This is a genomic window from Lacrimispora brassicae, from assembly GCF_054772055.1.
This window is the reverse complement of record NZ_BRYH01000025.1, coordinates 1-57671: the sequence shown is the minus strand read 5'-3', so window position 1 is coordinate 57671 and position 57671 is coordinate 1. Positions and strand designations below refer to the sequence as shown.

The 57671-nt window shown below is 44.1% G+C and carries 66 protein-coding genes and 2 pseudogenes (1 of these 68 running past the window's edge); 5 read left to right on the top strand and 63 right to left on the bottom strand.

What is annotated here, in order from left to right:
- The 22 genes and pseudogenes from ACYVD3_RS12265 to ACYVD3_RS12160 all read right to left on the bottom strand — a co-directional run.
- Positions 1–787: pseudogene (locus tag ACYVD3_RS12265) on the bottom strand (collagen-like domain-containing protein) (its annotated part extends 2 nt beyond the left edge of the window); the annotation flags it as partial.
- Between the two features lie 915 nt (positions 788–1702).
- Positions 1703–2683, bottom strand: a complete 981-nt coding sequence (locus ACYVD3_RS12260; RefSeq protein ID WP_460642804.1) for a DUF4340 domain-containing protein — start codon at positions 2681–2683, stop codon at positions 1703–1705.
- 13 nt (positions 2684–2696) lie between these two features.
- Positions 2697–4067, bottom strand: coding sequence for a Gldg family protein (locus ACYVD3_RS12255; RefSeq protein WP_460642803.1), 1371 nt, complete (start codon positions 4065–4067; stop codon positions 2697–2699).
- A 10-nt stretch (positions 4068–4077) separates the two neighbouring features.
- Positions 4078–4944 (bottom strand): ABC transporter permease, encoded by an 867-nt coding sequence (locus ACYVD3_RS12250; RefSeq protein ID WP_460642802.1) that lies wholly within the window; start codon positions 4942–4944, stop codon positions 4078–4080.
- The gene (locus ACYVD3_RS12245) at positions 4944–6020 is read right to left on the bottom strand and encodes an ABC transporter ATP-binding protein (protein ID WP_460642801.1); all 1077 of its coding nucleotides are present in this window, start codon (positions 6018–6020) and stop codon (positions 4944–4946) included. The genes ACYVD3_RS12250 and ACYVD3_RS12245 overlap by 1 nt, the downstream gene beginning before the upstream one ends.
- 352 nt (positions 6021–6372) lie before the next feature.
- Entirely contained in the window at positions 6373–7254 is an 882-nt protein-coding gene (locus ACYVD3_RS12240) for a DNA glycosylase (RefSeq protein WP_460642800.1), read from the bottom strand.
- Positions 7255–7317: 63 nt separating this feature from the next.
- Positions 7318–7929, bottom strand: a complete 612-nt coding sequence (locus ACYVD3_RS12235; protein WP_460642799.1) for an HAD family hydrolase — start codon at positions 7927–7929, stop codon at positions 7318–7320.
- The gene (locus ACYVD3_RS12230) at positions 7922–9271 is read right to left on the bottom strand and encodes an MATE family efflux transporter (RefSeq protein ID WP_460642798.1); all 1350 of its coding nucleotides are present in this window, start codon (positions 9269–9271) and stop codon (positions 7922–7924) included. Before ACYVD3_RS12230 ends, ACYVD3_RS12235 begins: the two co-directional genes overlap by 8 nt.
- A 22-nt stretch (positions 9272–9293) precedes the next feature.
- The gene (locus tag ACYVD3_RS12225) at positions 9294–9797 is read right to left on the bottom strand and encodes a GreA/GreB family elongation factor (RefSeq protein WP_460642797.1); all 504 of its coding nucleotides are present in this window, start codon (positions 9795–9797) and stop codon (positions 9294–9296) included.
- An 87-nt stretch (positions 9798–9884) separates the two neighbouring features.
- On the bottom strand, positions 9885–10868 hold the full coding sequence (locus ACYVD3_RS12220; RefSeq protein WP_460642796.1) for a hypothetical protein: 984 nt from the start codon (positions 10866–10868) through the stop codon (positions 9885–9887).
- A gap of 215 nt (positions 10869–11083) precedes the next feature.
- Entirely contained in the window at positions 11084–12328 is a 1245-nt protein-coding gene (locus tag ACYVD3_RS12215; protein ID WP_460642795.1) for a [Fe-Fe] hydrogenase large subunit C-terminal domain-containing protein, read from the bottom strand.
- A 181-nt stretch (positions 12329–12509) separates the two neighbouring features.
- On the bottom strand, positions 12510–13088 hold the full coding sequence (locus ACYVD3_RS12210) for a histidine phosphatase family protein (RefSeq protein ID WP_460642794.1): 579 nt from the start codon (positions 13086–13088) through the stop codon (positions 12510–12512).
- A gap of 107 nt (positions 13089–13195) precedes the next feature.
- Positions 13196–14521: an aspartate--tRNA(Asn) ligase gene (gene aspS, locus ACYVD3_RS12205; RefSeq protein ID WP_460642793.1), complete on the bottom strand. Its 1326-nt coding sequence runs from the start codon at positions 14519–14521 to the stop codon at positions 13196–13198.
- A 521-nt stretch (positions 14522–15042) separates the two neighbouring features.
- Complete coding sequence (locus ACYVD3_RS12200; RefSeq protein WP_460642792.1) at positions 15043–15663, bottom strand: peptidase C39; 621 nt, start codon at positions 15661–15663, stop codon at positions 15043–15045.
- Between the two features lie 866 nt (positions 15664–16529).
- A complete protein-coding gene (locus ACYVD3_RS12195) occupies positions 16530–17177 on the bottom strand; it encodes a flavin reductase family protein (RefSeq protein WP_460642791.1) in 648 nt (215 codons plus the stop codon).
- Between the two features lie 93 nt (positions 17178–17270).
- Entirely contained in the window at positions 17271–17978 is a 708-nt protein-coding gene (locus ACYVD3_RS12190) for an AlkZ-related protein (RefSeq protein ID WP_460642790.1), read from the bottom strand.
- 59 nt (positions 17979–18037) lie between these two features.
- Entirely contained in the window at positions 18038–18943 is a 906-nt protein-coding gene (locus ACYVD3_RS12185; protein ID WP_460642789.1) for a helix-turn-helix transcriptional regulator, read from the bottom strand.
- Positions 18944–19572: 629 nt separating this feature from the next.
- Positions 19573–19701 carry a transposase gene (locus ACYVD3_RS12180; RefSeq protein WP_460642788.1) on the bottom strand — a complete coding sequence of 43 codons (129 nt, stop codon included), beginning with the start codon at positions 19699–19701 and terminating at the stop codon, positions 19573–19575.
- Positions 19656–20882, bottom strand: coding sequence for a MalY/PatB family protein (locus tag ACYVD3_RS12175; protein ID WP_460642787.1), 1227 nt, complete (start codon positions 20880–20882; stop codon positions 19656–19658). The genes ACYVD3_RS12180 and ACYVD3_RS12175 overlap by 46 nt, the downstream gene beginning before the upstream one ends.
- Positions 20883–20889: 7 nt before the next feature.
- Entirely contained in the window at positions 20890–21720 is an 831-nt protein-coding gene (locus ACYVD3_RS12170) for a carbohydrate ABC transporter permease (RefSeq protein WP_460642786.1), read from the bottom strand.
- Between the two features lie 11 nt (positions 21721–21731).
- A complete protein-coding gene (locus tag ACYVD3_RS12165) occupies positions 21732–22610 on the bottom strand; it encodes a carbohydrate ABC transporter permease (protein ID WP_460642785.1) in 879 nt (292 codons plus the stop codon).
- A 58-nt stretch (positions 22611–22668) separates the two neighbouring features.
- On the bottom strand, positions 22669–24018 hold the full coding sequence (locus ACYVD3_RS12160) for an extracellular solute-binding protein (protein ID WP_460642784.1): 1350 nt from the start codon (positions 24016–24018) through the stop codon (positions 22669–22671).
- A 268-nt stretch (positions 24019–24286) separates the two neighbouring features.
- Here ACYVD3_RS12160 and ACYVD3_RS12155 point away from each other — a divergent pair, with 268 nt between their 5' ends.
- From ACYVD3_RS12155 to ACYVD3_RS12140, 4 genes and pseudogenes are all read left to right on the top strand, one after another.
- Entirely contained in the window at positions 24287–26041 is a 1755-nt protein-coding gene (locus tag ACYVD3_RS12155; RefSeq protein WP_460642783.1) for a cache domain-containing sensor histidine kinase, read from the top strand.
- A 13-nt stretch (positions 26042–26054) separates the two neighbouring features.
- On the top strand, positions 26055–27671 hold the full coding sequence (locus tag ACYVD3_RS12150) for a response regulator (RefSeq protein ID WP_460642782.1): 1617 nt from the start codon (positions 26055–26057) through the stop codon (positions 27669–27671).
- A gap of 1 nt (position 27672) precedes the next feature.
- The gene (locus ACYVD3_RS12145) at positions 27673–28872 is read left to right on the top strand and encodes an amidohydrolase (protein WP_460642781.1); all 1200 of its coding nucleotides are present in this window, start codon (positions 27673–27675) and stop codon (positions 28870–28872) included.
- A gap of 74 nt (positions 28873–28946) precedes the next feature.
- A pseudogene (locus tag ACYVD3_RS12140) lies at positions 28947–29249 on the top strand (transposase); the annotation flags it as partial.
- Positions 29250–29485: 236 nt separating this feature from the next.
- On the opposite strand, the gene rpsI reads toward ACYVD3_RS12140, so the two are convergent.
- The 8 genes from rpsI to ACYVD3_RS12100 all read right to left on the bottom strand — a co-directional run bounded on the left by rpsI (position 29486) and on the right by ACYVD3_RS12100 (position 36963).
- Positions 29486–29878: a 30S ribosomal protein S9 gene (gene rpsI / locus ACYVD3_RS12135; protein WP_460642780.1), complete on the bottom strand. Its 393-nt coding sequence runs from the start codon at positions 29876–29878 to the stop codon at positions 29486–29488.
- 28 nt (positions 29879–29906) lie between these two features.
- Entirely contained in the window at positions 29907–30341 is a 435-nt protein-coding gene (gene rplM / locus ACYVD3_RS12130) for a 50S ribosomal protein L13 (protein ID WP_460642779.1), read from the bottom strand.
- 350 nt (positions 30342–30691) lie between these two features.
- Positions 30692–31717 (bottom strand): tRNA pseudouridine(38-40) synthase TruA, encoded by a 1026-nt coding sequence (truA, locus tag ACYVD3_RS12125; RefSeq protein ID WP_460642778.1) that lies wholly within the window; start codon positions 31715–31717, stop codon positions 30692–30694.
- A 26-nt stretch (positions 31718–31743) separates the two neighbouring features.
- Positions 31744–32544 (bottom strand): energy-coupling factor transporter transmembrane component T family protein, encoded by an 801-nt coding sequence (locus ACYVD3_RS12120; RefSeq protein ID WP_460642777.1) that lies wholly within the window; start codon positions 32542–32544, stop codon positions 31744–31746.
- 13 nt (positions 32545–32557) lie between these two features.
- Complete coding sequence (locus ACYVD3_RS12115; RefSeq protein WP_460642776.1) at positions 32558–33406, bottom strand: energy-coupling factor transporter ATPase; 849 nt, start codon at positions 33404–33406, stop codon at positions 32558–32560.
- Positions 33396–34301 carry an energy-coupling factor transporter ATPase gene (locus tag ACYVD3_RS12110; RefSeq protein WP_460642775.1) on the bottom strand — a complete coding sequence of 302 codons (906 nt, stop codon included), beginning with the start codon at positions 34299–34301 and terminating at the stop codon, positions 33396–33398. The genes ACYVD3_RS12115 and ACYVD3_RS12110 overlap by 11 nt, the downstream gene beginning before the upstream one ends.
- 388 nt (positions 34302–34689) lie before the next feature.
- Positions 34690–35712 (bottom strand): N-acetylmuramoyl-L-alanine amidase family protein, encoded by a 1023-nt coding sequence (locus ACYVD3_RS12105; RefSeq protein WP_460642774.1) that lies wholly within the window; start codon positions 35710–35712, stop codon positions 34690–34692.
- A 24-nt stretch (positions 35713–35736) separates the two neighbouring features.
- Positions 35737–36963 carry an N-acetylmuramoyl-L-alanine amidase family protein gene (locus ACYVD3_RS12100; protein ID WP_460642773.1) on the bottom strand — a complete coding sequence of 409 codons (1227 nt, stop codon included), beginning with the start codon at positions 36961–36963 and terminating at the stop codon, positions 35737–35739.
- A 558-nt stretch (positions 36964–37521) separates the two neighbouring features.
- On the opposite strand from ACYVD3_RS12100, the gene ACYVD3_RS12095 reads away from it, so the two are divergent.
- Complete coding sequence (locus ACYVD3_RS12095) at positions 37522–38799, top strand: IS4 family transposase (protein WP_460642772.1); 1278 nt, start codon at positions 37522–37524, stop codon at positions 38797–38799.
- A 273-nt stretch (positions 38800–39072) separates the two neighbouring features.
- Here the strand turns inward: ACYVD3_RS12095 and ACYVD3_RS12090 are convergent, their stop codons facing one another.
- The 33 genes from ACYVD3_RS12090 to ACYVD3_RS11930 form a co-directional block, all read right to left on the bottom strand.
- Positions 39073–39609 (bottom strand): bL17 family ribosomal protein, encoded by a 537-nt coding sequence (locus tag ACYVD3_RS12090; protein ID WP_460642771.1) that lies wholly within the window; start codon positions 39607–39609, stop codon positions 39073–39075.
- 98 nt (positions 39610–39707) lie between these two features.
- Entirely contained in the window at positions 39708–40676 is a 969-nt protein-coding gene (locus tag ACYVD3_RS12085; RefSeq protein WP_460642770.1) for a DNA-directed RNA polymerase subunit alpha, read from the bottom strand.
- A 107-nt stretch (positions 40677–40783) separates the two neighbouring features.
- The gene (gene rpsD / locus ACYVD3_RS12080) at positions 40784–41377 is read right to left on the bottom strand and encodes a 30S ribosomal protein S4 (protein WP_460642769.1); all 594 of its coding nucleotides are present in this window, start codon (positions 41375–41377) and stop codon (positions 40784–40786) included.
- Between the two features lie 16 nt (positions 41378–41393).
- Positions 41394–41795, bottom strand: a complete 402-nt coding sequence (gene rpsK, locus ACYVD3_RS12075; RefSeq protein ID WP_024348298.1) for a 30S ribosomal protein S11 — start codon at positions 41793–41795, stop codon at positions 41394–41396.
- Between the two features lie 108 nt (positions 41796–41903).
- Positions 41904–42272: a 30S ribosomal protein S13 gene (gene rpsM, locus ACYVD3_RS12070; protein ID WP_460642768.1), complete on the bottom strand. Its 369-nt coding sequence runs from the start codon at positions 42270–42272 to the stop codon at positions 41904–41906.
- Between the two features lie 27 nt (positions 42273–42299).
- Positions 42300–42413 (bottom strand): 50S ribosomal protein L36, encoded by a 114-nt coding sequence (rpmJ, locus tag ACYVD3_RS12065; RefSeq protein ID WP_003497809.1) that lies wholly within the window; start codon positions 42411–42413, stop codon positions 42300–42302.
- Positions 42414–42753: 340 nt separating this feature from the next.
- The gene (gene infA, locus ACYVD3_RS12060) at positions 42754–42972 is read right to left on the bottom strand and encodes a translation initiation factor IF-1 (protein ID WP_460642767.1); all 219 of its coding nucleotides are present in this window, start codon (positions 42970–42972) and stop codon (positions 42754–42756) included.
- A 5-nt stretch (positions 42973–42977) separates the two neighbouring features.
- Positions 42978–43256 carry a KOW domain-containing RNA-binding protein gene (locus ACYVD3_RS12055; protein WP_460642766.1) on the bottom strand — a complete coding sequence of 93 codons (279 nt, stop codon included), beginning with the start codon at positions 43254–43256 and terminating at the stop codon, positions 42978–42980.
- 10 nt (positions 43257–43266) lie between these two features.
- Positions 43267–44031, bottom strand: a complete 765-nt coding sequence (gene map, locus ACYVD3_RS12050; RefSeq protein ID WP_460642765.1) for a type I methionyl aminopeptidase — start codon at positions 44029–44031, stop codon at positions 43267–43269.
- A gap of 3 nt (positions 44032–44034) precedes the next feature.
- Positions 44035–44679: an adenylate kinase gene (locus tag ACYVD3_RS12045; RefSeq protein WP_460642764.1), complete on the bottom strand. Its 645-nt coding sequence runs from the start codon at positions 44677–44679 to the stop codon at positions 44035–44037.
- Positions 44680–44763: 84 nt separating this feature from the next.
- On the bottom strand, positions 44764–46086 hold the full coding sequence (gene secY / locus ACYVD3_RS12040) for a preprotein translocase subunit SecY (protein WP_460642763.1): 1323 nt from the start codon (positions 46084–46086) through the stop codon (positions 44764–44766).
- Position 46087: 1 nt separating this feature from the next.
- Positions 46088–46528 (bottom strand): 50S ribosomal protein L15, encoded by a 441-nt coding sequence (rplO, locus tag ACYVD3_RS12035; protein ID WP_460642762.1) that lies wholly within the window; start codon positions 46526–46528, stop codon positions 46088–46090.
- Between the two features lie 26 nt (positions 46529–46554).
- Positions 46555–46737: a 50S ribosomal protein L30 gene (rpmD, locus tag ACYVD3_RS12030; RefSeq protein WP_460642761.1), complete on the bottom strand. Its 183-nt coding sequence runs from the start codon at positions 46735–46737 to the stop codon at positions 46555–46557.
- A 13-nt stretch (positions 46738–46750) separates the two neighbouring features.
- A complete protein-coding gene (gene rpsE, locus ACYVD3_RS12025; RefSeq protein ID WP_313185749.1) occupies positions 46751–47260 on the bottom strand; it encodes a 30S ribosomal protein S5 in 510 nt (169 codons plus the stop codon).
- 20 nt (positions 47261–47280) lie between these two features.
- Positions 47281–47649: a 50S ribosomal protein L18 gene (rplR, locus tag ACYVD3_RS12020; protein WP_460642760.1), complete on the bottom strand. Its 369-nt coding sequence runs from the start codon at positions 47647–47649 to the stop codon at positions 47281–47283.
- A 17-nt stretch (positions 47650–47666) separates the two neighbouring features.
- Entirely contained in the window at positions 47667–48209 is a 543-nt protein-coding gene (gene rplF, locus ACYVD3_RS12015) for a 50S ribosomal protein L6 (protein WP_460642759.1), read from the bottom strand.
- A gap of 67 nt (positions 48210–48276) precedes the next feature.
- Complete coding sequence (rpsH, locus tag ACYVD3_RS12010; protein ID WP_460642758.1) at positions 48277–48678, bottom strand: 30S ribosomal protein S8; 402 nt, start codon at positions 48676–48678, stop codon at positions 48277–48279.
- A gap of 24 nt (positions 48679–48702) precedes the next feature.
- A complete protein-coding gene (locus ACYVD3_RS12005) occupies positions 48703–48888 on the bottom strand; it encodes a type Z 30S ribosomal protein S14 (RefSeq protein ID WP_460642757.1) in 186 nt (61 codons plus the stop codon).
- A gap of 15 nt (positions 48889–48903) precedes the next feature.
- Positions 48904–49443, bottom strand: a complete 540-nt coding sequence (gene rplE / locus ACYVD3_RS12000) for a 50S ribosomal protein L5 (protein WP_460642756.1) — start codon at positions 49441–49443, stop codon at positions 48904–48906.
- 21 nt (positions 49444–49464) lie between these two features.
- The gene (rplX, locus tag ACYVD3_RS11995) at positions 49465–49770 is read right to left on the bottom strand and encodes a 50S ribosomal protein L24 (protein ID WP_460642755.1); all 306 of its coding nucleotides are present in this window, start codon (positions 49768–49770) and stop codon (positions 49465–49467) included.
- Between the two features lie 14 nt (positions 49771–49784).
- A complete protein-coding gene (gene rplN, locus ACYVD3_RS11990; protein WP_460642754.1) occupies positions 49785–50153 on the bottom strand; it encodes a 50S ribosomal protein L14 in 369 nt (122 codons plus the stop codon).
- Positions 50154–50179: 26 nt separating this feature from the next.
- A complete protein-coding gene (gene rpsQ, locus ACYVD3_RS11985) occupies positions 50180–50434 on the bottom strand; it encodes a 30S ribosomal protein S17 (RefSeq protein WP_460642753.1) in 255 nt (84 codons plus the stop codon).
- 92 nt (positions 50435–50526) lie between these two features.
- Positions 50527–50739: a 50S ribosomal protein L29 gene (gene rpmC, locus ACYVD3_RS11980; RefSeq protein ID WP_460642752.1), complete on the bottom strand. Its 213-nt coding sequence runs from the start codon at positions 50737–50739 to the stop codon at positions 50527–50529.
- Complete coding sequence (gene rplP, locus ACYVD3_RS11975) at positions 50736–51161, bottom strand: 50S ribosomal protein L16 (protein WP_089995526.1); 426 nt, start codon at positions 51159–51161, stop codon at positions 50736–50738. Before rplP ends, rpmC begins: the two co-directional genes overlap by 4 nt.
- On the bottom strand, positions 51161–51817 hold the full coding sequence (rpsC, locus tag ACYVD3_RS11970; protein WP_460642751.1) for a 30S ribosomal protein S3: 657 nt from the start codon (positions 51815–51817) through the stop codon (positions 51161–51163). Before rpsC ends, rplP begins: the two co-directional genes overlap by 1 nt.
- A gap of 11 nt (positions 51818–51828) precedes the next feature.
- Positions 51829–52215: a 50S ribosomal protein L22 gene (gene rplV / locus ACYVD3_RS11965; protein ID WP_460642750.1), complete on the bottom strand. Its 387-nt coding sequence runs from the start codon at positions 52213–52215 to the stop codon at positions 51829–51831.
- A gap of 71 nt (positions 52216–52286) precedes the next feature.
- Positions 52287–52568: a 30S ribosomal protein S19 gene (gene rpsS / locus ACYVD3_RS11960; protein WP_013274336.1), complete on the bottom strand. Its 282-nt coding sequence runs from the start codon at positions 52566–52568 to the stop codon at positions 52287–52289.
- A gap of 20 nt (positions 52569–52588) precedes the next feature.
- Positions 52589–53437 carry a 50S ribosomal protein L2 gene (gene rplB, locus ACYVD3_RS11955; protein WP_460642749.1) on the bottom strand — a complete coding sequence of 283 codons (849 nt, stop codon included), beginning with the start codon at positions 53435–53437 and terminating at the stop codon, positions 52589–52591.
- Between the two features lie 210 nt (positions 53438–53647).
- The gene (rplW, locus tag ACYVD3_RS11950; protein ID WP_460642748.1) at positions 53648–53947 is read right to left on the bottom strand and encodes a 50S ribosomal protein L23; all 300 of its coding nucleotides are present in this window, start codon (positions 53945–53947) and stop codon (positions 53648–53650) included.
- On the bottom strand, positions 53947–54567 hold the full coding sequence (gene rplD, locus ACYVD3_RS11945; protein WP_460642747.1) for a 50S ribosomal protein L4: 621 nt from the start codon (positions 54565–54567) through the stop codon (positions 53947–53949). The genes rplW and rplD overlap by 1 nt, the downstream gene beginning before the upstream one ends.
- Positions 54568–54596: 29 nt before the next feature.
- Complete coding sequence (gene rplC, locus ACYVD3_RS11940; protein WP_460642746.1) at positions 54597–55232, bottom strand: 50S ribosomal protein L3; 636 nt, start codon at positions 55230–55232, stop codon at positions 54597–54599.
- A gap of 273 nt (positions 55233–55505) precedes the next feature.
- On the bottom strand, positions 55506–55823 hold the full coding sequence (rpsJ, locus tag ACYVD3_RS11935) for a 30S ribosomal protein S10 (RefSeq protein WP_333645588.1): 318 nt from the start codon (positions 55821–55823) through the stop codon (positions 55506–55508).
- A 327-nt stretch (positions 55824–56150) separates the two neighbouring features.
- Positions 56151–57503, bottom strand: coding sequence for a cell wall-binding protein (locus tag ACYVD3_RS11930; RefSeq protein ID WP_460642745.1), 1353 nt, complete (start codon positions 57501–57503; stop codon positions 56151–56153).
- Positions 57504–57671 lie beyond the last annotated feature (168 nt).

Below are 57671 nucleotides of genomic sequence, written 5' to 3'. Positions count from 1 at the left end.
CCGCAGGGCCGGTTGGGCCGGTTGGGCCGGTTGGGCCGGTTGGGCCCTCAGCTCCTGTGGCTCCGGTCGGGCCGGTTGGACCCTCAGCTCCTGTGACTCCGGTCGGGCCGGTTGGACCCTCAGCTCCTGTGACTCCGGTCGGGCCGGTTGGGCCCTCAGCTCCTGTGGCTCCGGTTGGGCCGGTTGGGCCCTCAACTCCGGTGGCTCCGGTTGGGCCTTCAACCCCTGCGGCTCCGGTGGCCCCGGTTGGGCCGGTTGGGCCTTCAGCTCCTGTGGCTCCGGTCGGGCCGGTTGGGCCTTCAGCTCCTGCGGATCCAGTTGCTCCGGTTGGACCGGTAGGACCGATAGGTCCCTGGGTTCCGGTTGGCCCTGTCGGACCTACAGATCCCTGGGCTCCGGTTGGACCGGTAGGACCGATAGGTCCCTGGGTTCCGGTTGGCCCTGTCGGACCGATAGGTCCCTGGGCTCCGGTTGGCCCTGTCGGACCGGCAGGTCCCTGAGCCCCGGTTGGACCGGTAGGTCCTGGACAACCTCTCGGGCCCGTTGGACCAGTCATTCCTGGACAGCCTCTCGGGCCAGTAGAACCGGTAGGTCCTGGACAGCCTCTCGAACCAGTCGGGCCAGTCGATCCTGGGCAGCCTCTTGGGCCAGTAGGCCCTGGGCAGCCTCTCGGGCCTTGTGGTCCCGTTGGCCCCACACAACACCTGCACCTTGGCGGCCCAGTTGAATCGCAACATCTACTTCCATTAATGCAGCAATTTTCATTACATTCTTTACTATTATCCATTATAATCCTCTCCTAATAGGGCCTGATGTTACGTTTTACTTACAAGCAACTTATACAGAACCAAAAGCATAATATAAAGGATTTTTCGCTCCTTTATACTTAATTATATGCCTTTAATCTCCCAGGGTTTAAATCCCCGCTGCTTGCTGCGTACATCTTTCCCAAATAGAGGATCGCACCCGTTCAAGCTAACCTTGACCTCAGAAAAAGAATACTATTTTCCAATATTACAAAGATGAGAAACACAAAAACAGATACTCTTGCATGTCAATTTGAGGTTTATCCCATCTCAACCGGCATATCCACTCCCTATATGAGAGAATCTATTGTTCTATACGGCAAAGCAGAAAAATCCGGGCCCGCACCGATGTAAACGCCAGAAATAATGATGAGGTAATAATCTGGCATGGAGCATTCCAGGACCCGTATGCCTTCTCTATCAGGAAGCAGAACACCCTTATACCCTGGATATCATTCTCAGGCTGCTCTGAAAAAAGAATAAAATGCCCGATATTTTTAACCGGATTACATGCATTGAAATACTTAATGAATAGCTTTATAGGCTGACCTGTATCCTGGCCATAGAATCCGGGAATGGATTTGCCGCAGTCAGGGGAGATGCCTAGATGGCCGCATAGGGGAAAGGCGAAAAAATATGTTCAACATCAATGAATTTAAAAATCATTTTAGGGAATGCAGTCAAAAACATTTAATGAAAGGGTGCTCATGAATCTTACAGCCGTTCAGATCCAGATAGGTACGAATTTCAGCGCTGGCGCGTTCCTGGAAGCAGATAAAGCAGAAGTGGAAAATTATAGATTTTATCGCTTGTAACCTGTTCCTTGACGGTTGAGCATAGAAACAGAGGATGTTTCCCTCCTTTCTATGCCTTTCCACCAGAATACAGTTTATTTTTTATGAAATGCCCTTGTTTACTGTCAGGCATTTATCTATAGCAGCTTTTTCAATTTCATTAACATTGGAAGAATTAACTGTACGGGTATAGTAGCCGCTGGAATCGCTGTTTAAGGAACCTATGGACAGGGTAAAGGTTTCTTCCGAACCATTCTTATCGTAATTATAGGTAATGACTGCATCAGGCTGCTCCAGGCCGTAGCCTGCTAGCTCCTCTTCCTGCACCTTATAATTGGGGCAGCTTTTCACTTTAAGGCTGCTTAAAGAATCTGCCAGAACATTCAAGCCGGAATTATCGGAAAGCTTATTATCCGGTGAATCCGCAGAATCCCGGTACCATTCCACGGTCCCTGCTTTATCATCTGCTTTCTTTTTTATATAATGTTCACTGGAACCTTCTTTTGTTACCGTAATGCTATTTATGTCAGTACCGGAAACAGCAGGAAATTCTTCCAGGGCCATGAGCTCCGTAAGACCGCTGCTGGTTTCGTTGTACAGGGTGGAACTGATAAGATAAGGCGTACCCTGCCCCTCCACAGCGGCATAATAATCCCCGTCCCCGGTTGCATTGCCAAGGATGATCACAGTCCTGGTCCCATCCTCTGTGTCTGCGGTGATCTTCCTGATGGGTTGATCCAGGCCATAGGCGCTTAAGCTTTCCCCTCCCTCCAGCTTTCGCAAGGCCTCAAGCTTTGAGACCGTTGATGCAATGGAATCCACTTCCGCCTGTTTCACCGGAAACAGGTCATCTCCGTCATATTTCCATTTGCCGTCTTTTTTTGTAAAAGACAACTCCTGGCCATTCAAATCATAGGAAACAAAGGAAACATTGGAAAGGCCGGTTAAGTAGACCTTATCCTCTTCCTTCTTTTGCTCCTCCTGTTCCTGGGAGCGGGTCATATACCGGCCCACTCCCCCGTAGATCACACACAGGGCCGCCAGAGCGGCTATTCCGTATAAAAGACCTCTTTTCTTCTTCATGTCTTGCCTCCTTCTACAGGCGCCTGCGCTTCAGCCAGATCACAAGTCCTGCTGCCAGCGTCACCACCGGGATAACAAATATGAACAGGATTCCCCACATCCCCCCATGAGTGACGGTATTATAGGTCACTTCCAGACTCTTTGATGGAATGGATACATTGGAAACGTCATCAAAATTGGCGGTAACAGCATTCATGAAAAGGGTCAGATTGGTTAAGTTGGTAAAGCTGGTATTCAATCCTTCGTCAATAAGAGAAGGAGTGCTGAACACGGTCAAACGGGCCGTTCCGGAGCTTAATGTCTTTTCTGATACGGCTCCCAGGATATAGGTCCCTTGTGTCTGCTTATCCGCCGTTACCACCATGCCTCCGTCGCTGGTCTCCATAAAGGGAGTCACTTCTACCCCTTCCGGCAGCTCTTCCTTCTGGGTCAGGGCGGCGGACTGCAGAACAAGGGCCTCGCTTTTCCCGTCAATCCCGTTTGTCACTTCGCTTCCTGCCTGAATGGTTGGGAAGATATAGTAAGGGTTGTTCTGGTAAAATTTCTTGGTATCTGCCGCAAGCCCGTTTTCCAGATTCAGACCGTAATCGTTCATAAGAGCATTGAGATTAAGACGGTCCTTTTCAGAATAGCCGGCAAGGATCATGACCCTTCCTCCTCCATCCAGGTAATCGGAGATCATCTTTTTTTCATCATTGGCAACGTCCGATGCAGGAGCATTGATGAGCAGAAGCTGGCAGTCTTCGGGGATGCTGCCTTCTGTCAGGAGATTTACAGAATTCACGGTGAGATTGGACTTTTTCAGCATATCGGAAGCCGCAGCTCCCAAAGCCGCCTCTCCGTGGCCTTCTGTGACATAAACCGTTTTCTCCACATCGTTGATCACATGGGAAATGGCCCCCGTAAGCTGGCCTTCTCCATCAAATTCTGTTTCTTGAGACTGCCCATAATAATAGTAGGACATTTCATCCATCTTTATAATATCCGTCAGGGCAATGGATTCCGTCCTGCCTGTAGAATCGCAGCTTACAAAAACCGTGTTGTCCTGTGCCTTCAACTTTTTTACCTGGTCCGGATGAAGGACGGAATCCACGGCCACCACCTTGATATGGTTAGATAAGTCCTCATACCGTTTGACAAAGCTTGTGATCCTCTTATCCACAGAATCCGGGTCCGCCACCACATAAATGGTTACATCCTTATCAAGGGCCCTCACAAGATCCTTTGTGGTCCCTCCCAGGGTATAGATCTGGCTGCTGCTCATATCCCATTGCCGCACTTTCTCAGGAAGGCGGCCTACGATCAAGTTCAATATTACTACGGCTGCTATGACGATCATGGAAAGGATCGCCGTGTAGCCGCCTTTTTTCAATTTTCTTGTCATTTCCATCCTCCTAACTCCATCTGCGTTTCTCTATGGACTGCACGGTCAAGAATACCAGCAGGAATATGATGCTGATATAGGAAACCAGGCCGCCCGCATCAAAGATGGAATGACTGGCAAAGTTTTGGAACACGTCCGTTACCGCAATCTTTTCCAATATATTTGTAAGTGCCCGGTCAAAAAGGCCTTTTTTAACAAGGCACAAGACTATGATGCAAAGGATCCCCAACCCTTCCAGAACAACAGAAAGAGGACCGTGGCCCGTAACACGGAAGACGGCAAAAACCACTCCTGTCCAAAGGACCATGAATCCTATGGCCGAACCGGAAGCAGACGTGGGCAAAAACCCTACCAGGCTGGGCCATAAAAGCAGCAAAAGGATGATTCCAAAGGTTCCTACGGCTGCAATGATCTGGCTCTCAGTTAAGGAAGAAATGAACATCCCAACGGCTATGTAGACGCAGCCCAGGAGGAAAAAGGCCAGTATGGATGCATAATCCGCCTTTAAATTCGCATTTCCATTGAGCTTGATGATGAGAGGACAGATTCCGGTAATCAGTACCGGAATGGCATATACAGTTATCATGGAAAGATATTTCCCAAGGACCATCTGGGTAACGGATACCGGAGAAGTGAGAAGAAGCTGGTCTGCCTTCGTCTTCCGGTCATCTGCAAAGCTTCTCATGGTAAGCACCGGGATGCCGATCATGATAATGGTGACCATGCCGGACAATGTAAAGGAAAAGTAGGGATATCCGCTCATCATGTTATAGGCCATAAAATAAATTCCTACGAACAGCACCATAAAGGCGATAAATACATATCCGGTCATGGACTGAAAATAGACTTTCAGTTCTCTTCTATAAATTGCTGCCATTATTCTTCATCCCCCTCTCTGCCTTCAGCCTCATCCTTAAGTTCTTCCTCCCGGACAAGTTCCTCAAAATCAGCCTCCTCAATGCCTTCGCCCGACTCCTCCCAGTCTGTCTCTTCCCTGTCTGTTTCCGCCTCTGCGGTCAATTCAAGGAATACCTCCTCCAGAGACGCCTTTGTGGCCTTCATGGAAAGGATAGGAAGTCTCTTGTCTGCAAATGCAAAGAAAATGGTCTCCCGGATATCCTCTCCATCTCCTTCCTCTTCTGAAGAGATACAAAATGATGCCCTGTAAATCCCCTCTTCCCCGCTATCCTGCAGAGACACATCAGCCGCCTGGGGAATGGCTTCCAGGGTCTTAAGGATCTGGGCTTCCTCCCCCTTTACCAACAGCTCCATTCCCGCAGTTCCGGCCATTTGCTGTTCCAGATTCTCCGGTGTATCGCTGGCGATCAGCCTTCCCTTGTCAATGATCAGAATGTGGTCACACACCGCGCTGACCTCGGAAAGGATGTGGGAGCTTAAAATAACCGTGTGCTTCTGCCCCAGTTTGCGGATGGTATCCCGGATTTCAATGATCTGCTTGGGATCCAGCCCCACAGTGGGTTCATCCAGAATGATGACAGGAGGAAATCCTAACACTGCCTGGGCTAAGCCTACACGCTGCCTGTAGCCCTTTGACAGATTGCGGATCAAACGCCCCTGTACATCCTCCAGCCTGGCAAGCTCCATGACCTCATGTACCGCTTCTTCTCTCTCCTTCTTCGGTATTTTCTTCAATTCGGCAGCAAAAAGAAGCTGCTCCTTTACCGTCATATCCACATAAAGGGGCGGCAGCTCCGGCAGATAGCCAATGCATTTCTTTGCTTCCTCCCCATCCTCCAGTATGTTATGGCCGTTGATCAGTACATCGCCCTCTGTGGCGCCGATGTACCCGGTCATAATGTTCATTGTAGTGGATTTTCCTGCGCCATTTGGCCCCAAAAAGCCATATATCTGGCCATCGTCGATGGTAAAGCTCAAATGGTCCACAGCCAGATGGCCGCCGTAATCCTTTACCAGGTTCCTGACTTCAATCAACTCTCTCTCCTCCTGTTCTTTTTTGAGTTATTGTATACTAATGCATCAAGCGGATATGGTTGCATATCCAGTTGATTCATAAACTCAAGGTTAAAAGATGTTTTTCTTTCAACCTGTATCCTTACTTAGGGTAAAAGGGAATTGTGAAAATTGTGTGATATATTTTTGTTAATTGTGTGATAAAAGTATGAAATATTTCGACATGGCTTAAAAAGAAAAAAGCCCGGGCAGCTTTTGCTGCTCAGGCAATCAGTACAAAGGAAAAAACTCCTTTTGTGACAGTTTATTTCTGCAAATAATTCGCAAATCCCAGGAATGGTTACATTCCTGAATCCAGACCATAGTGCAAGAGTCAAGTACTCCGCAGCTTGCCCCGGGGGATTTGGTTTACCTTATAATAAAACATGTACTGCTGAAGGATTCCGGCATACCCCTGATACCGCTCCAAAGGAAAGCCCTGGGGATAATGGACCTCTAAAATCTGCCTTACATGGGTATCCACCGGAAAAGCCCCCACATGGTGAAGCCCAAACAGACAAATGCAGTCCGCCACCTTTCTTCCGATCCCATACTGCTCCATCAGCAGGCTGTGGGCACCTTTATAATCCGCCTCTTTTAACCGAAGAAGCCATTCCGTTCCCTCCGGTCCGCTGCAGGCTTCTGCAATCGACAGGATGTACTTATCCCGGTAACCAAGGCCAAGGCCGGACAGTCCTTTAAGGCCAGCCGTGGAAAGGCTCTCCGGTTCTGGAAAGGCGTCATAGGTTCTTTCAGTTTCTGCCCAGCTCCCGTCAGAAGACATGGTAAGGCCCAGCCCTTTTCTTTTTTCCCCGAACTGTTTGCAAAGTTCCTTCACACTGCCTGTAATGCGGGTGATGTTGTTATTCTGGGAGATCAAAAAAGTCACCAGCATTTCCCATAAATCCTGATGGAGGATCCGGACGCCCCAGCCCCATTCCATGGCTTCCTTAAGATACGAATCCTCAGAGTCCACCCGCTTTTTAAAGCCGCCATAATCGGTCTGTAAGTCAAAATAACCGGCCCACGTTTCTTCAAACTCCTTTTCCCCGCAGGAAAACAGGAAGCCGTCATCCTCTTTCACCGCTTCCACATATTCTCCTGCCGCTGCAATTCTCCAGACTCCGTGTGCTTCCTCACTTTGTTCCATGCGGAAGCACTGGCCGGACCTGGCGATCTGTTCAAAATCCATATCCTTTATCTGAATCCGGTACATAATCAGTCTTTCTCCATTCCGTTGTGCCAGCTATAAAGCCTTATGATTCCAGGCTGCTTCTGGCTAATCATTGATGTGAGCCAGAAATTCCTTCAGCCGGTTCACATCTCCGTCAGCATAGCAATATCCATCCATGCCGCAGGCCCTGGCTCCTTCTATGTTCATGGGCATGTCATCAATAAAAAAGCATTCCTCCGGCTTTAGTTGGAACCGTTCAAATAAATGGCTGTACATTTCCTTTTGAGGCTTCATGCATTTCACTTCTGCAGAAAATAAGATCCCGTCAAAATGTTCGATTCCCGGAATGATATTGTAACACGTCAGAAGGCGAAGGGAAGCGTTGGAGCAGAGATAGATGCCGTAGCCCTTCTCCTTAAGCTGTCTGACCACTTCTCCCATCTCTTTGTCAGGCCACATGTTATATTCATGCCAGTGCTTTAAGCAAAGGGCTGCCATGTCCTTTGCATGCCGGGTGTCCAGGCGTGCCTCCATCCTCTTTAAAGCCTCTTCCTCTGAAATAAGTCCCATATCCAGGAACAGCCATTCCTGAGACTCAAAAACAGCGATCCTTACGGCCTTCCGTTCCGCCTCATCCTCTATAAAATGGCGGCAGACCATGTCTCCATCATAATGGACCAGCACTCTTCCCATGTCAAATACGATATTTTTAATCATTGCTTTTCTCCTGTAATAATTCATTTTTCTTTTTAAACCAGAAATAATAGGGTATCTGGTAAAGCAGCATACATAACCACCCAAGGAGACAGGCGTAGGGAACGCCGTTCATTCCCATGGACGGAACCAGCAGATAGACGAAAACCACCCGGACGGAAATCTGGATCAGGGTGGAGACCAGGGTAATGGACATGTTTCCCATTCCCCGGAAAAATCCCTGAATTCCATTGGTAAAGGCCGGAAGTAAGTAGAAAAAAGCCATAAGGCTTAAATATTCCGCCCCCATCCTTACCATGGTTCCATCTCCTTGGGACACAAATAACCGCATTACCGGTTCCTTCACCAGCAGGATGGCAATGCATATGAGCACCCAGTAGCTGACTTCTATAAAAAGCCCGGTTCGAAAGCCCTTTTTCACCCGCTCTCCATTACCGGCTCCACGGTTTTGTGCTACAAAGGTCATGATCCCGCTGGAAATGCTCTGCTCCGGCGTAAAAGCAAAATCATCCACCCGGTTCACCGCCTGAAACGCCGCTATGGTGCTGACTCCCAGAGGATTTATGACTCCCTGTATCAAAAGCTTTCCAATGGGCTGGCAGGATTGCTGCAGCGCCGTAACCGCTCCCTGCTTCAGCGTAAGATTTAAAAGCTCCCGGTCCATGCGGGCATCCTTTGGCCCAAGCCTGAGAAGGGGAACCTTCTTATATATGTAGAAAATGCACAGGAACGCAGAAACCGCCTCCGCAATTACAGTAGACAGGGCAGCTCCAAAAACTCCCATGTGAAACCCTGCCACAAACACCAGATCCAGAAATGCATTTAAAACCGAAGCCACTGCCAAAAAACGGACCGGAGTCCTTGAATCCCCCACGCTTCGAAGAGCAGAAGCCACCCCATTATAAAAAAAGGTAAAGGGCATTCCTATGAGTATTATCCTTAAATAAACGGCTGCATCCCCTGCGATCTCCTCCGGCACCCGGAGAAGCCTTATGATCCCGCCGGAAAACAACAGTCCAAGGATCACAATACCCAGGGAAAAATAACATCCGAACAAGAGAGTGGTGGCCACCTCCTGCTTTAGCTTCTCGTAGTTCCCTGCCCCAAAGTATTCACTCATCAGCACCGAAGCCCCAATGCAGATCCCCGTGATCCCCAGGATCACAATGTTCATGACAGGGCCTGCCGTGCCAACCGCTGCCAGGGCTTCCTCCCCTGCAAACCGCCCCACCACAATGGAATCCACTGCATTGTAGGTAAGCTGAAACAGGTTTCCCAATACCAAAGGGATGGAAAACCGGATTAGCTGTGAGGAAATCCTTCCTTTTGTCATATTCTTCATCATATCATCCAGCCCTTTTGGCAGCTCAATAGCTTCTCAGCTTGTCACTGCCATCATCCTTTGTATTTTCCAGGCGTTTTATCACTACATAGTAGCCCGTCTTTTCATTGACCTTTACATAGATCCGGTCCCCTACCTTGTGTCCCATAATGGCCCTTCCCAAAGGAGATTCCGAGGTGATAAGGCCTTTCACGGAATTCCCCCGGACAGTGGTTACAAGCTTGTAGGTCTCCTCCTCGTCATCATCCTCAAAGTACAAGTCCACCGTATTATACAGCCCGATTTCATCGTCTTGGGATTGATCTGATATGACCTGGGCCGTCTTTATCATCTTCTCCAGATATCGGATCCTGCTTTCGTTCTGGTTTTTGTCCTTTTTAGCCGCATGGTATTCAAAGTTTTCACTTAGATCTCCATGGGCTCTTGCCTCTTTTACGGCCTCCAGCGCTTCCTTGCGGACCACCAGCTTCCGATGATCGATTTCTTCCTGCATTTTCTTAATATCATTTTCCGTCAACTTATCAAACACGTTACCTCCTCCTTTTTCTTCATTCTGCTTGATAAACCGTCTTCCATCAAAGGAGGCGGCATGAACTATGGGTAAATGCCTTCCATATCATTCCTTTTTCCGGGCAATCACTTCAATGCGTCCGGAAGCAGTCCCCACGCGGCGGTATGTGCCTATGGAAAGTCCGCATTTATCCGCCAGGGCCTGGATTCCCCTGTCCGTTAAGCAGACCTCTGCCGCCTCTCCCTTCCACATGGAGGAGCCCTTTTTCTCCAGATTCTTCATGGACTTATCCAGATCCGGCCCGTCAAACCAGAGAATCCCGTCCTCTGCCAAATACTCCGCCGCCCTGGTCAGGATCAGCTTCATATCCTGGGCGCGGGGGATCCGGTCAATGAGGACGATCCGGAATGTTCCCTTTTTGCCATCTTTCCGGCTTCCGGCTTCTTCCAGAGACATTGCCTGGGGATCATATCCTGCCTTTCTGGCTTCTTTATATAATAGGCTTTTCTCTTCTCCAATAAATAACATGGTTCCTTCTGCCGCAAACTCACCGATATCAGCTAAAAGCCGTTCACATCTTGCCTTTGTGCGCCGGGGGACCTTCTTTCCCTTGGGAAGCCCCCGTTCTTCCTTTGCAAGATAATAATTTCCGCAGTCCCCACACTTCATAAAGACCCGGACCGGTTCCAGCACATATTGATCCGATTCTCCGTCTTCCATATAGAACACCGCTCCGTAATGGGGAACGCCTTTTCCTGAACAGACGGGACACCGTTCTATTTCTGCCGTCATCAGGTTCCGAAGTTCCTTTAAGGCTGAAAAATACCAGCGGTACAGCCTGTTTTTAAATTCCTGGTCAAAAACAAACAGCCAGTTCCTTATGACCTCCGCCATCCATCTCGTTTCATGGATCACGGAATTGTCCGCCTTAAATCCCCTTAAATTCTCCTCCAGAGTGAGGAGCCCTGTGACAGCATCCTCTTTCAGGCGTTCATTTTTCTCATAGGCCATAAGGTGTTCGATTCCTTCTACAACACTGCTGCATAAATTGACCATTACTACAAGCTGATTCATTCTGCCCGTTGCCATAACTATTTCCTTTCTCCCAGTTCCCTGTCTTGTCCGTGCATACTCTTTTATATTAGCATTTTTAAGGGGGGAAAAGCAAGATGCAATCACCCCTTATCCTTATTTCAGGAGAAAAAAAGAAAATCAGTACATGGGAACCGTCTGTCCTGATTCCCATGTACTGATCTCATTTAAATCGTTCACCTATTGGTTTAAAGGGGTGAAAGCTGTTTTCCTTACGTAATATTTCTGCTGAAAAGTTCAGTTTCTTCCAGCAGACTTTCAATGCTGTCTAAGTTCAGGCGGTGCAGCAGCTCGATCACATAGGGGTTTTCCGCCGGATGGTCATAGGTCGCCTTTTCTCCATAATCATTGACCAGCTCTGTTCCCTGTTCCACTCCTAAAATAGATCTTGGCCCGCCCACACAGCCGCCAACGCATCCCATTCCTTCGTAAAAGTTTGCCTCGATCTTCCCCTCCATAATGTCCTGGATCATCTTCCTGCAGGCAGGCACTCCATCCGCCTGTTTCGTGCGGATTTCAGTCTTTTTATTGGGGTTAATGGCTCTTACGGTGTTCTCCACCGCTTCGCTGACTCCGCCCTTTCTGGCGTAGATCCTGCCGGCTTTTGAGGAATGGTCCTTTTCACTTTCTTCCATAACAGCCGGATCGATTCCCAGGGCGTCAAATATATTCTTTACTTCCTGGAAGGTGAGTACATAATCTACCGCACCGGCCAGATCCTTTTCCCGGGCTTCCGCCTTTTTGGCAAGGCATGGCCCGATGAATACGGTCAGGGCATCGGGATGCAGGGCTTTTACCACTCTTGCACAGGCAACCATGGGGGAAACAGAACCAGGCACATGAGGAATAAGCTGGTGATAGACCTTACGGATCATGCCGATCCACATGGGGCAGCAGCAGCTTGTTAGCTGGTAATCGCTGGCATCATTGATATTTCTATCAAATTCAAGGGCTTCTTTTAATGTAAGGATGTCCGCAAACAGAGCAACCTCAAGCATTCCGTCAAAGCCCACGGCCTTCAATGCTGTCCTCAGCTTTCCCGGGGTAACATCCTTTGAAAACTGGCCTAAAAATGCGGGGGCTATCATTGCATATACCAGTCCCTTGGAGCTTCTGACCGTTTTCAGAGCCGGAATAATATCAGTGCTGGCTGTCAGCTTTTCCGGCGCACAGCCTTCAATGCACCTTTCGCAGCCCAGACACAGCTCCGGATCAACGGTGATCCCGCCCTTTTTGATTTTCAATGCATCAAAAGGACATCGCTTTAAGCATTCCTCCTGGTCCTCTTTGGAACAGGTACAGGCTCCGGTGCGGATCACCACCGGGTGCTTCTTTGGATTCAAAAGACAGTCCAGATGATGAGGATCATAGGAGATCTCTAAGTCCTTCTCCGAATCCGAATCGTCATTTAATACGGATTTCACCATACTTTCATACAACTGCTTAAATGTCTGCATAAGATACCTCCCGCATGTACGTTTTATTTTTCTTTGCAGTACTTTGATTCTTATGGGTTCAGGATTATATCATAGTTATTATAATACTTTTTCTTCATCCTTGCCATACCATTCATGAGATAGTTGATAATTTTTAGTCAATAATGGTTGAAGGAAGGGATGAACGCTCCTGATCCTTCTTCTATTTTCCCTTAAATTCCTTTTCTATATGCAGATGTTCTATTTTATCCGTACACTTTCCCTTTTCAAAATCAAGCTCTATGATATATGGCATCCAATCCAGAATGCGCAGGAAGGAATCACAGTTACAGCTTGCATCAAAATAATTCAAAATGCTGCTAAGTGCCGTTCCATGGGTTCCGATCACCAGATTCTTTCCCTCATTCTTTTGAAGGATTTCTTTTAATGCCAAAACATTCCTTTCCTGTACCATGGCGATGGATTCTCCGCCCTCCTCATGAAAATTATGGTCTTCCCAACGCTTCTTAAACATTCCATGATAATTCCCATTTCCCCCGCTTTCACGTTCACGGAGGCGCTCATCCGTAATAATTTCCATGGCATAATGGGCGGCTGTTTCCCCTATGGTATCCATGCTCCGTTTATATGGACTGCAATAAAATGTGTGAATATTTTTATCCTTTAAAAACTCCAGCACCTTCCTGGTATCCTCCCTGCCTTCCTCTGTCAAGGGCCTGGTCCTGTCATCCTCCCAGCCATGGTCCGGCTGTGCATGACGCACAAAATATACTCTTGTCATGTTACGTATCCTTTCTCCCTGTTTGTTATTTATTATACTATTCCCTGAATTATGGTTTATGGCAGGAAGCCATTCTGTTTTCTATCCCCTTGATTTCTCTTCTTGTTTTATGGTATCAGCCGATGAATATCCCTTGGAAACAGGGTGGATAATCTTACATTCTCCTGTTCCAGCAGCTTACTTGTAAAACGTTCCAGGCCCAATCCCAGCCCTCCATGAGGGGGCATCCCATATTTATGCATCATGAGATAGGTATCAAACAGCTCCACATTCATTCCTCTGCATTCCATTTTTTCAATCTGTTCTTTATATCTGTGGATCCTTTGACCGCCTGTGGTTATTTCCAGGCCCCGGAACAGAAGGTCAAAGCTCAAGGTTTCCTCTTGATTTTCCCTGCAGTCCATGGCGTAAAAAGGCCTTTTCTTGCTTGGATAATGAGTCACAAACACAAATTCACTCCCTGTTTTCCGCTTCATCAGCTCATAAAGCAGCTTTTCCTCTTCCGGCTCAAAATCATCATAATCTTTTACGGGCCTGCTATATTCCATGGAAATCAGTTCTTTTGCTTCCTTAAATTTAATTGCAGGAATCTCTCTGATCACTGGGAGGTTGGCTTTTAACAGTCTTATTTCGTCCCCATATTGATCATTCAAATATTCCGTCACATGCCTGAGCATCATGGTTTCCATCTGCATAATATCTTCAAAGCTGCCAATGTACCCCATTTCAAAATCTACGCTTGTATATTCATTTAAGTGCCTGGAAGTATCATGTTTTTCTGCCCGGAATACCGGCGCGATCTCAAACACCCTTTCGTAAACACCTACCATCATCTGCTTATAAAACTGAGGGCTTTGTGCTAAATATGCCTCCTTGCCAAAATAGTCCAGACAAAAGATATTTGCTCCTCCTTCAGCGCCTGCATAAACGATCTTAGGCGTATGGATTTCCGTAAATCTTTCCTGTTTTAAAAACTCACGTATCCCATAGGTAATCCCTTCCTGTAATTTAAAAATAGCCCGTTCTCTTTCGTTGCGCAGCGTCACCGGTCTGAAATTAAGCAGAGTTTCCATAGATACATCAACATATTTGTTATTGATTACAATGGGGCTTGGTTCTTCCGGCCATGATAAAATCTCTATCTTTACCATCTGAAGATCATAGCCTGTTTTTGACCTCTCTTCTGCCTTGACATGGGCGGTTACAATTACGCTGCTTTCTTCTTTTATTTCATCAAGAGAAAACCGGGAAATTTCCTTTGAATAAATACACTGGACCACGTTTCTCTTTGTTCTTAATAGTACAAAAGCGAAATCGCTCATTTTCCTGACTTTATAGATACTGCCATGTATTTGCACATTTTCGCCGATATGGTTTCCCAATTCCTCTGCTTCAACGGTTATCTTTTCTATGATTCCCATGATTTTCTTCATTGTCTGCCTCCTAATGAATTAAACGGATATGCTTGCATATCCAGTTGACGCCCGGTGAAGCGGGCACTCTGTTCACAAATTCAAGGTTAAAAGACGTTTTTCTTTCAGCCTTTATTCCTCCTTGATTATGATTCATTCAATTTTCATTTCTATCCAATATATCCATGAGGACATCATCAATATGTCCCATACGATCACAACCTTTCTCTTTCCCGTATGGGTAAAAAAATAGAACCACACGAGTAAATTTCATTTACCAATGTGGTCCATAAACGGTCTGTCCACACAGGCACAACGCTTTTAGCGCTTGCACCTATGATTCATCACAGATACAAGCGCTGCTAATCGTCGTCCCTATTCAGCTTTTTAAACTGTTGATATCGATTCATTGCGGCTGCCCCCCATTTACAATTTGATTCAGGTTATCATAAAGAGCTTAATTTGTCAAATAAATCTGCTTAAATGTGCCTTATTCCGTGGCTCTCCCCTTCCGTACAAAACAAACTGAAGAGAATCCTGTCTCAGATAAAGTATTCAATGGTATCTGCCGGTTTCTTCTGGGTCACTCTGTTAAAAATGACGACCGCCTCTCTTGTTTCATTGGGGCCAAGGGCATAAGGACCTTTTCCCGTGTCATTAAACATTTCCCATGGTACACACCGGTTCCTCTGATAAGGCATATCCGTGATAATCTCCACCCCCTTTTGCTTAAAGGGCTTTTTTCTGAAATAAGGATCAAATAAATAAACGCACTGGCCATCAGCCCCTGTCAGCAATACATAGTGCCAGCAGCCGTACATCACCCGTGCCACCACCACTCCGCCCTGCTGCAGACCATACATGACCTTGCTGTCTTCCCCAATATGCACTTCATCTCCAGTCAGATATTCGCTTTGAACAGGAAATTTTTTCATTTTGCCGAATTGGTTGATCCAGTTGCTGAAAAACATCATAGCCATGCGTGAGGTACCGTTTTTCCCAAATTCCCCCTTGGCATTATAGGAGTCAAGACAAAAAAGCATAATATGCTTGATGATATCCGGCGGTATCTGATCCCGGGTAAAAAGGTAACTCATTGCATTCAGTAATGTGGTTGGACCGCAGTCGTATTCCGTGACCTGATAGTTTAGTGGATTTTTCATATTGGATTCACTTCCTTGTTCTTGGGAGATTTTTTTATTTGGTTTAATAGAGAGTTTTATATACTTGAGAAGGCTTCTATGAGCGATTCCCTGCGTATGTGTTAAAAGCTTAGGCTGTATTTTTAATTGCTTCCAGTTTGCCGTTGCAGAAGCCAAATGATTTCTCTTAATCATTCACATTTCATATTTCGTTCTTATAAGCATTATTTGTATCATTTTAGCACACTGTTGTCAATATATTTGCATCCGTATTATTGTCTTTTATTCTATCGTCTGTACTTTATCTCATGTGTATAATGTCACAAGAGGAATATAATCATGCAAAAGTTCTTATAGTGACAGGCACCTGTCCTTTTATTTTTCCCCGCAGGCTTGATTCTCTTTCGAAGATAGCATGGTAAAATAGTTTACTTTAACATTGTGCCTCAAAACTTATCCATTATAACATAAATGTCATAACACCGTATTGATTACCAAAACAGAACATTATGGAAAAGCAAAAAAACCGAGGACACATCACATGAATAATGGCATAATCATAATAAAAAATTTACAGCAGTAATAAAATCAAAAAATTACTATCCTGATATAATAAAGGATTGCTATTTAAAATCATGTGAAGAAACAGGCGAATCGGCAAAATAATCCAGAAAAAATTGCCTTCACTGTCCGTTGAATCTGTTGTGGAACCGCAAAAAAAGGATGTTTCCCAGACAGATCAATCCATCTGAAAAACACCCTATAGAAATTCAATTCTTTTTCTCATTCTGACTGCTTTCGTGTTGCCTGCTTGTCACCAATAAGCGATAAATCAAGCTCATTCCACTGTAATGTCAAAATATCATTGGAATCGGTCATATTTATCCCTACTCATTAACCCGCACAATCTTACACACCGCAACCCCACTGGCTTTCCCTTCGCCCGTTTTAAGATTTTTGGGCGCATGAATATTCAGCATAAAACCATTGTCTTCATACTTGCCGTCAATCCCTGCCGCATATTCCTCATGCATGGCAATATGGTTTACTCTGCCGATAACAATCGCCGTCCTGCCTTGGCCAGATAAATCCATCTCTTTTTCAAGCTTGCATTCCAATGTAAGAAAAGCTTCCTGCATACGGGGACAAGCAACAGTTTTGGCCGCCTCCTTGTGAAACCCACCGGCCTCAAATTCGTCCGTATCCTCTTCATTTTTTTGGATCGTATTGCAGCAACTGTCAAAATAATCCTTGCTGATGAAATTAATAACAAACTCACCTGTTCGCAGAATGTTTTTATACGTATGCGTATGCCGGTACAAAGGAATGATGGCGAAATAACCGTCCCCATCCCCCGTAAAGCTTCCCCAGGCGTTAAAATTCACGTTCGGCTTATTGTTTTCCTTGAGAGTTGTCACTGCATGTAAAACACTAGGTATGCCACAAGCATACTCGAAATGCGAAAATATTTCATACTGCTCCGGCCAATTTGTTGTAAAGTTTTCCGGCTTATTTGCCCCAATTTCAATTTTCATAGAGTTCCAGTAGCCTCCTTCCTATCCACTAGCAGGTTGTGCCGCTCCGTCTTAAAACGCAATACACAGTAGCATCAGGCCCGCTGATTTGAATTATCCCTTAATGAATCTCATAACCTTTTTCTGGTCTGCATCTTGGTTTAATGTGTAAATTTGCTTAGTTATTTTTTCAATCGCTTCAGCCTTTTCCATGTTGCCGGATTCTTTAAAAATCTCCTCGCCCCAATACCTTTCAGTGGTGCAGAATACCGTTGAAGACCAGCCGTATTCTTCACCTTTGCCGGAAATCTTCTGCTGCCTGCCGCACATAGTCAGATACATTTTCATTTGGAGTTCAATCAATGCCCGGTCAAATTGACTTTTCTCCTCTTTTCCGAAACCTGCAAGCTGCTTTATAGCATGCAGCGGCAGTATTTCATGTTCAGCAACAACGCTGTATATTCGTTTGCCATAATTGCTGATTAATCCTTCTTCATAGGCTTCTTCAAAAAGCATATTGCCGCGCCGGGCTGTAAGAAAATAAGGAATCCATTCTTTCGTGATGTAGCCGCTTTTTTTGAAGAAAAATTTTGCATAGGCTATATCGTCACGCTCGTCCAGCACTCGCATGCGCCATTCCCATGGATCGGTTTCAGGGTCTCCGGTATGCCAACGCACCGGAGTGTCATAGGGCGGCTGTTCATCCCAATTCCAGGTGATTAAAGAAAAAACATCTTCGCTGTTTCCGCCTCCCATTGAAAATCCAGCTTCCAGCAATGCGGATACAAAATCATCGTAATTTTTTATAGCCTTCTGATTCAACTCTAAATCCTCCTTTTAATAGATATTATCATAAGCAACCGGACAACTGCATGTCTTGTTTAAGAATAGTTATTTATTATTTCTGCTGCCATTCGCTTTATATCATTTACAAGGTCTGCCGGCTCAAGAATTTTAACCTTTGCTCCAAATCCCAAAAGCCAGGCCACAATATATTCCCGGTTAGTGTATCCTATTTCAGCACGAAGCAAGCCTTCATCTGTTTCTGTGCAACAATCAAATCCATACGTTTCAATGAGCTGATATTTTAAAGATGGGTCAAATAATGCCACCAGAATTTTGTCATCAGGCAGGCACGAATTGAAGTCTCGCTTTTTAAGTGGGATTTCTCTCTTAATGTAGGTTTCATCACAAAGTTTCAAATCCCATAATCGTTGAAGCTTAAACAGCCTAAAATCCTGACGGAGAGTACAAAAACCAAACACATACCAAGATGACCAGTAAAAAATCACAAAGGCAGGCTCAATATGACGGTGTGCCACACCTTTTTCATAATAATAGTCAAACTCAATCAGCCGCTTTTCATAGATGGCTTTTTTGATTTGCTCAATTTTTTGTGTCAATTCACCTTGGTAATGAGAGGCAAGGTCAATTACTATAGGTTCTGTCAGAGACATAACAACATCATTGTTAGGGAAAAGCTTGTCAAGCGTCCTTTCCATCTGTGATTTTTCTGATACACTCCCAATACCTTTAAGGGCTGCGATGATTCCGGAAAGCTCGTCGGAAGTAAGAATGCTTTTATCCAGCTTAAAGCCTTCTGCGATTGAAATACCGCCTCCGCTGCCTTGGTAGGTGATAATTGGTATTCCGGCCTTACAGAGTGCATCAATATCCCGCCCAATCGTACGGCGTGAGACTTCAAACTTCTCGGCAAGATATGGTGCGTTTATACGCTCGTTTTGTAGCAAAATGGTTAATATGCCCATAAGGCGGTCAAGCTTCATATTGCACCTCTCAATTCATCTCATACGGCCTTTGGGAGCCTGTTTACTTTTATCACTGCTGTATCCGACCCAAAAGGGTAGTTCAAGTACGTACCTGGCTTAGATAAACAGTAATCTGCAATCTTTTTTGCCATTATGTCAGTAACCCACTTTTGATTTATTGTTGAAGCATTAAAATTACGATTGAGTATATTTTCTTTATCGTCAGGAACCTTACCCTAATTCTTTTGATACGTATATTTGCGTACTAGAACACTACGAATACCAAGATTAGCTTGAATAAAGGACACGTACTCAGCTATTGATTTTTGGCGAATATGGCAGTAGCTTTTTTAATATTTCATTCTCCATCTCTAGTTACTTTATTTTCTTTTGAAGAGCCTTATACTCCTTCATAGAAATAGTTTCTGTTTCTGAAACTTGTATTGAAGAAAGAGATTTTACCCAGGCAGAGATTGTGCTTTTTGGAAGGCCATATTCGTTAGATAATTCTGTTATACCTTTGCCAGCTTTCATATACAGATCTACAATCCGCTACTTGAATTCAGGGGTATAGGATTTTTGATTTTTTGCCATGTTGAACACTCCTTTGTGTTTATTATAGGATGTTCAACTTTCTGTGTCCATACTTATATACTAGCACCAGAGTTATAATGAATGGAAAGTTCTTTTGACACGTCAGAAACAGGCATATCATCTTCAAGAACCAGTTTTACTGCAGCAATTTTAAATGCTTTATCAAGGCTCCTTCTTGCCATAAAGCAGACCATCTTTCACAATACGCCCTTTCTATCCTGTCCAGTATTTCTTTCAGCACCCCCCTGGGAACTGCCGCGTTAAACCGTATATACCCCCGTCCCTGTTCTCCAAAATGGCTGCCTTCGTAAACGGAAACCTTCGCATCCTTCAGAAAAAAACTGCATATCTCCTCTTCTGTCAGCCCGGTTTTCTCATAGCTGATCCATGCCAGAAAAGTTCCTTCCGGCGCTCTCAGCTCAAACAATGGCATTTTCTCTTTCAGATATCCCGCAAGATATCTGAAATTCCCATCCAGATATGTATTCAGTGCTCTCTTCCACGCTCCGCATTCCCGGTATGCAGGTTCAATGACAGCAGCCGCAAAAACATTAGGATTGTGAAATCCCTCACAATCCACAGCAGCCTTCATGGCCTGGCGCATTTCAAGATCCGGTACGATCATATTGGAAAAAATAATTCCGGGAATATTAAACGTCTTCGTAATGGACTGATAAACAACCATCCTCTTTTTCATCTGTTCTGAAAGTGAAAGGACACTGTTAAATTTTTTTCCCTCTCTTACAATATCGGCATGTATTTCGTCAGAAAGCAAAAGCAGATCGTATTCTATGCAAAAGCGTTCCACCACCTTTAGCTCTTCTGCCCCCCACACCCGCCCCGTCGGATTCTGCGGATTACATAAAATCATCATCTTTACCGAATCATCCATCTGGGCTTCCAGTTCGCTAAAGTTCATGTTCCACCGTACTCCATCCCATTTCAGAGGGCTTTCCAGTATGATTCTGTTATGCTTTTCCACCGCCTCCGTAAGTGCCGGATACGCTGGCATATGAACGATAACTTTATCCCCCGGCTTCGTAAACGTCTCTACGGCCATGTTAAGCCCTATGTTGATTCTCGGCGAAAACAAAATCCATTCATCTTCAACTTCACAGCCGTATTCCCTTCGAATCCACTCTCCGACAACTCCAGGATAGCAGGACGGAAGGTTGGTATAGCCGAAAATTCCGTGTTCTACTACCTTTTTACACGCATCTCTTATAGACTCTGGCACCTGGAAATCCATATCAGCCACACCACAGTGAAGGACATCTTCCCCATATTTTTTATCCATTTCATCGTATTTTGCGCAGTTTGTTCCTCTTCGGCTTATTACTTCATCAAAAGATTTCTCCATCATATACCACCTACCCTTTTACAGATCCAGCAATCAGACTCTGCTGAACCTGTTTACTTAAAATAACATAAATAATAATAATTGGAAAAGTTGCAACCACCAACCCGGCTCCGATGGGCCCCCAGTCGGTCGTATACTGCCCCACCAGCGACTGAATTCCAACCGTCAGTGTCCGGTATACCGGCTTGCTGATAAATACGACCGCAAACATCAATTCGTTCCATGACTGGAGAAATGTAAATATAGCAATCGTGGACAATGATGGCTTCATTAACGGAAGAATAATCCTTATGAATATTTTGTAGATGCTGCAGCCATCAATACACGCAGCCTCCTCCAACTCCACCGGAATCGAGGTGATAAAACCTGAACTGATCATAATGGCCATGGGTACTGCAAACGCTGAATACGGAATGATCAGGCACCAGTAAGTATTAATTAAATGAGCCTGCCGCATCATGATAAATACAGGAAGCAATGCTGCGTGGATGGGAATCGTAATCCCCATTATAAACATCATCTGAAATAGTTTCCGAAGCTTCCATTTCATTCTGATCAGCGCATAGGATGCCATTAAAGATGCCATGCATACAATCATAATTGTTGCCGCTGTGACGATGATGCTGTTCACCAGATACCTCCCCACATTGCCGCCCATAAAAGCATGAGCATAATTTTCAAAATGCCAAATCCTGGGAAGGCCAATCATATTTCCCTGAAAAATTTCTGTATTGTCTTTGAGCGAAAAGGTCAGAAGCCAGTATAAGGGAAATATTTGAAGCACTGCCCAAAATATCAGGCCCGCCTGAATCACAACCTGAGATAATCTTATATTTTTCATAAGTCCCTCCTTCAATCATTGTCCCGAAATGCCTTGCGGATCAACCAGGCAAAAATAAAACATTCAAAAATAATGAAGATGGCCATTGAACTTCCATACCCATACATGTTTCTGGAAAATATGGTTTCAACCATTAAAGTACTTGGAAGCTGGCTCGCCCCGGCCGGTCCACCTCCCGTCATAACATAAACGAGATCGAAATTTTTCAAAGAACCCACCACGGCAAAAGTAGCGCATACTTTCAGGATCGGTTTCATCAATGGAATAGTAATCCAGAAGGCCATTTGAATACCATTGGCTCCATCAATACGGGCCGCCTCGAAAACTTCCTCGGATATGGATCGAACAGAGGCATACATCAGCAGCATATGATAACCGATATACTGCCACAGTACCGGTACTATGACTGCAAAAATCACCTTTTTTGTATCACCCAGCCAGTTTCCAGCAAAACGTCCCAGTCCTATGGAGTTCAAAATCGTATTGAGCAGGCCATACTGTGGATTGTAGATTTTCAGCCAGAGCTGTCCTATGACTACTGTCGAAATCAATACCGGAATAAAATATACCCTGACATAAAACCGCTCTCCCTTCACTCCCCGCGCCAGAAGCAACGCCAGCACAAGGGAAATCGGCAGCTGTATGAAAACGGACCCCACGGCAAAAATCAGTGAATTTTTAACTGCTCTCCAGAATCCATCGCCGTTATTGTGAAATAGTTCCTTGTAGTTATCCAGTCCTGTAAATATCTGTTTTCCGATTCCATCCCACTCTGTAAGGCTGTAAAATACTGACATAAAAATCGGCACTACAATGATTATAAAAAACAAAAACAGCGCCGGAAACAGGAAAATTAACACAGCTTTTTTATTTGACAGTACTCGGTTCACAAAATCCCTCCATTCTTTTTTAATGAAGGGGGCTGTCTCCAGCCCCCTTCCTGCGCATTTACTGATTCAATTTCTGCAGCTCAGCCACGTACTGTTCCGGCGTGATGTCTCCAACAAAAAGCTCCTGAAGCTTATTTAAATATACCGTGGCATCCTTGCCCTCCAGCAGGTTATCCCACCAGATCGTGTAGCTGGTAGCATCCTTCGTGAAATCATAGATTTCCATTAAAAGAGGATTGATTTCTGACTCGTCCACATCTACGTTCACATATGGAAGAATACTGGAACCAATTTTATACTTTCCAATTGCCAGTTCATACGCAATATACTGGGCAACCTCAGTCGTAAGAGCCGGGTCTTTCGTCGCAGCACTGACTGCAAACGCTGTATCCGGTCCACCAGTAAAATCGTTTACTCCCGATTTCCCATCTTTTAAGACCGGGAATGGGAATACTCCGATTTTTCCCTGCACAAGGGAAGAATCCTTATACACTCTCGTTGCTGTCCAGCTTCCATTTAAATACATCGGAGTCTGGCCCTGAAGGAATGACACCTCTGATTCCTCTCTGGAGATGCCTGCAGAGCCTTCCGGAAATGCGCCCATATCTACCAGCTTTTTCAGAGACTCTGCCGCTTCTAAAAAGCCCGGATTATCATAGCCCGTTTCTTTTCCCGTGGCGGTCTTCACTCCCTCGCTCCCAACGGCTCTCAAAGCCAGAAGGTCATGATACATGGCAATGGTCCACGGTTCTTTTCCTCCCACAGTCAGTGGAGTAATTCCATTATCAATAAAAGTCTGACATACATTCAGAAAATCATCAAACGTTTCCGGAACCTTCAGATTTAGTTTTTCGAACATTTCTTTATTATAGAACATACATGCCACCGACTGATCCGTGGTCAGCCCATACGTTTTTCCATCAAACTGGAAACCAGTCAGTGTTGAAGATCCCAGATGCGATTTAAAATCATCTGTCAGATAATCATCCAGTGCCGATATTTTCCCCGCCTCAACAAACGGCTTCATAAAACCATGTCCCCACGTATAAAAGATATCCGGTGTTTCATTAGCCGCTATCGCCGCCTTCAATTTCATCTTATAAGCTTCATTTTCAGCCGTATCAGACTCTATACTTACATGAAATTTTTCTTCCGCCTCCTTCACTACCTGATCGATAATTGCCTTATTGGGATCGGTGTCTCCGCCGAATATATGCCAAAGTTTTATTACAGGTACGTCTTCTGCTACGTCCTTGGCCATATCTTTGCTTTCTTTCGTCTGCTCCGTCACGGTGATATCTTCTCCTGCCGTACTGCCTCCTGAACCCGAACCGCAGGCTGCAAGTCCCATGGCCATGGTCCCCGTAAGTGTCAGTGCCATGATTGTTTTCATTATTCTTTTTTTCATGTTTTCGCTCCTCCAATTTTATAATACGATTTGTTACTGTCTGTTTCAAAAGCGCGCCTTTGTGAATGTGATTCTATTGTACACAATCCAGTGTTTTCATAAAAGAGAGAGAGTTTACTTTTTCTGGTGATTCCCTTACTATTTTACACCTCACCATTCACCCTTATAGTAAATCGATTACTTTATCTAGTAGATTTTTTACTTCGTTTACTGCTTTATTTACATTTAAATTTTCCCATGATATGATGGCTAAGTAGGGGGGGCATATATGGGGAAACGAAGTCATACCATTTCAACTCTATGGAATTGGGCATTCCATAGTAAAATATCAAGAAAAATCAGTACGGTCTTTTTCCTGTTTCTGTTTCTCAGCGTCATTCTGACCTACTTTTCATACCGTTATGTATCCAGAGAGTACGTTCTGTCTAACATGGAACAGCACTCCAGACAGACTCTGACCTCTATCCGCTCAAACATAGTGGAAATGGTAGAAAACACCAATAACAGCTATAATCTTTTATTAAAAAGTGGTATATCCGATCTGACAAAGCTCCCATTATCACCAACAGAACGGAAGTATTATGACAACTATCTTTTTACAGTCATTGACAGTTATAATCACCTCGATTCCATTTATGTCATGAATTTGAAAGGACAAATCTATGGAGTCGACAAGTTTAGCATAAAGACTCTGGTTATTCATTCTGTCACAGAAGCATCTTGGTATCAAAGGGCTCTGGCTGCAAAAGGAAGCTGCATTCTATCTCTTCGCGCCGGCAATATTTTCGTTCCTGATTATTCGGAGGATTTCCTGTCATCAATCCGGGTAATTAATGATCTGGAGACCCAGAAGCCTATTGGCTTTTCTATTATGAACATTCCGACGCGTTCCATTAATCAGACTTTTGAGCATGTTTTTAATCCATCTGATATAGAAATCACTCTGTATGATGATTCCGGAGAAATCATCAGTACTTATGGCACCATAAATGAGGGAGACGTCCACCATAACATCCGCCATTTTGTCAGTCCTGATTCCCCTTACTTCAGTTCAAACGGCAGGGAATACCTATCAGCCGGAATCTATATACCGGAATATCATTGGAAACTGATCGCCACGTTTCCTTTAAAGTATGAGACTGCGCTCAGTACTTCTCTGCTCCGTATTTCCTTCTGGATCTTCTTTATTAATATAGTGCTTATGCTGATCTGCGTCATCATCTTAGCCAAATCTATTCAGACGCCGGTCTCTCAAATGATACAAGCCATGGGCCATGCGGAAAGCGGCAACTTTAAATCAGTCACGGTACGCCATCCCGCCAGCGAGCTGGGGCTTCTGGAAATTCACTACAACCATTTAATAGAACAGATCCAATTTCTCATGGACCGGCTGGTACAGGAACAAAAACTGAAAAGGAAAACGGAACTCCGCGCATTACAGGAACAAATGAAACCTCATTTTCTTTATAACACCCTGGATACCATTGGTTACATCATGCTTACCGGAGACTTAAATCAGGCCTATGACGCCCTCACTGCTCTTGGAAGCTTTTATCGTCAAAGTCTGAGCAAAGGAAGACAGTTTATCACGATTGAACAGGAAATACAGATAGTGAAAGATTACACCGCCCTGTTATCCCTGCGCTACGATGAGCTTTTCACTACCACATATGAGATAGACGAAGCTCTGTATCAACATGAAATTATCAAACTTCTCCTTCAGCCACTGGTCGAAAATTCCATCTACCATGGAATTAAGCCACTTGGAGAACCCGGTATAATTCATATTTCTGTCAAACGCCAGTCCGATCTTATATGCATTACAGTCTCTGACAATGGAATAGGCATGGAAAAGAATCTCATAAAAAGTCTTCTTTCCACCGCCAGTCCTTCTGCAAAAGAAAGCTTTGGATTGGCGGGTACAATTGAGCGGGTCTATATTTCCTACCCGGATAAAGGCTCCGTAGAAATCTGCAGCAAAAAGGGAATGGGAACTTCTGTCATGATAAAAATACCGTTTTAGGAGGTGTACTGACATGTATCAACCACAACCAATCAAAGTGATGTTCGTAGATGACGAGGATAAGATGAGAGGGCTGCTCCGAATTTGCATCCCTTGGGAAGAACTGGATTACGAAATCGTAAATGATGTCTCCAGCGCAAATCAGGCGCTGGAACTGATTGCCTGCGATAAACCGGATGTCATCATCACCGATATTGAAATGCCTTTTATAAATGGTCTGGATTTTGCTGAAATGGTTCTCGAGGAATATCCACATATCAAGATCATTGCTCTGACCGCTCATGATCAATTTGATTACGCCAAACAGGGCCTGGAAATCGGAATATCCAGCTTCCTGTTAAAACCTATGAAAAAAGAAGAACTGATCCGGGTTATGACCGATATACGGAGCACCATCATAGAAGAACAGAAAAAGCTTTACCAACATGAATTGCTGCAGAAAAAGCTTAATGAAAACCGCAGCTATATCATACAGAACTTTCTCAGTAACATGATGGTAAGCCGCCTCCCTTCTGATTATCTGTGGGAAAACCTTGCCTACTATCAAATTCCTCTGCACCGGGATTCCGGATTTTTCAATATTCTTCTTTTGACCCTGAAAGTCAGTCAGGATATCGAGGAAAGCATCATGCAGCAATTCCAGTGCAAGGAAATTATCCTCTCCGTTGCCACACGCATCAGCGGCGTCCTGGTTTTTCAGGATATTCACATGAATTTAATCCTTTTAATCGAGAACCGAAAAATCAACTTATACAATTATGGGTTTCATTTTTCTACATTGATCAGAGACCGGCTCGGCATAAAATCTTATGTAGGAGTCGGAACGCCCGTGGAATGTCTGGAAGACATCCCCAGCTCCTACCGCCAGGCCTACCAAAACGCCCAGGTCGCCAAATACAGCCATAACAAATCTTTTCTCGCCAATCCACCGCTGGAACGAAACCAGCAGGCGCTGCAGAATCTGATTAACACGGTTACAGAGGAACTCTCCCTGTTCATGCAGATTCCTCAGGAAGATACCGCCTTGCAACGCGTAAAAAAAGCCTATGACTCGTTGGAATACATTCCCGGCCACGGCCTTTCCGACGTCATGGTGCTGTCTCTTTCCATTGTCAACATAGTGCTCACTACACTGAGAGATAAAGGAATCTCATACAGTGAGATCTATAACACGGATCATTTGCCTTATACTAATATACTGAAGCTGACAGATGAAAAGGATATCAAGCAATACGTCATCCAAATGGTAAGTTTTACTCTTCACCAAATAAATTTATATACCGATGCAAAAGGAAACAAGCTCATTCATTCCATCCTGCAATATATCAATGAAAATTTAGCTCAGTCAACCCTGACACTTAAGAAGATCGCCGAAATGAATTACGTCAATCCCTCTTATTTGAGCCGTATTTTTAAAGAAGTCACACATATGAACTTTATAGATTATTTAACTTCCATACGTATTGAAAAAGCAAAACGGCTGCTGCAAAACAGCTGCATGCGGATTTATGAAATCGCAGAAGCGGTCGGGATTAGCGATCCAAACTACTTTTCAAAACTTTTCAAGAAATGTACCAACATGACACCTGCCCAATATAAAGACGAGATGCAACAACAGGAGGATTTTTAATATGGAAGATTTTTCAACATTATCTGACTACATTGTCCGCATACGGCGGACAATACACAAACAACCAGAACTGAGTGGAATAGAATTCCTGACTCAAACCCTTGTAAAAAAAGAACTGGAACAGATGCAGATTCCTTATCGCACGATTCATGAGACCGATGTCATCGGGGAAATTACCGGCACCAGGACAAATGGACTTAATCAAACAGTTCTGCTTCGTGCCGATATGGACGCCCTTCCTCTTACGGAAAAGACCAACACTGAGTATGCCTCTGAGTGTCCCGGTGTCATGCATGCCTGTGGACATGATTCTCATACGGCCATGCTGCTGGGCGCGGCAAAGCTTCTTTCGGAATGCCGTGATATCTTTTCCGGTACCATACGTCTCGTTTTTCAACCGGCCGAGGAAACTGGCCGCGAGACCCAAAAGCTGATTGAAAACGGCATGCTAGACGGTGTAAATACCGTTTTTGCCATTCATGTGGCGCCCGATATTCCATCAGGCAAAATCAGCATCCTACCCGGCCCCTGCATGGCAGGTGTTGATGATTTTTCCATCCGTATTACAGGTACAGGAAGCCACGGAGCAACACCGCAGCTAGGATCGGACGCACTCCTTACCGGTGCCCATCTGGCCGTCAATCTCCAGCAGGTCATCAGCCGGGAAATTGATCCCCAGGAACCAGCCGTACTGACCATTGGCATCTTTCAATCTGGTACAAAGATCAACCTGCTGGCACAGGAGGCAGTTTTGTCAGGAAATATCCGTTTCTTTAAAAAAGAGCTCAGCGGTTATTTCTGTGAAGCGCTCACACGATACAGCAATCACACGGCCGCCATGTTCCGTTGTTCTTCCTCTGTTACTTATACGCCTTCCCTGCTTCCAACGGTCAACACCCCAGGCTGCTGCAATATCGCAAAGACCGCAGCACTGGCGATATGGGGAAAAGATAATCTTATGGAACGCCCTGCCAGCATGGCCTCCGAAGACTTTTCACGCTATTTAAACACGGTTCCCGGCGTCATGGTATTCTTAGGAACAAATGATGGAACTAAACGAACTTCATGGCCGCTTCATCATGAATGCTTTGACCTGGATGAATCCGTACTGGTAAACGGAAGTCGCTTATATGTCAACTACGCACTGGAATGTCTGTCCGGAAAATTTAGTCATGCTATAATAAACCAAACACATAGCTAAAAGAAAAATAAGTTTACTCCTGGCTTCATCTGCGTACTTCATACCTTTGGCAGGGATCTCAAATGGGATCCTCAGCGGAGTGTGTACCTTCCTTAGACTTTATTAAACGACTTATCATACATATTCCGAAGAAGCATCTTAAAATGTTTCGCTATTATGGCATTTATGCCAAGCACCACAAACAAGAGAAAAATCTCCGAAAGTGTCTCTCTCCGGAAAAACGAAAACTTCTCTTGCAACATTTAGACTGGCGTAATTCTATCCTTTTAACTTTTGGATATGACCCACTTGGCTGCCAGAAATGTAGCTCATCTATGTTGGTTTTAGAAGTTTACCACAAAAAAGCTGCACTATTTGAACGATATCGAAAGGTCATGGCAGAGTTCCCCCTTCGCTCTTTTATCATACTATTTTTTATTTCAGTACTATTATACACTATTTTTGACTATTTGCGAAATTTCCTATAAAGCGAAAAAGAGATGACTTCCAAAGCGGAAGCCATCTCTTTACATAACTATATTTTTGTATCTTATAAGTCAAAATCCACGATATTTCACGTACATCCAAACCTCTGATAAACAGTGGCTTCGAGAAGCTCTGGGAAGACCAAAGATTATCGTTTGGAGAACTGTGGAGCACGACGAGCTGACTTTAAGCCGTATTTCTTTCTTTCTTTCATTCTTGGATCTCTTGTTAAGAAACCTGCTTTCTTAAGAACCGGACGATAGTCCGCATCTGCCTGAAGCAATGCTCTTGAGATGCCGTGTCTGATTGCACCAGCCTGTCCGGTGAATCCGCCTCCGTGAACGTTTACAAGAATGTCAAACTTATCAACTGTCTCTGTAGCAACCAACGGCTGACGTACAACAACCTTTAATGTTTCAAGACCTAAATACTGGTCAATATCTCTTTTATTGATGGTGATCTTACCTGTGCCTGGTACTAAATATACTCTAGCGATAGATTTTTTTCTTCTACCTGTTCCATAAAATTTTGCATTAGCCATGATAACTTCCTCCTTTCAGTGCCTCCGATTAAAATTTGAACTCTAAAACTTCTGGTTTCTGAGCAGCATTGTTATGTTCTGCACCTGCGTATACGTGAAGTTTTGTTATCATGCTTCTACCTAAAGGTCCCTTTGGAAGCATACCTTTAACTGCCAGCTCCATTACTTTTTCAGGCTTTTTAGCCATCATTTCTCTTAAAGTTGTTTCCTTCATACCACCTACATAATCAGAATGGTGGTAGTAGATCTTCTGATCTAATTTCTTACCGGTTACGGCAACCTTATCTGCGTTTACAACGATCACATAATCGCCGCAATCCATATGCGGTGTGTAGATCGGTTTATTCTTACCTCTTAATACTTTAGCTACTTCTGAAGCCAAACGTCCTAATGTATATCCTGTAGCGTCAACTACGTACCATTTTCTTTCAATTGTTGCTGGACTAGCCATAAAAGTCTTCATTGGACAACCTCCTGTAAATTATGGTGTTTTTAAGCATAACCATATTATGAAAACAAGTTTTCACAATCGGATGGACGGTACCAAAAGCGGCACCTTGTATGAGAAATCAAAAAACAACCTCTCAAAAACTTTATTACAAAATGCTCACTCCGGGGCTTTGGCTGAACATTTTCGTCTAACGTCACAGTTATACATTATATTACATTTCGATGGATGTGTCAACCTCTTTTCCCATAAAACATGAAGAAAACACCCTTTACTGGCCGCTTCATGTTGATGTGACAGCCGCTAAATGAACATGCAAGCACATTCACTTGGCTCGTTACTCCCACAATTCAAGATTTTTCGGCCTATTTTTGCGTCACAACCCATCCCTGGCTCTCAGGATCCGCCTGAAAAGTATAAAATCCATAGGGCCTTCCCAAAATAATCCTTCCATCCATCTCCTCATCTTTTACAAAAATGGTCCTGGCACCGTTTTGCACCGCCTGATGGACCACCCGGACCAAAAGCCTGTCAAAATCTTCCGCCCTGCACCGGTGGATATTAAGCCAGGCATTTCCTTCTGAAAGGATCTTATCCTGAAAAAGGGTATAACTCCACTCCTTATTCTCTCCATGGATCTGCTTTTTAAGTTCTGTTTCATATTCAAGGCTTACCAGAGTAAGTCCCTTAGCCGCCGCCTTTGGTCCGGCAGCCTTCCTGTCCCTGGCATCTATGATCTCTTCTACATGGAACGGAGGATACGCTCCCATGCCCACCTTCATCAGCGTCCCGGCGATGATCCGCACCATGTTATACAGGAAACCGCTTCCCTTAATGCGTATGGTAATCATATCCCCGCTCTTTTCAATGTCCAGGCTATAAATGGTACGCACCGTCTCTTCCACCTGTCCCCTGGCCGTACAAAAGCTTCTAAAATCATGTTCTCCCACCAGATAAGCCCCGCCTTCCCGCATCAATTCCACATCCAGGGGAAAATAGCAGAAATAGCTGTACAGCCTCATGGTAGGTACTTCGATCTTCCGGTTCATGATTTTATATTCATAGGTTTTAACACAGTTCTGCTTTCTCGGATGATAATCCGGTCTTACCTCCTGGGACTGGAGAATCCTGATATCATCAGGAAGCCTCTGGTTTAAGGCAAAGCATATTTTGTCGGCAGGCATCCGGTTCTCCGTATTAAAGACCGCCACATTCCCCTCAGAGTGGACCCCGGAATCGGTTCTGCTGGCCCCGATCACGGTTATTGGCTCTTTTAAAAGGCAAGTCAGCGCCTTATTTAAGACCTCCTCAATCGTGATCCCGTTATTCTGGATCTGCCAGCCGCAGTAATTGGTGCCGTCATAGGCCACAATCATCTTAACCCGTTTCATATATCCTCCTTTTTTTATGAGAAGCCTTATCCCATGATTCCAAGTCCTGCTATGGCCCCCAGATATACCAGAAGCACCACATAGGCGATCCCATCCTGTTTTTTATACCGGAGGGGTTTCATTTTCGTCCTTCCCTCCCCGCCCCGGTAGCATCTGGCCTCCATGGCCATTGCCAGATCCGTAGCCCGGCGGAACGCGGAAATAAATAATGGAACCAGAAGGGGGATCATGTTCTTTGCCTTCTGGATCAGATTCCCTGTTTCAAAATCAGCGCCCCTGGCCATCTGAGCCTTCATGATCTTATCGGTTTCCTCCACTAGGATAGGAATGAATCTTAAGGCAATGGACATCATCATGGATACCTCATGAACCGGAACTCCTGCCTTCTTTAAAAATCCCAGGCTCTTTTCCAGGCCATCGGTGAGCTGGTTGGGAGTCGTGGTAAGGGTCATAATGGAAGAGCCGATCACCAGGTAAATGAGCCGGATTCCCATGAAGGATGCCGTTTTAACACCTTCCTTTGTCAATTTCAAAAATCCTAGCTGGAAGATTGGTTCTCCTGGTGTCAGGAACAAATTAAAGCTGACGCTGATGAGAAGCAAAAATACAATCGCCTTTAATCCCCTCACCATGAACTTAAAAGGAACCTGACTCAAACGGATGGCCATGACCAGAAAAAGAGTGGCGGTCAAATAAGCCCATATATCATTTGCAATAAAAAGGGATATGATAAAAACCATGGTCCCAAACAGTTTTGTCCGGGGATCCAGCCTGTGAAGCAAGGAATCCACCGGATAATACTGCCCTAAAGTAATATCTTTCAGCATAATATCTCCCCACCTATTTTCCCAGAAGGCGTAAAATCTCGTCTCTGGCTTCTTCTACGGTTGTAATGTTATCATCAATGGGGACTCCGCGATCCCGCAGCGAATGGATTACATAAGTGATCCGGGGCGCCGCAAGGCCCATGGCCTCCAGCTCCTTGAAATGCTTGAATACTTCCTTGGGCGTATCATCAAACACCTTTTCCCCATGGTTCATAACCAGGATCCGGTCCACATACCGGGCAATGTCCTCCATGCTGTGGGAAACCAAAACAATGGTCATGTTCCTTTCCTTGTGAAGCCTTTCGATCTGATCCAGGATCTCATCTCTTCCTCTTGGATCCAGGCCTGCGGTTGGTTCATCCAAAATAAGCACCTCCGGGTTCATGGCCAAAACGCCTGCAATGGCCACTCTCCGCTTCTGGCCTCCGGAAAGCTCAAAGGGCGACCGGCCATAAAAGCTTTCATCAAGCCCTACCATGGTCAGCGCCTCCCTTGCCCGATCTTCAGCTTCCTGCCTTGAAAGCCCCTGGTTTTTTGGTCCAAAGCAAACGTCTGTAAACACATTGATCTCAAAAAGCTGATGCTCCGGATACTGGAATACAAGCCCTACCTTACTTCTCAAGGCCCGGAGATTGTACCCTTCCTCATAAATGTTTCTTCCATTATAATAGATGGCGCCGTCAGTCGCTTTCATCAATCCATTTAAATGTTGGATCAGGGTGGACTTGCCGGAGCCTGTATGTCCAATAAGGCCCACAAATTCTCCATCATTTATTTCCAGGTTCACATCCTTTAACGCCCTCTGTTCAAAGGCCGTACCAAGGCTGTAAACATAATTTAAATGCTCTGCTTTAATTGCCATCCTTTGCTCCATTCCCCAGAGTTACCTTTCCAGGAAAACGCTCTGCAAACCTAGGCAGAAGATTTTCCATCAGCTCTTCCAGTGTCAGTATCCCATCGGGTAAGTCTACGCCATTCTTCTGAAGCTCATAGGCAAGCTCCGTTACCTGAGGGACATCCAGGCGGTAGGATTTCAGTTCCTCTACTCTTGAGAAAATTTCCTTTGGAATTCCGTCCATGACCACTTTCCCTTTGTCCATGACAATGACCCGGTCTGCATCTATGACCTCTTCCATATAGTGGGTGATCAGCAGGACCGTGATCCCTTCCTTCCTGTTTAATTCCCTGACCGTTTTTACAACTTCCTTCCGGCCGTTTGGGTCCAGCATGGCCGTAGGCTCGTCCAAAACAATGCACTGGGGCCGCATGGCCATAACGCCTGCAATGGCTACCCTTTGCTTCTGGCCTCCTGAAAGCTTATTGGGGGACTTTAACCGGAACGCAGACATTCCAACGCTCTCCAGGCTCTCATCCACCCGCTTCCAGATCTCCTCCGTGGGAACGCCCAGATTTTCAGGACCAAATCCCACATCTTCCTCCACGATGTTTCCAATGATCTGGTTATCCGGGTTCTGGAACACCATTCCGGTCCTTTTCCGTACTTCCCACAAATTTTCTTCTACGGAAGTATCCATTCCCTGGATCCACACGGTCCCTTCCGTAGGAAGCAGGATCGCATCCAACTGTTTTGCAAAGGTAGACTTGCCGGAACCGTTGTGCCCAAGTATGGCTACAAACTGTCCGGCCTTAATATCCAGGCTGACGCCGTCGATGGCACGCTTAATCTCTTCAATATTTTCTTCCTCATCTCTTCTGATATAATCAAATATCAGCTTTGACGTTTTTATTATTCCCATAGCAGACCTTTCTCTGATAAATTCCAACATTCATATGCCACATAATTTTAGATGAATATTGCATAACAGTCAAGCATCGGCACGAATCTTTTGTAAATTCCAGGGGTACAGGCGGAAATTTTCTTGGTAAATGATGATTTATGGCTTATTACCTGCTCACCCTTTGTACGGAAATGGGAACAGGGAAACGGGGGAAATAGTAAATACCAGGTAAGATGTGCTGGCAATAACCGCAACGATCATAATGCAAAGGAATATGAAGCAAAATGCAGGACTTTCCAAAGACAGCTAAGCAATTGAAAGGCTTTTCATGTTTGAAGAAATTTTGCATCTTCTTTAATCATAAGAAATAAAAACAGCACAGATGCAGCCATCTGTGCCATTTTTATTACGGAGTCCAAAGTCCGGAGCCGTCCACCTGATAAATGCCCTCAACCTTGGTATTCACCGCCATACTGCCGTCACTATAGAAATAATACCATTTTCCAGGCTGCGGCTGGATCCAGCCGATAGCCATGTCGCCTTCAGTATTTAAGTAATACCATTTTCCGTTCACTTGCTGCCAGCCGGTCAGCATCTGGGCATCTGCTCCCATATAATACCATTTATTGCCTATATACTGCCAGCCAATGACTGCGTAACCATCATTGTTAAAATAATACCATTTTCCGCTGACCATCTTCCACTGGCCCACAACATAGTTTCCATCCTCGCCCCGGTACTTCTTTCCGTTCTGATACTCTGCCCAGGTTCCGGAAGTTTCTCCCAGTTCCTGAAGCACGGAATCATCGGAGGTGGTCACTTCTCCTTCTTTTAAATAATCATTTTCAGAAGAATCCTTTAAAATTGCCTTTACGGTATAGTAATACTTATAGCCTCCATCCATGTACTGCAAAAGGTCCACAGAAGTAGACGAAGTAGTCAGGCTCTTGATCCAGATACCGCCTTCCTTGTACAGGATCACCTGATATCTGGATGCAAAAGGAACCTTCTTCCAGGAAGCCTTTGTTTTGGCGCTGTCGCTCCAGCCTGCCCTTTCCGGGCTTTCCAGCATTGCTACGGGAACGTAGGACACCTTTATTATGGTTTCCCCCTCCTCTGCCTTAACAGAGACCAGGCTGCCCCCATAAACGGTGCAATCAGATCTGGTATAAGTGCCGTTGACTCTTATGGTACCGGTTATCTTTTTTCCGGGAACCCATTCATCCACATCCTTATTCCATTCAAGACTTTCCTCTGAATAATTCACTGTTACAGTCGGAACCTGGATCCCTTCCGTCCAACTGGTTCTACTCCCATGATCCAGGCGGATCTTCAGGCTTCCGGAGGCCGGAACCGTCATCCCTGTTCCCAGGACCATGAAAGCGCATAAAAGCACCAGCCACTTCTTTTTTCCCTGCATCCACTTCATTGATATCTACTTCCTTTCCTGATATTATTTACGCCATATGCCGTTGCCATCCACCGGGAATCCGCTGATTGTAGTATTGACAGCCTTTGATCCCTCACCTGGATAGAAATAATACCAGTTTCCGTCTACCTGCTTCCAGCCTTCCTGCATGGCACCTGTATTATCGGTATAATACCATTTATTATTATAATTGATCCATCCGATCATCATAGCTCCCTCCACACCGCTGCTAGTAGAAGGATTTAAACAATACCATTTATTATTAGAAACGACCCATCCTGTTGTCATAGTTCCGTCGCTGTTTAAGAAATACCATAAGTTATTTCTCTGCTGCCAGCCGGTGACCATAGCGCCGTTGGAATCAAATAAATACCACTTATTATTGATCTTAGCCCAGTTGTTCTTATGATAGGTTCCATCGGGATAGCGGTAATACCAGGAGCTGCCGTTTTTGATCCAGCCTACCTGACCGCTTACAGGAGCGCCGTCATCCTGGCCTCTTCCGTCAGATACCTTTTCCTGGGGCAGATATACTTCATCAGATTCTGTCCAGTCACTGTTCTTGCCATACTTCTGCTCGCTTTCCGTATAAGGTACGGTACGCACTTTAAAGCTATAGGTGCCTGCCTTTGTCATATAAGGATAGAAGTTATATGTGGTGGCCTTAAGCTTCTCCACCTTTTTTACAATACTGCTTCCTCTATATAAATAAACATCATAAGCACCTGAACTATTATCCACAGAACTCCACTTGGCATTGCCGTATCCGGAATCTTTCCAGTCAGCATCCTCCGGTGAATCATAAGTGCCCTTTATAGGCTTAAAAGTAAATGTGACATACAAGGTGTCCGTTCCTGAACGGCTGGCAGAAACATAGGTTCCGCCTTTAATGGAAATGTTACTGGACTGATATCCGCCCTTAAAGGCATATTCATCAGAATTTGTTGCCCTTAAAGTCACCTTCATCTTGGGTTCGGAACCCACCTTCATCTCCTTGGTGTTGGATGTGACCCAGTCCAACTCTGTCACTTCGTATCTGTCATTATTGGTATAAACATAATTTCCTGTTGCTTCATTCATTTTAAAGCTATCCTCTGATGGCAGCGTCTCCCCTGATGCCAACTCCTCCAGCCCTGCGTTAATGGTCACTGATGTTATGGTCTTTACAGCAGCCAGGGATTCAAATGGGATACTGAGTCCCAATAGGCTTACCATAGAAGCCAAAGCAACGAACCGTTTAAAATGTCTCATAAAAAAACCTCCCACTCTAATTTAACGTAATCTGACAAAATAGTCATCTACTCCTATTACTGACATTATATCCCTGAAAGCAATTGACCGTCAACTTACGATATTCTTTCTTTATTCTTGCGTTTCTTTACAGGTAAATGTGAAATTAACGAAATCGGAAAAATAGGCTCCACGGGTACACAATTTCCTGATGAATAACTAAGAAAAATATGCCTTGGGAGTTTTTCTTAGTTGCCGCGGCATTGGGCGAATGAATATGCTTGTATATTCGTTTAGTGAATTGCTGACAAAAAAATCCCGATAGAGGGTTTGGTCCAATATCGGGATAAGTTGGAAATGCAAGCTGGTAGTCCGCAGTGCAAGCTGACAAATCCGTAGGATTTGCCAGCTCACGGGCATTCGCCCAATGTCGTCAACTTAAGAAAAACTTGTACTTTGACAACTGAATAATGTAATTATAGCCAAAAATCATCTTGATTTTTATGTTTTTTACCTATTGACAAATGTGGCCAAAAATTCAGCCCCTCTTTTGAATACTTTTTTAGGAGGAGGTGCCACATGGAGGGGATTACCATATGCCAATCCATTATTGAAACGGTACAATCCCTGATTCACTCAGAGGATTTTAAGACAGCTTACCGTATTGGCAATTGTTTTACAAGAAAAAGAAAGCTTGGTTTTGAAAACCTGATGTATTTCCTTCTGCATCAGTCTAAAAAATCGATGTCCATTAATATCATTGATTTTTTAGAGGATTTCCCGCAGCTGGGCATACAGGAACTTTCAAAACAGGCTGTTGCAAAGGCACGTAAGGGCATTCATATTCAGGCATTCCAGGAATTGATGAGGGTTTCCTGTTCCATGTACTATCAGCTTTGTGCTTCTCCTGACACATGGCATGGCTACCGGATACTCGCCATAGATGGAACAACTCTGCAAATGCCCCAAACCAAGCAGAATTTAAACGAATTTGGAACCAGCACGAATCAGACAGGTACGCAGTTTGCAATGGCTTCAGCCTCTGTTCTTTTTGACGTAATGAACGATATCATGATTGATGCCCAGATGAACATCTGCAATTACAGTGAAAGGGCTTTTGCTCTAAAACATCTGGAGAGCCTTGACTGCCTGGATATCCCTTTAGAAAGTATTCTTATCTTTGACCGGGGCTATCCCTCTTTTGATATGTTTGAGGAACTTACACAGAAGAAGCAGCTTTTTGTCATGAGGCTGAAAAACAGCACCAAGGCCATGGAGTGTGCGGATTCCAATGACATCGTGATTCATTATGGCCCCAAATACCCGAAAGGACACGATACTCTCGTCCGCGTAGTCCGCTTCTCCTTAGAAGGCGGCGGGGAAGAAACTCTTATTACCAATATCTTCGATCCGGAAATCACCATGGAGTTATTAAAAGAATTGTATTTTCTCCGTTGGGGAATTGAGGGAAAATACCAGGAGCTCAAAGACCGGCTTCAGCTGGAGAACTTCTCAGGAAGCAGCTCCCAGATCCTGCGGCAGGATTTTTACTTAACCTTGTTCTTTTCTAATCTGGTATCGATTATGAAACGTACTGTAGATGAAAAAATTGCCATGGAAGTAAAAGCATCTTCGTCTGGCCGTTCCTACCAGGTCAATCGGGGCTTCTTGATAAACCGGATAAAAAAGCATTTGGTTAAAATCCTAACGGGCATGGAAAACGTTACGGCAACATTAGAACTGATACTTTTACAGTCTAAAAAAATACGCTCACAAATCCGTCCCAACCGGAAATATGAGCGTAAAACCAAGCTTACCAGACGAAAGCATCATCACAACCGTAAACCCTGCATATAGGTTCTTATAAAAAGAAAGGTTATTTTGGGGCTTATCATATAAGCTTTTATTTAGTATACTATTTTTTGCTATAAAAGTCACAGCATTTCTCATAAATCCGCTATTTTTTGTATAATTACATTATTCAGTTGTCAAAGTACACAATAAATTTAATTAAGTTGACGACATTGGGCATTCGCCCTATGAAGAAAGGTTCGATAAAATTTTCTTATGTGCAAGCACAACGAAAATTTTATCGAACCTTTCTTCAACACTGCTCATTGCTTTCGTGGATTATACCAGTTCCAGAACTACAGCCATAGCTGCGTCGCCCTTACGCTGGCCGATCTTAATGATACGTGTGTAACCACCGTTACGGGATACATACTTTGGTGCAACGTCTTCAAACAGCGTCTTTGGCAGATCAACAGATTTTGTATTTTTCTTTCTTCCTGCAGCTTCTGCCGGAACCTCTGTTACATCATAAAGAACCTTTAACATCTGTCTTCTTGCGTGAAGTCTGGAAGGAAGGTCTTTTTTGATCTCTTTCTCCACTTCATCGTATACGGTAACTTTCTTGCCGTTAACGACTTCTTTCACTCTCTTACCGTCTTTATCTTTACGTGCAACCTTTGCAGTAACCTTAACAGTCTCAAAATTGTCTTTCTCTTTTACCGCTAAAGCGATAAGGCCTTCAGCCACCTTGCGGATCTCTTTTGCCCTTGCCTCTGTTGTCACGATTTTGCCATTATATAATAATGCAGTTACCTGGCTTCTGATTAATGCTTTTCTCTGACTGGAAGTTTTTCCCAGTTTTCTATATCCTGCCATTTTAATATTCCTCCATTTGTGGAACACAGGTACACGCTTCTTCGGACTTACTGTACCGGCGCTTAATCTCCATAAATCAGCTACTTCAAGCAGTCCGGTTATACACCGGCATCATCGCTTGGGTTAAGCTGCAAGCCTAACTCTTTTAACTTAGCCAACACTTCTTCTAAAGATTTGCGGCCCAGATTACGAACCTTCATCATATCTTCGGAGGTACGGTTGCACAGTTCTTCCACCGTATTGATACCGGCTCTCTTCAGACAGTTGTATGAACGGACGGAAAGCTCCAGTTCATCAATGTTCATTTCCAGAACCTTTTCCTTTTCATTATCCTCTTTTTCCACCATGACTTCTGCAGTCTTAGCGTTCTCGGACAAATCAATGAACAGGTTCAAATGTTCGCTTAGCACCTTTGCTGCAAGGCTGACTGCCTCATCCGGCGCCGAGGTCCCATTTGTAAATACATCTAATGTCAGCTTATCATAATCGGTAACCTGACCTACTCGTGTGTTTTCTACCGTCATATTGACGCGCTCCACTGGTGTATAAATAGAATCAACGGCAATCACGCCAATCGGTAAATCTTCACTCTTATTTTTGTCTGCGCTTACATAGCCGCGGCCCTTGGTAATAGTAAGTTCCATATAGAACTTGCTGTCCGTGCCGCCGCTTAAGGTGGCGATAACCTGCTCCGGGTTTGTAACCTCAATATCCGGATCTGCCTGAATATCCGCAGCAGTTATAACGCCTTCGCCTTCAAACTCAATGTACGCAACCTTTGCTTCGTTGGTATCGCTGTTATTTTTAATAGATAAGCTCTTGATGTTCATGATGATCTCAGTTACATCTTCCTTAACACCTGGAATAGAACTGAATTCATGCAAAACGCCGTCGATTTTTACCTGACTGACTGCAGCGCCCGGTAAGGAAGAAAGCATGATTCTTCTTAAGGAATTTCCTAAAGTCGTGCCATAACCTCTTTCAAGCGGTTCAACTACAAACTTGCCATATTTTTTGTCTTCTGAGATTTCAGCAATCTCAATGTTTGGTTTTTCAAAATCGAACACTAATAGCCCCTCCTTTTGGGTATTTTGTATCGAGGGTCTTATACTCAAACCTTGCCCGGAGGAATATCCCCCCGGGCGAAAGCCGGCTTCAATCAACAGACTTTCAATTATTTGGAGTACAACTCGACGATAAGCATTTCATTCACCGGAACATCAATCTCATCTCTTGTTGGTAACTCTTTTACAGTACCACGTAAATTCTCATGGTCAACATCAAGCCATGCCGGAACCATACGTCCTGCGGTTGCTTCCTGAACACTCTTAAATCTTGAATTGACTTTGCACTTCTCTTTTACTTCGATCACATCTCCAACCTTAATTAAATAGGAAGGAATGTTTACGCACTTGCCATTTACAAGAATGCTCTTATGGTCAACCATCTGTCTGGTTTCTCTTCTTGTTCTTCCAAATCCCATACGGAATACCACATTGTCAAGTCTTCTCTCCAGAAGGATCATGAGGTTTTCACCTACCAGACCATTCATTCTGGAAGCCTTGGCATAGTAGTTACGGAAAGGTTTCTCAAGAACTCCGTAGATGAATTTAGCTTTCTGCTTTTCTCTAAGCTGAATGCCGTACTCACTCATCTTTCTGTTAGCTCTTTTTAATTCTCTGTTTGATTTTTTATCTATTCCTAAATAGATTGGATCAAGACCAAGGGATCTACATCTTTTAAGAACAGGAACTCTATCAACTGCCACTGTAATTACCTCCTAATTAGACTCTTCTACGTTTTGGTGGACGACAACCGTTATGTGGAACCGGTGTTACATCCTTAATGCTGGTTACCTCTAATCCGCATGCCTGAAGTGCACGAATAGCTGCTTCACGGCCTGAACCAGGACCTTTGACCATAACGTCTACTGATTTTAAACCATGCACAAGAGCTGCCTTAGTCGCAGTTTCTGCCGCCATCTGAGCTGCATATGGAGTAGATTTCCTTGAACCTCTGAAGCCAAGACCACCAGCACTTGCCCAGGATAATGCATTACCCTGTGTATCTGTTAATGTCACGATCGTGTTATTAAAAGATGACTGGATATGTGCTTGTCCGCGTTCAACGTTTTTCTTTACGCGCTTTTTTGTCACTTTTTTAGTAGTGGACATTTTTTTAGCCATTTTAAACTAACCTACTTTCTTTTTACTTGCATCTGAATCCTGTTATTCCTGTTTTTAAAACATGTAACGTGATTCGCTGTTATTGGGTGAGGATATACTTATCCTTACTTATTTCTTCTTGTTTGCTACAGTCTTTCTAGGACCCTTACGAGTTCTTGCGTTGGTCTTAGTTTTCTGACCACGAACAGGCAGACTCTTCCTATGACGGATTCCGCGATAGCATCCGATTTCCTGAAGCCTCTTGATGTTCATAGCGATTTCTCTACGTAAATCACCTTCAACTGTCTGAGAATCACCAATCACTGATGAAATTCTCTTTACTTCGTCGTCTGTCAAGTCCTTAACACGAGTATCAGGACTAACGCCAGCTTCTGTCAGGATGCGGTTTGAACTTGTTCTGCCGATACCGTAGATATAGGTCAAGCCGATCTCAACACGTTTTTCTCTTGGTAAATCAACACCTGAAATACGAGCCATTTGTGTATTACACCTCCATTATTTTTTTTAACCTTGTCTCTGCTTATGCTTAGGATTTTCACAGATTACTCTGATACTGCCTTTTCTCTTTATGATTTTGCATTTTTCGCAAATTGGTTTGACTGATGATCTAACCTTCACAGCAATTCTCCTTTCCGTTATGCGCCCTTTCGCATTGAGCATCTGTAAACAGACGCTTCCGTGGGAAAACACTCCCCGGCACCCGGCCGGCTCTTTCACGAGCCTGGTGACGACGGAGTCTCCTCTTGCAAAGAGCTTTCTGAGTATACATGCAGTGTGTTTTATCGTAAAACCAGTGCTGCCCCAAAAGGGCATAATACACCCAGTATTTCAACAAAGTCGCTATAGCATTATAACACTGTTTATTTTAAAATGCAAGCACTTTTTCCTATATATTTATTAACCCTTTACCCTGGCGTGTCGCGCCTGAGAAACAGGCAGCCATTCATAAAATGGTGCCTTATTTGTCTCTCCAGATGATTCTTCCCTTGCTTAAATCATAAGGGGACATCTCAATGGTCACTTTATCTCCCGGTAAAATACGAATGTAGTTCATGCGAAGTTTTCCGCTGATGTGAGCCAGTACCTGATGGCCATTCTCCAGTTGTACCAGAAACATGGCATTGGGCAACTTCTCCACAACGATTCCTTCAATTTCAATAACATCTGCTTTTGACATAAAGCTTACCTCCTAACAACCTGTTCTTCTCTTTTGAAACATCTGATGAAATGTTTGATTTCTTCATCGGTGACTGATTTATTTTCCCTGATTTTCATTCCAGGGGAATGCTTCTCCCATAAAAGGGTTTCCACATGCTTCTTCTTTTTCTTCTTCGGGCAGTCCAGACGTCTGTATTTACCGTCCACCAAATATATATATTCCCCTTCCTCCCGTAATATGAAGAAATAACCGCCTTTATCGTGTCCCGCCACAGACCTTACAAATGCTCCGGTATCTAACATGGACACTTCCTCAGCGGACATGGGAAACCAGACTAAGGATCTCCGGTTCACCCTCCGTGATCAATATGGTGTTTTCATAATGGGCGGAAAGGTTTCCATCCTCTGTTACCACGGTCCAATCATCATCAAGCCATGCCACCTCCGGCGTTCCCCCATTGATCATAGGTTCGATGGCCAGTGTCATTCCCGGCTTTAATTTGATTCCCCGTCTTTTCTGTGCAAAATTAGGCACCTCAGGCTCTTCATGGAGATGAGAGCCGATTCCATGGCCTACCAGATCCCGGACAACTCCAAATCCGAATTTTTCCGCATAGTTCTGGATTGCAGCAGATATATCATTCAGATGATTGCCAGATTTTGCATATTTAATCCCTTCAAAGAAACATTGTCTTGTCACTTCTATGAGTTGCCCTGCGAAAGGAGTAATCTCCCCGATCCCGTAAGTCCTTGCCGCATCGGAATGGTATCCTTTGTAAATAACCCCGGCATCCAGACTTACGATATCGCCCTCCATCAAAACACGCTTTTTGCTTGGAATCCCATGAACCACTTCATCGTTTACGGAAACACAGATGGAGGCGGGATAACCGTTATAGTTCAGAAAAGAGGGCTCACAGCCGTAACTCCTTATGATTTCTTCTCCCAGATGATCAATATCCCAGGTTGTCATCCCCGGTTTCAAGGCTTTTGAAAGCTCTTCATGAGTTTTAGAAAGAATCTTTCCCGCCTCTCTCATAAGTTCTATCTCTCTTGCAGATTTAATCGTAACTGACATAAACTATGCTCCTAAAACAGCAGCGATGTCCGAGAACACCTTGCTCAATTCCTGTGTCCCATCAATATTCACCAGTACACCTGCTTCCTTATAATAATCAATCAGAGGCTTTGTCTGATCATGGTAGACCGACAAACGCCTTTTAACAGTTTCCGGCTTATCATCATCCCGCAGGACAAGGCCTGCCCCGCATACATCACATACATCGGGAATCCTGCTTGGATTATACACAATATGGTATGTAGCCCCGCAGGCAATACAGGCGCGGCGTCCTGCCATTCTGTCTATGATTTTCTCATCTGATATATCCACATCAATTGCAAAATCAACTTTTTGGCCCATCTCAGAAAGTGCCTTTTTAAGACTTTCCGCCTGGGGAATCGTTCTTGGAAAACCATCCAGCACATACCCATGTTCACAGTCCTGGTTCTGGATTCGGTCCATGAGCATTCCAATGGTCAATTCATCCGGCACAAGAGCGCCCTGATCCATGTATTCCTTTGCCTTCCTGCCTAACTCTGTTCCCTCTTTAATATTGGAGCGAAAAATATCTCCGGTAGAAATATGGGGAATCTGATATTTTTCAGCAATCTTTTTTGCCTGGGTGCCTTTGCCGGCACCAGGAGCGCCTAACATGATAATTTTCATAGACAGTCCCTCCCTCTAAACATAAGGTTAAATAACACAAATTCCAAGAAAAACACGCCGTGCGTGTTTCTCTTGGTTTGTCCTCTAATCGTTTAAAAAGCCTTTATAATAACGTACAAGCATTTGAGATTCAATCGCTTTTAACGTCTCTAAGACTACGCTGACGATGATGATCAAGGATGTTCCTCCAAAGGATAAATGGCTTACACTGAATAGACCAGAGACCATGATCGGAACGATACAAATAATCGTCAAGCCGCATGCGCCTATAAACACGATATAATTTAAAATTGAATTGAGATAATCACTGGTTGGCTTTCCTGGACGGATACCAGGGATAAAACCGCCGGACTTTTTCATGTTATTCGCAACCTCAAGCGGGTTAAAGGTAATTGATGTGTAGAAATAAGCGAACACGATGATAAGAGCCACGTAAGCAAGCAGACCGATAGAGTACACCGGCCTTTCCGGCTTGAACCAGCTAGAAGAATTCAGTGCCGTCAAAATGTGGCCTCCAATGCTGTTGTAGTTGATCTGAGTCCCAAAAAACTGGGAGATTACTACGGGGAACGACATAATAGAGGAAGCGAAGATCACCGGAATAACGCCGGCTGTATTCACCTTTAACGGGATATTGGAGGCTTGGCCGCCGACCATCTTCCGTCCCTGCATCTTTTTGGAATACTGTACTGGAATTCTTCTTTCACCATCCTGAAGGATGATGACAAATACCACAATCGCTATGATAACTGCAAGAATAATAATGGCTGCTACTGCTGCTACGGCAACGGATTTTCCAGACATAAATCTGGTATATAAGGTTGACGCATCAGACGGAAAGCTGGAAATGATGTTAAATGACAGGACCATGGAAATACCATTGCCCACGCCTTTTTCCGTAATCCGCTCGCCGATCCACATCAGAAGAGCACTTCCTGCTGTCATCGTCGCAACAGCGATGATAACGCTTAATGCATTAAATTCTTTTAACAGACCCTGGCCTCCGAATCCGACCGCCATAGCGACGGACTCGATTAAAGCCAGACCAACTGTTACGTAACGGGTGTATTCTGCAATCTTTTTTCTTCCGTCTTCACCATCTCGCTGCATTTCCTCAAGCTTTGGAATCGCAATAGTCAAAAGCTGCATGATGATGGAAGATGTGATGTAAGGGGTAATGCTCAGGGCGAATACGGACATGTTGGTAAAGGAGCTACCTGTCATGGCGTTGAAAAATCCAAACGCATCGTTGTTCTGCTGAGCAAAAAAATCTTTAAAAAAGCTTGTTTCAACTCCTGGAATCGGCAGCTGAGAACCGATTCTGGTAACCACCAGCATCAGGAACGTAAAGATGAGTTTCTTTCTTAAGTCCTTGATCTTGAATGCATTACGGAGTGTTTTTAACATATTAGATCACCTCGCAGGTTCCACCTAAAGCCTCGATTTTGGTTTTTGCGCCTTCGCTGAAAGCATCTACCTTTACTGTAAGCTTTTTGGTTAATTCTCCATTTCCAAGGATCTTAACACCATCACGCGGATTCTTAACAATACCGCTCTCTAACAAAGTCTCAACAGTAACAACCGTACCGTTGTCAAAGCTTTCTAAAGCACTAACATTGATACCGATGATTATTTTAGTATTTCTATTTGTAAAGCCTCTTTTAGGAATACGTCTGTATAAAGGCATCTGACCACCTTCAAAACCTGGTCTGGTTGCACCGGAACGTGCCTTCTGTCCCTTATGACCCTTACCTGCTGTCTTACCGTTTCCTGAACCATGTCCGCGGCCTCTTCTGAAGTTGTCGCTGTGTTTGGAACCTAACGCAGGCTGTAAATTTGATAAATCCATCGCTTGCACCTCCTTACTGTATTCTTTTAAATCTCTTCAACTTTTACTAAATGACGCACGTTGGCGATCATGCCTCTGATGGCGTTATTGTCCGGCATTTCAACTGTCTTATGAAGCTTCTTTAAGCCTAATGCTTCAACGGTTGCTTTATGCTTCGGAACTGCGCCGATCGGGGATTTCACCAATGTGATTTTTAATTTATCTGCCATTTTCATATCCTCCTTAGCCTAAAATCTCTTCAACAGATTTGCCGCGAAGCTTTGCAACTTCCTCAGGAGTTTTTAACCGGGTTAATCCCTCGATCGTAGCCAAAACTACATTGGTCTTATTATTGGAACCTAAGGATTTAGAATGAATATTCTTAACACCTGCAAGTTCTAAAACCGCACGTGCAGGGCCTCCTGCGATAACTCCTGTACCTTCGTTAGCTCTCTTAAGAAGTACAGATGCACTTCCGAACTTTCCGATCAGGTCATGAGGGATACTGCTGTTCTCGTCAATGGGAATAGCAACCATGTTCTTAACTGCAGCCTCTTTTCCTTTACGGATTGCTTCTGGAACTTCACCGGCTTTGCCAAGACCAGCACCTACGTGGCCATTGCCATCACCTACGACTACTAAAGCAGAGAATCTCATGGTACGTCCACCTTTAACGGTTTTAGATACGCGCTTGATAGCAACTACTCTGTCGTTTAATTCTAACTGATTTGCATCAAAAATTGTACGTTTCACGCTGTCATTCTCCTCTCTACTTAGAATTCCAGACCAGCTTCTCTTGCTGCGTCTGCTAATGCCTGAACTTTACCCTGATATATAAAGCCGCCTCTGTCAAAAACAACTTCCTTAATTCCCTTTTCAAGAGCTCTCTTTGCAACTACGGTACCTACATATGCTGCAGCATCAACGACGTTAGTTTTCTCTAATTCTGCCTTTACTTCTTTTTCTACTGTAGAAGCAGCGACTAAAGTCTTACCAACTGTATCGTCAATAATTTGAGCATACATATGATTATTGCTTCTAAACACAGCTAAACGCGGTCTTTCTGCAGTGCCTGCAAAACGGTTACGTAATCTGTTGTGCTTTTTAACGCGAACTTCGCTTCTTGACTGTTTGCTAACCATCTTTACACTCTCCTTAATTATTTCTTACCAGTCTTACCAACTTTACGTCTGATCACTTCGTCAGCATACTTGATACCCTTGCCCTTATACGGTTCAGGTCTTCTCTTATCTCTGATTTCAGCAGCGTACTGGCCAACTTTTTCTTTATCGATACCTTTAATAATGATGACGTTCTGTCCTTCCATGGTAGCTTCGATACCTTCCGGATCTTCCATCTCTACCGGGTGGGAGTAACCAAGAGAAAGAACCAGCTTCTTGCCCTGCTTCTGTGCTCTGTAACCAACACCATTAATTTCCAGCTTTTTCTCATAGCCGTTTGTAACACCAACGACCATGTTGTTTACTAATGTTCTTGTCAGACCGTGTAAAGATTTCATCTTCTTTAAATCGTTCGGCCTTGTGACAACGATATGACCGTCTTCTTCTTTGATTGTCATCTCAGATGGCAATACTCTTTCAAGAGTTCCCTTAGGACCTTTTACAGTCACTTTATTATTTTCTGCGATTGCAACAGTTACACCTGCCGGAACCGCGATAGGCATTCTTCCTATACGTGACATGCCGTTTACCTCCTTAAATTTTCGGAAGAAGCTCTGCGCTTCTTCTGTTTTCAGATGCTTCTGTTAATTACCAAACAAATGCCAGTACTTCTCCGCCGATACCTACGGTACGTGCTTCCTTATCGGTAATAACGCCCTGGTTTGTGGAGATAATGGCTGTTCCTAAACCGCCAAGTACTCTGGGTAACTCCTCCTTGTTTGCGTATACACGTAAACCTGGCTTGGAGATTCTCTTAATACCTGTAATGATTTTCTCATTTTTATCTTTACCGTATTTTAAGGTGATCCTGATGGTCTGGAATGCACCGTCTTCTACGACATCATATTTCTTAATGTAGCCCTCTTTTACAAGGATATCAGCAATAGCTAATTTCATCTTAGATGAAGGTACATCTACTGTATCATGTTTTGCAGTATTTGCATTACGGATTCTTGTAAGCATATCTGCGATTGGATCGCTCATAGTCATTTTGAAATTGCCTCCTTCCTTATTTTACCAGCTTGCTTTTCTAACGCCTGGGATCTGGCCCTTGTATGCTAATTCACGGAAGCAGATTCTGCAGATTCCGTATTTTCTTAAATAAGCATGTGGACGACCGCAGATTCTGCAACGACTGTATTCTCTTGAGGAGAATTTTGCAGGTCTCTGCTGTTTGATCTTCATTGAAGTCTTTGCCATGGATTATTCCTCCTACTATTTTGCAAATGGCATATTGAATAATGTCAAAAGTTCACGGGCTTCTTCGTCTGTATTAGCGGTAGTAACGAAAATAACGTCCATACCTCTTACCTTGTCAACTTTGTCGTACTCAATTTCAGGGAAAATAAGCTGTTCCTTGATACCAAGAGCATAGTTTCCTCTTCCGTCAAACGCGTTAGGATTTACTCCTCTGAAGTCACGTACACGAGGAAGTGCAAGGTTGATCAGACGATCAGCAAATTCATACATTCTCTTGCCGCGTAAGGTTACTTTACAGCCGATCGGCATACCTTCTCTGATCTTGAAGTTAGCAATTGATTTCTTAGCTTTTGTTAAGACTGCCTTCTGACCGGAGATGATTTCTAAATCTCTTACTGCAGAGTCTAAAATCTTGGCATTTTCCTTTGCTTCACCAATACCCATATTGATGACAATCTTATTTAACTTCGGCACTTCCATGACGTTCTTATATCCAAATTTCTTGATCATACCTTCTACGACTTCTGTCTGGTATATCTCTTTTAATCTAGCCAATTTTTATTCCTCCTCTCCGAATTAGTCAATTACTTTACCGGTTGCTTTTGCAACACGGACTTTTTTGCCGTCTTTTACTTCAAAACCAATTCTGGTCACTTTTCCGTCAACAACAAGCATTACGTTGGAGATGTCAAGTGCGGCTTCCTTCTGTACGATACCACCCTGTGGGCTGCCTGGGCCTGGCTTTACATGCTTTGTGATCATGTTGATGCCTTCCACTACGACTCTGTTAGTCTTCGTATCTATATGAAGAACCTTGCCCTGTTTGTCTTTATCTTTTCCTGCGATAACCTTTACTAAGTCATCTCTTTTAATTTTATGCACAGTCCGACACCTCCTTATAATACTTCCGGAGCTAAGGAAACAATTTTCATGAACTGTTTCTCTCTTAACTCTCTGGCAACCGGTCCAAAGATACGAGTTCCTTTGGGAGTCTTGTCATCTTTGATAATTACGGCAGCATTCTCATCGAACTTGATATAAGAACCGTCTTTACGGCGTGCGCCCTTAACGGTGCGTACAACTACGGCCTTTACAACGTCACCTTTTTTCACAACACCACCAGGCGTTGCATTTTTTACGGTGGCAACGATAACATCACCAATATTAGCATATCTTCTTGTAGAGCCGCCCATAACACGGATACAAAGAAGCTCTTTTGCACCGGTATTGTCGGCAACCCTTAATCTGGTTTCCTGCTGAATCATACCTGTTACTCCTTCCTGGAAATGAATTATTTCGCTCTTCTGATAACCTCAACAAGTCTCCATCTCTTGTCTTTAGACAGCGGTCTTGTTTCCATTACTTTTACTGTATCGCCCATATTGCATTCATTTTTCTCATCATGGGCTTTTAATTTATATGTTCTTTTTACGATCTTGCCGTATAAAGGATGTTCTACATGGTCTTCAATGGCTACAACGATGGTCTTATCCATCTTGCTGCTCATAACCTTACCAGTACGGGTTTTTCTAAGATTTCTTTCCACGTTCGGTATTCTCCTTTCGAGTTTTGGCCCTGCGGCCCAATCTATAAGTTTACACACACTCGTGTGTGTCATGCTTTTTAAAAAACTGCAACTTAAGCCAATTTAGCCTTCTCAGTTATAACAGTCTGAATTCTGGCAATGTTCTTGCGAACCTCTTTGATCCTGCTTGTGTTGTCAAGCTGGTTGGTCGCATTCTGGAATCTTAAGTTGAAAAGTTCTTTCTTTGCAGATACTAATTCTTCATTCAGTTCTGAAGCTGATTTTCCTTTTAATTCTTCAACATACTTATCATTTTTCACTGTCATTCACCGCCTTCTAAATCTGCTTTAGCAGCAATCTTACACTTGCACGGTAACTTATGCATAGCAAGACGTAAAGCTTCACGTGCTGTTTCTTCAGGTACTCCAGCGATTTCGAATAATACACGGCCTGGTTTAACTACTGCTACCCAGTATTCCAGAGCGCCCTTACCGGAACCCATACGGGTTTCTGCTGGCTTTGCTGTTACAGGTTTATCCGGGAAAATCTTGATCCAGACTTTACCGCCACGCTTGATATAACGGGTCATGGCAACACGGGCTGCCTCAATCTGGTTGGATTTGATCCAGCATGGTTCCATGGAAACTAAACCAAACTCGCCGTTGCTGATGGTATTGCCTCTTAACGCTTTACCAGCCATGGATCCACGGAACTGTTTACGACGTTTAACTCTTTTAGGCATTAACATTATTTTCCGCTCCCTTCCTTGTTTCCTTTAGTTGGAAGTATTTCGCCATTGTAGATCCATACCTTAACACCGATCTTACCGAAGGTTGTATCTGCTTCAGCGAAACCATAGTCAATATCTGCTCTAAGTGTCTGTAACGGAATGGTTCCTTCGCTGTAGAACTCGGTACGAGCCATATCAGCGCCGCCAAGACGTCCTGCAACTGCAGTCTTAATGCCCTTTATGCCAGACTTCATAGAACGGCCCATGGTGGACTTCATCGCCCGGCGGAAGGATATTCGGTTCACTAACTGCTGTGCAATGGATTCAGCTACTAACTGAGCGTCTTTATCAGGTCTTTTGATTTCCTTGATGTCAACAAATAACTTTTTAGCTGTAAGCTTCTGAACTTCAACTTTTAATTTTTCAATCTCAGATCCGCCCTTACCGATGACAACACCTGGCTTAGCCGTGTGAATCGTAATTTTTACGCGGTCAGATGCTCTCTCGATTTCGATATTAGAAATACCGGCGCTATATAATCTCTTTTTAATAAACTTTCTGATCGCATAATCTTCTACCAGGTTATCTGCGAAATCAGCTTCAGCATACCATTTTGAGTCCCAGTCTTTAATAACACCGACTCTTAAGCCGTGTGGATTAACTTTCTGTCCCATTATTTGCCTCCTTATCTTTCATTAAGCACGATGGTGATGTGGCTCATTCTCTTTTCGATTCTGTAAGCGCGGCCCTGTGCTCTCGGTTTTACTCTCTTCATTGTCGGTCCTTTATCTGCAAAGCATTCCTCTACGTAAAGTTTTGCAGGGTCCATACCATTGTTATTCTCAGCGTTAGCAACTGCTGATTTTAATAACTTCTCTATTAAAGTAGAAGCATATCTGGGATTGTAAATTACAATACCAAGTGCTGTCATAACATCCTTGCCTCTGATGGCATCTAATACGAAGCATGCTTTCTGAACAGAAACCCTAGCATAGGATAACTTTGCTGATGGTCTGGTGTCCTTCACGGCATTTCTTTCTCTCTTAATCTGGCTTCTATGTCCCTTAGCCATTGGTGAATCCTCCTTTCAACTTTAACGCCCCTGGGAATCCGTAAGAATGCCCAAAGGTGTCTGTTTCTATATTACTTACGGCCTGACTTTTTCTCGTCCTTACCATGTCCTCTGTAAGTTCTTGTAGCAACAAATTCACCCAGCTTATGTCCAACCATATCCTCTGTAACATATACCGGGACGTGCTTTCTGCCATCATGAACTGCAATTGTATGTCCAACCATCTGCGGGAAGATTGTAGAACGGCGAGACCAGGTTTTAATTACCTGTTTCTGTCCTGCTGCGTTCATAACATCTACTTTTTTCAGTAAATGAGCATCTGCAAATGGTCCTTTTTTAAGTGAGCGAGCCATAGATTCTTAACCTCCTTCAATTATTTAACGGTCTTTCCATCTCTTCTTCTAACGATCAGTCTGTTAGAATTCTTGTTTTTCTTCCTGGTCTTTAAGCCAAGTGCCGGTTTGCCCCATGGTGTACTTGGGCCTGGACGTCCGATACCGGTCTTGCCTTCACCACCACCGTGAGGATGGTCATTAGGGTTCATAACGGAACCACGTACAGTTGGGCGGAAGCCCATGTGACGCTTTCTACCAGCTTTACCGATATTGATCAGGTTATGATCGCCGTTGCCTACAACACCGATGGTGGCTCTGCAGTTGATCGGAACCATTCTCATCTCGCCGGAGGGTAAACGAAGGGTTGCATATTTGCCTTCTTTTGCCATTAACTGAGCAGCATTTCCTGCGGAACGAACCAACTGTCCGCCTTTTCCAGGATAAAGCTCAATGTTGTGAACCTGAGAACCAACTGGGATCTGGCCTAATTGTAAGCAGTTGCCAACTTTTGCTTCTGCCAGTTCACCGCTCATGACCTTCATCCCGTCTGTCAAACCAGCCGGAGCAAGGATATAAGCCTTTGTGCCGTCTTCGTAGCAGATCAGTGCGATATTGGCAGTTCTGTTTGGATCGTACTCAATACCGATAACAGTTGCTGCAATTCCATCTTTGCTGTTTCTCTTAAAATCAATGACTCTATATTTTCTCTTAACGCCGCCTCCGCGATGCCTTACCGTGATCTTACCCTGGTTATTGCGGCCGGCTGTTTTATTGATCGTCTTGCTGATTAAGGACTTCTCAGGAGTTGACTTTGTGATTTCGCTGAAATCAGAACCAGTCATGTGTCTTCTGGAAGGGGTATATGGGTTATACTTTTTAATTCCCATGATATTTCTCCTTTCTTCTTTATTGCCCTTATTTTCCGGGCATAAAGGTATGCCATCGGCGTTCCTCTTTATTGTCCATGGTTTTGGACACAAAGGTTTTCAAGTGCTTCAACGCCGCCTGGCGTATCTCAATTATCGTGATATAATGTTCATCACATAGGTTGACTGATCGTTTCATTCCACTGTCTGATGACAGAGAAAATACTCCTCTTACAGTCCTTGGAAGATTTCGATGTCTTTGCTGTCAGCCGTCAACTGAACGATAGCTTTCTTTGTCCTAGAGGTCTTACCAAAGGTTGTTCCTCTTCTTTTGGTCTTTCCTTCTAAGTTCATGGTGTTCACTCTGGCAACTTTTGTACCTGGGAACATCTTTTCAACAGCTTCTTTGATCATAGCCTTGTTAGCATCTGTGTGCACTAAAAATGTGTACTTCTTGGACGCCATAGCGTTCATGCTCTTCTCAGTTACTATAGGCTTCTGGATTACGTCGTAATACTTAATATCTGCCATTATGCGTACACCTCCTCGATTGCTGCAACAGCAGTCTTGGTAGCAACAACTGTGCTGTACTTTAAGATATCGTATACGTTGATGGTATTAGCGAAAGCAGTCTTAATAGCAGTGATGTTTCTTGCGCTCATTACTGTGTTTGTGCTGTCCTCGCCAACAACTACAAGAGCCTTGGATACCTTTAAGTTATTTAAAACTGTCTGGAATTTCTTTGTCTTGATCTCATCAAACTTTAATTCATCAACAACGATGAACTTATTCTCCTTAACTCTGCTGGTAAGAGCAGACTTAAGAGCAAGTCTTCTTTCCTTCTTGTTGAGTCTGATTGTATAATCTCTTGGTGCGGGAGCGAAAACGACTCCACCGCCTGTCCACTGGGGAGATCTTGTTGAACCCTGTCTTGCATGACCGGTTCCTTTTTGCTTCCATGGTTTTCTTCCGCCGCCGGATACTTCTGCACGTGTTTTTGCTTTCTGTGTGCCCTGGCGCTTATTTGCAAGCTGGCTTACGACTGCCATGTGTACGAGATGCTCATTTACTTCTACACCGAACACTGCATCGTTTAACTCTAATGTGCCAACTTCTTTACCTTCCATATTGTAAACAGATACGTTTGCCATCTGTGTGATCCTCCTTTCTTATAAAAGCATTAGTTAGATGCTTTTACTGTTTCCTTGATTGTTACTAAAGACTTCTTAGGTCCTGGTACAGCACCCTTAACCAAAATCAGGTTGTTTTCTGCATCAACCCTAACGATTTCAAGGTTCTGGATTGTTACCTTCTTGTTACCCATCTGGCCAGGCATCTTTTTGCCCTTGAATACCTTGCTCGGATTAGAAGCAGCACCGTTGGAACCTGCATGGCGATGGAACTTGGAACCGTGAGCCATAGGTCCTCTGGACTGTCCGTGTCTCTTAATAGCACCCTGGAAACCTTTACCTTTGGAGATTGCGGTTGCGTCGATCTTATCACCTGCTACAAAGACCTCAGCCTTAATTTCATCTTTTACAGAATACTGGTCAGCATTCTCAATCTTAAACTCTCTTACATATCTCTTGTAAGATACACCGGCCTTATCAAAATGGCCTTTTATCGGCTTGCTGACAAGTTTTTCTCTCTTATCAACGAAACCAACCTGTACTGCACTGTAACCGTCGTTCTCTACAGTCTTAACCTGTGTTACTACACAAGGGCCAGCCTGAAGAACTGTTACCGGAGTTAATACTCCATTCTCATTGAAGATCTGTGTCATTCCGACTTTGGTAGCTAAAATACCCTTCTTCATGTTTTTACCTCCTGTTTGTTAATTCTACAGCGGATTGCTTTCGCAATCATCCTAGAACAGTCCAATATACGTGGAACACTATGACTCCGCCTGGCAGAGATGTTGATTCCTTACAGGAAACGTGTTACTTCTATATTAAAACCCTTCAGGACATGCATGGAACATTTTGCGTCTTTCTTTCAGACGCTTACATGTGAACCCACTTCCAGGCACTCAGCAAGGTCTTTCTCTTGCCCAGTGACAATGGAGCTTTCATAATGCTTCTGATGAAGATTATTTATTCTTCATCTTGATATCGATATACACACCTGCCGGCATTTCCAGTCTGGATAATGCATCAACAGTCTTCTGGCTTGGTGTAATGATATCAATGAGTCTCTTATGCGTTCTCTGCTCGAACTGCTCTCTGGAATCTTTGTACTTGTGAACCGCCCTTAAGATGGTTACTATTTCCTTCTTGGTTGGTAACGGCACCGGTCCGCTCACTTTAGATCCTGTCTTTTTTACAGTGTCGATGATCTTGCCTGCAGACTGATCAATCAACTGATGGTCATACGCTTTTAATGTGATTCTCATTACTTGACTTGCCATAAAAAAAGTCGCCTCCTTTTCGCACTTAGTAGAAGTACGACAAGCGGTGACTGTACACGTTCCCGTGTGTGTCCTTTAAGACCACACACTGACTTTCTGTTTGCATAAACAGAATCTTAAATTGTACAGTGACTTGTCGCCAGTTTCCTAACTTGACATTCGCTCCACGGAAAACCTGCTTATATAAGCAGCAACCTCACGCTTCACAGCTATCATGCCACAGCCTTTGTATGATAGCATATTTTTTTTTACATTGCAAGCATTTTTTTCAAAAAAACGGCGCAAAATCTGATTTTCTCAGTTTTTGCGCCATTAATCGTCTTTCTTCTAGTTCCAGCCCGGTTCCGTAGGGGTTCTGCCTTCTCCGCTTGGAGTTTCATCATCCACTTTTAATAAGTTTCCGTTGCTTCCGGTCTTATATTTTACTCCCTCAGAGTTCTTTACCGTTGTGCTTTTTGCCACCTTGCCGGAGGTGTTCACCACATAGGTGGTGGTGGTGCTCCCCGTAGGAATGGCAATGGCTTCATATTTGGTTCCTTCATCAGCACATTGAAGCTTGCCCATATAATATAAGGAACCATCCTTGACTCCGGTATAGCCCCGTCCGCTGTCACTGAAATAATAGGTCGCTTCGTTGCCGTCTCCTTCGATTACCTTTACTTTGCTCTTTTGCATGGTGCTGGTCTTCTTATCACCGAAATAAAAGGCCGTATACTCTGAAGTACTTCCGATCATCACCTTCTGCAGTCCATATACAGGATTGCCCAGGTTATTAAATAGGTAGGTCTTGTCATTTATTTTGGTTATATTCTGGGTAGTGGCCTCTCCCTCCTTGGGTCCGGTCTTTGGAACTCCGGAATTGGAAAAATAAAACCACTCTATGCTCTCCTCATATCCGGACAGATCCTGAGGCGGCTCCACGGAATACCAACCCACTCTCAGCTTTCCATTGCTGTCATAGTATTTGTAATTCTGGATATCATATTCGGCATTTTCGATTCCCACGTTCTTCCAGCCGGTCTGAAGGGCTCCATCTGAATCAAAGCAGTAGGATACTCCGTCAATTTTATAGGTGGCATAATCACCGGATACATCCTTTGGAACATACTTTTTACCGCTGTCGTTAAAATAGTACCAGTATTTTCCGTCATCATTATCCCCCGGAGCAACACGGTCTCCGTCGTAATCGCTGTCAGGAGAAAAAAGCTTCTGCCAGCCGGTACGCATGGCTCCGTCGGTTCCGCAATAATAGATATTATCAAGGACCCAGCCAGTCTGCATCTCACCATTGGAATCAAAGTAATACCACTTGTTATTGATCTTGGACCAGTTGTCCATAATGGCTTTTCCGCTGCTGCCAAAATAATACCATTTGTACTGGGAACTGCCTGAATCCTGGAACTTCATCCACTTATCCGTCACCAGAATTCCGTTGGAATCCATGTAGTAAGTATTTTCCACCCAGGTATTTACAGCCATATCGCCGCTGCTGTTTAAATAACGCCAAAGGTTGTCCGCACCCTTTTTCCAGGTATTCGTCACCTTACTTCCACCTGAATCATAATAAACCCAGGCGCTTCCTGACTGAGCCCAACCTTCCGCTGCCCAGGCATCCACAGATACAGTGCCAATCGCCAGCATGGCGGTAACAGCCAGCATGATGAGTCCTTTTCTTTTCATATCCTCACTCCTTACAGGGATTTCCTTTTTTACTAATATTTATTTTAACAATTAATCTTAGATTATTCAACTGTTTTAATCTTTCAATTCTATTACGAAATTATTTCCCTGGTTTTTCTGCGTCCTTTTCGGTCACCTTGCCACTGCTTATGAACTATGGGCAATGGG

Coding starts and splice junctions, on each gene's coding strand:
- ACYVD3_RS12260 (WP_460642804.1), bottom strand. CDS start 2,683: ATGAAGAAGAAAAGAGGTCTTTTATACGGAATAGCCGCTCTGGCGGCC.
- ACYVD3_RS12255 (WP_460642803.1), bottom strand. CDS start 4,067: ATGACAAGAAAATTGAAAAAAGGCGGCTACACGGCGATCCTTTCCATG.
- ACYVD3_RS12250 (WP_460642802.1), bottom strand. CDS start 4,944: ATGGCAGCAATTTATAGAAGAGAACTGAAAGTCTATTTTCAGTCCATG.
- ACYVD3_RS12240 (WP_460642800.1), bottom strand. CDS start 7,254: ATGTACCGGATTCAGATAAAGGATATGGATTTTGAACAGATCGCCAGG.
- ACYVD3_RS12235 (WP_460642799.1), bottom strand. CDS start 7,929: ATGATTAAAAATATCGTATTTGACATGGGAAGAGTGCTGGTCCATTAT.
- ACYVD3_RS12230 (WP_460642798.1), bottom strand. CDS start 9,271: ATGATGAAGAATATGACAAAAGGAAGGATTTCCTCACAGCTAATCCGG.
- ACYVD3_RS12220 (WP_460642796.1), bottom strand. CDS start 10,868: ATGGCAACGGGCAGAATGAATCAGCTTGTAGTAATGGTCAATTTATGC.
- ACYVD3_RS12215 (WP_460642795.1), bottom strand. CDS start 12,328: ATGCAGACATTTAAGCAGTTGTATGAAAGTATGGTGAAATCCGTATTA.
- ACYVD3_RS12210 (WP_460642794.1), bottom strand. CDS start 13,088: ATGACAAGAGTATATTTTGTGCGTCATGCACAGCCGGACCATGGCTGG.
- aspS (WP_460642793.1), bottom strand. CDS start 14,521: ATGAAGAAAATCATGGGAATCATAGAAAAGATAACCGTTGAAGCAGAG.
- ACYVD3_RS12200 (WP_460642792.1), bottom strand. CDS start 15,663: ATGAAAAATCCACTAAACTATCAGGTCACGGAATACGACTGCGGTCCA.
- ACYVD3_RS12195 (WP_460642791.1), bottom strand. CDS start 17,177: ATGAAAATTGAAATTGGGGCAAATAAGCCGGAAAACTTTACAACAAAT.
- ACYVD3_RS12185 (WP_460642789.1), bottom strand. CDS start 18,943: ATGAAGCTTGACCGCCTTATGGGCATATTAACCATTTTGCTACAAAAC.
- ACYVD3_RS12180 (WP_460642788.1), bottom strand. CDS start 19,701: ATGGCAAGAAGGAGCCTTGATAAAGCATTTAAAATTGCTGCAGTAAAA.
- ACYVD3_RS12175 (WP_460642787.1), bottom strand. CDS start 20,882: ATGATGGAGAAATCTTTTGATGAAGTAATAAGCCGAAGAGGAACAAAC.
- ACYVD3_RS12170 (WP_460642786.1), bottom strand. CDS start 21,720: ATGAAAAATATAAGATTATCTCAGGTTGTGATTCAGGCGGGCCTGATA.
- ACYVD3_RS12160 (WP_460642784.1), bottom strand. CDS start 24,018: ATGAAAAAAAGAATAATGAAAACAATCATGGCACTGACACTTACGGGG.
- ACYVD3_RS12155 (WP_460642783.1), top strand. CDS start 24,287: ATGGGGAAACGAAGTCATACCATTTCAACTCTATGGAATTGGGCATTC.
- ACYVD3_RS12150 (WP_460642782.1), top strand. CDS start 26,055: ATGTATCAACCACAACCAATCAAAGTGATGTTCGTAGATGACGAGGAT.
- ACYVD3_RS12145 (WP_460642781.1), top strand. CDS start 27,673: ATGGAAGATTTTTCAACATTATCTGACTACATTGTCCGCATACGGCGG.
- rpsI (WP_460642780.1), bottom strand. CDS start 29,878: ATGGCTAATGCAAAATTTTATGGAACAGGTAGAAGAAAAAAATCTATC.
- rplM (WP_460642779.1), bottom strand. CDS start 30,341: ATGAAGACTTTTATGGCTAGTCCAGCAACAATTGAAAGAAAATGGTAC.
- truA (WP_460642778.1), bottom strand. CDS start 31,717: ATGAAACGGGTTAAGATGATTGTGGCCTATGACGGCACCAATTACTGC.
- ACYVD3_RS12120 (WP_460642777.1), bottom strand. CDS start 32,544: ATGCTGAAAGATATTACTTTAGGGCAGTATTATCCGGTGGATTCCTTG.
- ACYVD3_RS12115 (WP_460642776.1), bottom strand. CDS start 33,406: ATGGCAATTAAAGCAGAGCATTTAAATTATGTTTACAGCCTTGGTACG.
- ACYVD3_RS12110 (WP_460642775.1), bottom strand. CDS start 34,301: ATGGGAATAATAAAAACGTCAAAGCTGATATTTGATTATATCAGAAGA.
- ACYVD3_RS12105 (WP_460642774.1), bottom strand. CDS start 35,712: ATGAAGTGGATGCAGGGAAAAAAGAAGTGGCTGGTGCTTTTATGCGCT.
- ACYVD3_RS12100 (WP_460642773.1), bottom strand. CDS start 36,963: ATGAGACATTTTAAACGGTTCGTTGCTTTGGCTTCTATGGTAAGCCTA.
- ACYVD3_RS12095 (WP_460642772.1), top strand. CDS start 37,522: ATGGAGGGGATTACCATATGCCAATCCATTATTGAAACGGTACAATCC.
- ACYVD3_RS12090 (WP_460642771.1), bottom strand. CDS start 39,609: ATGGCAGGATATAGAAAACTGGGAAAAACTTCCAGTCAGAGAAAAGCA.
- rpsK (WP_024348298.1), bottom strand. CDS start 41,795: ATGGCTAAAAAAATGTCCACTACTAAAAAAGTGACAAAAAAGCGCGTA.
- rpsM (WP_460642768.1), bottom strand. CDS start 42,272: ATGGCTCGTATTTCAGGTGTTGATTTACCAAGAGAAAAACGTGTTGAG.
- infA (WP_460642767.1), bottom strand. CDS start 42,972: ATGTCAAAAGCAGATGTTATTGAAATTGAAGGAATCGTTGTGGAGAAG.
- ACYVD3_RS12055 (WP_460642766.1), bottom strand. CDS start 43,256: ATGTTAGATACCGGAGCATTTGTAAGGTCTGTGGCGGGACACGATAAA.
- map (WP_460642765.1), bottom strand. CDS start 44,031: ATGTCAGTTACGATTAAATCTGCAAGAGAGATAGAACTTATGAGAGAG.
- ACYVD3_RS12045 (WP_460642764.1), bottom strand. CDS start 44,679: ATGAAAATTATCATGTTAGGCGCTCCTGGTGCCGGCAAAGGCACCCAG.
- secY (WP_460642763.1), bottom strand. CDS start 46,086: ATGTTAAAAACACTCCGTAATGCATTCAAGATCAAGGACTTAAGAAAG.
- rplO (WP_460642762.1), bottom strand. CDS start 46,528: ATGGATTTATCAAATTTACAGCCTGCGTTAGGTTCCAAACACAGCGAC.
- rpmD (WP_460642761.1), bottom strand. CDS start 46,737: ATGGCAGATAAATTAAAAATCACATTGGTGAAATCCCCGATCGGCGCA.
- rplR (WP_460642760.1), bottom strand. CDS start 47,649: ATGGTTAGCAAACAGTCAAGAAGCGAAGTTCGCGTTAAAAAGCACAAC.
- rplF (WP_460642759.1), bottom strand. CDS start 48,209: ATGTCACGTATAGGAAGAATGCCTATCGCGGTTCCGGCAGGTGTAACT.
- rpsH (WP_460642758.1), bottom strand. CDS start 48,678: ATGACTATGAGCGATCCAATCGCAGATATGCTTACAAGAATCCGTAAT.
- ACYVD3_RS12005 (WP_460642757.1), bottom strand. CDS start 48,888: ATGGCAAAGACTTCAATGAAGATCAAACAGCAGAGACCTGCAAAATTC.
- rplN (WP_460642754.1), bottom strand. CDS start 50,153: ATGATTCAGCAGGAAACCAGATTAAGGGTTGCCGACAATACCGGTGCA.
- rpmC (WP_460642752.1), bottom strand. CDS start 50,739: ATGACAGTGAAAAATGATAAGTATGTTGAAGAATTAAAAGGAAAATCA.
- rplP (WP_089995526.1), bottom strand. CDS start 51,161: ATGTTAATGCCTAAAAGAGTTAAACGTCGTAAACAGTTCCGTGGATCC.
- rpsC (WP_460642751.1), bottom strand. CDS start 51,817: ATGGGACAGAAAGTTAATCCACACGGCTTAAGAGTCGGTGTTATTAAA.
- rplV (WP_460642750.1), bottom strand. CDS start 52,215: ATGGCTAAGGGACATAGAAGCCAGATTAAGAGAGAAAGAAATGCCGTG.
- rpsS (WP_013274336.1), bottom strand. CDS start 52,568: ATGGCTCGCTCACTTAAAAAAGGACCATTTGCAGATGCTCATTTACTG.
- rplB (WP_460642749.1), bottom strand. CDS start 53,437: ATGGGAATTAAAAAGTATAACCCATATACCCCTTCCAGAAGACACATG.
- rplW (WP_460642748.1), bottom strand. CDS start 53,947: ATGGCAGATATTAAGTATTACGACGTAATCCAGAAGCCTATAGTAACT.
- rplD (WP_460642747.1), bottom strand. CDS start 54,567: ATGGCAAACGTATCTGTTTACAATATGGAAGGTAAAGAAGTTGGCACA.
- rplC (WP_460642746.1), bottom strand. CDS start 55,232: ATGAAGAAGGGTATTTTAGCTACCAAAGTCGGAATGACACAGATCTTC.
- rpsJ (WP_333645588.1), bottom strand. CDS start 55,823: ATGGCAAGTCAAGTAATGAGAATCACATTAAAAGCGTATGACCATCAG.
- ACYVD3_RS11930 (WP_460642745.1), bottom strand. CDS start 57,503: ATGAAAAGAAAAGGACTCATCATGCTGGCTGTTACCGCCATGCTGGCG.